The 57671-nt window shown below is 44.6% G+C and carries 51 protein-coding genes and 1 pseudogene (1 of these 52 running past the window's edge); 28 read left to right on the top strand and 24 right to left on the bottom strand.

All coding sequences use genetic code 11. The annotated features are described in order from the left end of the window. The 10 genes from ACKI5J_RS01225 to ACKI5J_RS01180 all read left to right on the top strand — a co-directional run. On the top strand, positions 1 to 1366 hold the 3' portion of the coding sequence (locus tag ACKI5J_RS01225; RefSeq protein ID WP_407425682.1) for an L-fucose/L-arabinose isomerase family protein. The gene continues 41 nt to the left of window position 1, outside the view; only the last 1366 of its 1407 coding nucleotides appear in the window; its start codon lies off the left edge, out of view; it ends in the stop codon at positions 1364 to 1366. A 19-nt stretch (positions 1367 to 1385) separates the two neighbouring features. Next, entirely contained in the window at positions 1386 to 2210 is an 825-nt protein-coding gene (locus ACKI5J_RS01220) for a transketolase (protein WP_407425680.1), read from the top strand. Position 2211: 1 nt separating this feature from the next. After that, a complete protein-coding gene (locus tag ACKI5J_RS01215) occupies positions 2212 to 3186 on the top strand; it encodes a transketolase family protein (protein WP_407425678.1) in 975 nt (324 codons plus the stop codon). Positions 3187 to 3247: 61 nt separating this feature from the next. Beyond that, on the top strand, positions 3248 to 4183 hold the full coding sequence (locus tag ACKI5J_RS01210; protein ID WP_407425676.1) for a D-ribose ABC transporter substrate-binding protein: 936 nt from the start codon (positions 3248 to 3250) through the stop codon (positions 4181 to 4183). Positions 4184 to 4186: 3 nt separating this feature from the next. Then, positions 4187 to 4816, top strand: coding sequence for a DUF2291 domain-containing protein (locus ACKI5J_RS01205; RefSeq protein WP_407425674.1), 630 nt, complete (start codon positions 4187 to 4189; stop codon positions 4814 to 4816). Between the two features lie 10 nt (positions 4817 to 4826). After that, positions 4827 to 6329 carry a sugar ABC transporter ATP-binding protein gene (locus ACKI5J_RS01200; RefSeq protein ID WP_407425672.1) on the top strand — a complete coding sequence of 501 codons (1503 nt, stop codon included), beginning with the start codon at positions 4827 to 4829 and terminating at the stop codon, positions 6327 to 6329. Positions 6330 to 6337: 8 nt separating this feature from the next. Continuing rightward, positions 6338 to 7312 (top strand): ABC transporter permease, encoded by a 975-nt coding sequence (locus tag ACKI5J_RS01195; RefSeq protein WP_407425670.1) that lies wholly within the window; start codon positions 6338 to 6340, stop codon positions 7310 to 7312. Beyond that, a complete protein-coding gene (locus tag ACKI5J_RS01190; RefSeq protein ID WP_407425668.1) occupies positions 7312 to 8793 on the top strand; it encodes an FGGY family carbohydrate kinase in 1482 nt (493 codons plus the stop codon). The genes ACKI5J_RS01195 and ACKI5J_RS01190 overlap by 1 nt, the downstream gene beginning before the upstream one ends. A 263-nt stretch (positions 8794 to 9056) precedes the next feature. After that, positions 9057 to 12218, top strand: a complete 3162-nt coding sequence (locus tag ACKI5J_RS01185; protein WP_407425666.1) for a SusC/RagA family TonB-linked outer membrane protein — start codon at positions 9057 to 9059, stop codon at positions 12216 to 12218. A gap of 19 nt (positions 12219 to 12237) precedes the next feature. After that, positions 12238 to 13665 (top strand): RagB/SusD family nutrient uptake outer membrane protein, encoded by a 1428-nt coding sequence (locus ACKI5J_RS01180; protein WP_407425664.1) that lies wholly within the window; start codon positions 12238 to 12240, stop codon positions 13663 to 13665. Positions 13666 to 13867: 202 nt separating this feature from the next. On the opposite strand, the gene ACKI5J_RS01175 is transcribed toward ACKI5J_RS01180, so the two are convergent. From ACKI5J_RS01175 to ACKI5J_RS01165, 3 genes are all read right to left on the bottom strand, one after another. Next, positions 13868 to 14758 (bottom strand): class I SAM-dependent methyltransferase, encoded by an 891-nt coding sequence (locus tag ACKI5J_RS01175; protein WP_407425662.1) that lies wholly within the window; start codon positions 14756 to 14758, stop codon positions 13868 to 13870. Positions 14759 to 14833: 75 nt separating this feature from the next. Continuing rightward, entirely contained in the window at positions 14834 to 15586 is a 753-nt protein-coding gene (locus ACKI5J_RS01170) for an ABC transporter ATP-binding protein (RefSeq protein WP_407425660.1), read from the bottom strand. Beyond that, positions 15583 to 16314, bottom strand: coding sequence for an MlaE family ABC transporter permease (locus ACKI5J_RS01165; protein WP_407425658.1), 732 nt, complete (start codon positions 16312 to 16314; stop codon positions 15583 to 15585). Before ACKI5J_RS01165 ends, ACKI5J_RS01170 begins: the two co-directional genes overlap by 4 nt. A 235-nt stretch (positions 16315 to 16549) precedes the next feature. Here ACKI5J_RS01165 and ACKI5J_RS01160 point away from each other — a divergent pair, with 235 nt between their 5' ends. From ACKI5J_RS01160 to ACKI5J_RS01150, 3 genes are read left to right on the top strand one after another with little or no spacing between them, the layout of a single operon-like run. Then, positions 16550 to 17044, top strand: coding sequence for a PspC domain-containing protein (locus ACKI5J_RS01160; RefSeq protein ID WP_407425656.1), 495 nt, complete (start codon positions 16550 to 16552; stop codon positions 17042 to 17044). Positions 17045 to 17050: 6 nt separating this feature from the next. After that, complete coding sequence (locus tag ACKI5J_RS01155) at positions 17051 to 17983, top strand: LiaI-LiaF-like domain-containing protein (protein ID WP_407425654.1); 933 nt, start codon at positions 17051 to 17053, stop codon at positions 17981 to 17983. Position 17984: 1 nt separating this feature from the next. Beyond that, positions 17985 to 18593, top strand: a complete 609-nt coding sequence (locus ACKI5J_RS01150) for an RDD family protein (protein WP_407425652.1) — start codon at positions 17985 to 17987, stop codon at positions 18591 to 18593. On the opposite strand, the gene ACKI5J_RS01145 is transcribed toward ACKI5J_RS01150, so the two are convergent. From ACKI5J_RS01145 to ACKI5J_RS01130, 4 genes are all read right to left on the bottom strand, one after another. Next, a complete protein-coding gene (locus ACKI5J_RS01145) occupies positions 18585 to 19016 on the bottom strand; it encodes a Fur family transcriptional regulator (protein ID WP_407425650.1) in 432 nt (143 codons plus the stop codon). The genes ACKI5J_RS01150 and ACKI5J_RS01145 overlap by 9 nt on opposite strands. 88 nt (positions 19017 to 19104) lie before the next feature. Further along, the gene (locus ACKI5J_RS01140) at positions 19105 to 20391 is read right to left on the bottom strand and encodes an ABC transporter permease (protein WP_407425648.1); all 1287 of its coding nucleotides are present in this window, start codon (positions 20389 to 20391) and stop codon (positions 19105 to 19107) included. Beyond that, positions 20388 to 21017 (bottom strand): ABC transporter ATP-binding protein, encoded by a 630-nt coding sequence (locus tag ACKI5J_RS01135; RefSeq protein ID WP_407425646.1) that lies wholly within the window; start codon positions 21015 to 21017, stop codon positions 20388 to 20390. The genes ACKI5J_RS01140 and ACKI5J_RS01135 overlap by 4 nt, the downstream gene beginning before the upstream one ends. 79 nt (positions 21018 to 21096) lie before the next feature. Further along, positions 21097 to 21513, bottom strand: a complete 417-nt coding sequence (locus tag ACKI5J_RS01130; protein ID WP_407425644.1) for a MerC domain-containing protein — start codon at positions 21511 to 21513, stop codon at positions 21097 to 21099. A 149-nt stretch (positions 21514 to 21662) separates the two neighbouring features. Between ACKI5J_RS01130 and ispG the strand changes: the two genes are divergently transcribed. Then, entirely contained in the window at positions 21663 to 23663 is a 2001-nt protein-coding gene (ispG, locus tag ACKI5J_RS01125; protein WP_407425642.1) for a (E)-4-hydroxy-3-methylbut-2-enyl-diphosphate synthase, read from the top strand. 108 nt (positions 23664 to 23771) lie between these two features. Here the strand turns inward: ispG and ACKI5J_RS01120 are convergent, their stop codons facing one another. The 6 genes from ACKI5J_RS01120 to ACKI5J_RS01095 all read right to left on the bottom strand — a co-directional run bounded on the left by ACKI5J_RS01120 (position 23772) and on the right by ACKI5J_RS01095 (position 29123). Further along, complete coding sequence (locus ACKI5J_RS01120; protein WP_407425640.1) at positions 23772 to 24728, bottom strand: transketolase family protein; 957 nt, start codon at positions 24726 to 24728, stop codon at positions 23772 to 23774. Between the two features lie 21 nt (positions 24729 to 24749). Continuing rightward, positions 24750 to 25595 (bottom strand): transketolase, encoded by an 846-nt coding sequence (locus ACKI5J_RS01115; RefSeq protein WP_407425638.1) that lies wholly within the window; start codon positions 25593 to 25595, stop codon positions 24750 to 24752. A 78-nt stretch (positions 25596 to 25673) separates the two neighbouring features. Beyond that, complete coding sequence (gene bcp, locus ACKI5J_RS01110; protein ID WP_407425636.1) at positions 25674 to 26141, bottom strand: thioredoxin-dependent thiol peroxidase; 468 nt, start codon at positions 26139 to 26141, stop codon at positions 25674 to 25676. Between the two features lie 7 nt (positions 26142 to 26148). Further along, positions 26149 to 27783, bottom strand: coding sequence for a M23 family metallopeptidase (locus ACKI5J_RS01105; protein ID WP_407425634.1), 1635 nt, complete (start codon positions 27781 to 27783; stop codon positions 26149 to 26151). Positions 27784 to 27856: 73 nt separating this feature from the next. Then, the gene (locus ACKI5J_RS01100) at positions 27857 to 28468 is read right to left on the bottom strand and encodes a fumarylacetoacetate hydrolase family protein (protein ID WP_407425632.1); all 612 of its coding nucleotides are present in this window, start codon (positions 28466 to 28468) and stop codon (positions 27857 to 27859) included. Positions 28469 to 28601: 133 nt separating this feature from the next. Further along, positions 28602 to 29123, bottom strand: coding sequence for a T9SS type A sorting domain-containing protein (locus tag ACKI5J_RS01095; protein ID WP_407425630.1), 522 nt, complete (start codon positions 29121 to 29123; stop codon positions 28602 to 28604). Between the two features lie 180 nt (positions 29124 to 29303). On the opposite strand from ACKI5J_RS01095, the gene ACKI5J_RS01090 reads away from it, so the two are divergent. Continuing rightward, positions 29304 to 31244, top strand: coding sequence for a KUP/HAK/KT family potassium transporter (locus ACKI5J_RS01090; RefSeq protein ID WP_407425628.1), 1941 nt, complete (start codon positions 29304 to 29306; stop codon positions 31242 to 31244). A gap of 68 nt (positions 31245 to 31312) precedes the next feature. On the opposite strand, the gene ACKI5J_RS01085 is transcribed toward ACKI5J_RS01090, so the two are convergent. Together ACKI5J_RS01085 and ACKI5J_RS01080 are read right to left on the bottom strand one after the other, a co-directional pair. Then, positions 31313 to 33040, bottom strand: a complete 1728-nt coding sequence (locus ACKI5J_RS01085; protein WP_407425626.1) for an APC family permease — start codon at positions 33038 to 33040, stop codon at positions 31313 to 31315. Between the two features lie 58 nt (positions 33041 to 33098). After that, entirely contained in the window at positions 33099 to 33761 is a 663-nt protein-coding gene (locus tag ACKI5J_RS01080) for an LPXTG cell wall anchor domain-containing protein (protein ID WP_407425624.1), read from the bottom strand. A 253-nt stretch (positions 33762 to 34014) separates the two neighbouring features. On the opposite strand from ACKI5J_RS01080, the gene ACKI5J_RS01075 reads away from it, so the two are divergent. Next, on the top strand, positions 34015 to 34869 hold the full coding sequence (locus tag ACKI5J_RS01075; protein ID WP_407425622.1) for a universal stress protein: 855 nt from the start codon (positions 34015 to 34017) through the stop codon (positions 34867 to 34869). A gap of 44 nt (positions 34870 to 34913) precedes the next feature. Here the strand turns inward: ACKI5J_RS01075 and ACKI5J_RS01070 are convergent, their stop codons facing one another. The 8 genes from ACKI5J_RS01070 to ACKI5J_RS01035 form a co-directional block, all read right to left on the bottom strand. Then, positions 34914 to 36623 carry a M3 family oligoendopeptidase gene (locus ACKI5J_RS01070; RefSeq protein WP_407425620.1) on the bottom strand — a complete coding sequence of 570 codons (1710 nt, stop codon included), beginning with the start codon at positions 36621 to 36623 and terminating at the stop codon, positions 34914 to 34916. 61 nt (positions 36624 to 36684) lie between these two features. Further along, the gene (locus ACKI5J_RS01065; RefSeq protein WP_407425618.1) at positions 36685 to 37542 is read right to left on the bottom strand and encodes a UbiA-like polyprenyltransferase; all 858 of its coding nucleotides are present in this window, start codon (positions 37540 to 37542) and stop codon (positions 36685 to 36687) included. Between the two features lie 20 nt (positions 37543 to 37562). After that, a complete protein-coding gene (gene yihA / locus ACKI5J_RS01060; protein ID WP_407425616.1) occupies positions 37563 to 38186 on the bottom strand; it encodes a ribosome biogenesis GTP-binding protein YihA/YsxC in 624 nt (207 codons plus the stop codon). Between the two features lie 153 nt (positions 38187 to 38339). Further along, on the bottom strand, positions 38340 to 39422 hold the full coding sequence (locus ACKI5J_RS01055; RefSeq protein WP_407425615.1) for an acyltransferase family protein: 1083 nt from the start codon (positions 39420 to 39422) through the stop codon (positions 38340 to 38342). A gap of 178 nt (positions 39423 to 39600) precedes the next feature. Then, positions 39601 to 41484 carry a RagB/SusD family nutrient uptake outer membrane protein gene (locus ACKI5J_RS01050; RefSeq protein WP_407425613.1) on the bottom strand — a complete coding sequence of 628 codons (1884 nt, stop codon included), beginning with the start codon at positions 41482 to 41484 and terminating at the stop codon, positions 39601 to 39603. 13 nt (positions 41485 to 41497) lie between these two features. After that, complete coding sequence (locus ACKI5J_RS01045; protein ID WP_407425611.1) at positions 41498 to 44569, bottom strand: SusC/RagA family TonB-linked outer membrane protein; 3072 nt, start codon at positions 44567 to 44569, stop codon at positions 41498 to 41500. Positions 44570 to 45086: 517 nt separating this feature from the next. Next, positions 45087 to 45509, bottom strand: coding sequence for an SRPBCC family protein (locus tag ACKI5J_RS01040; RefSeq protein WP_407425710.1), 423 nt, complete (start codon positions 45507 to 45509; stop codon positions 45087 to 45089). A gap of 221 nt (positions 45510 to 45730) precedes the next feature. After that, entirely contained in the window at positions 45731 to 45937 is a 207-nt protein-coding gene (locus tag ACKI5J_RS01035; RefSeq protein WP_407425609.1) for a hypothetical protein, read from the bottom strand. A gap of 485 nt (positions 45938 to 46422) precedes the next feature. Here ACKI5J_RS01035 and ubiE point away from each other — a divergent pair, with 485 nt between their 5' ends. The 12 genes from ubiE (at position 46423) to ACKI5J_RS00975 (ending at position 57023) form a co-directional block, all read left to right on the top strand. Next, positions 46423 to 47154: a bifunctional demethylmenaquinone methyltransferase/2-methoxy-6-polyprenyl-1,4-benzoquinol methylase UbiE gene (gene ubiE / locus ACKI5J_RS01030; protein ID WP_407425607.1), complete on the top strand. Its 732-nt coding sequence runs from the start codon at positions 46423 to 46425 to the stop codon at positions 47152 to 47154. Then, the gene (locus ACKI5J_RS01025) at positions 47151 to 47870 is read left to right on the top strand and encodes an outer membrane beta-barrel protein (protein ID WP_407425605.1); all 720 of its coding nucleotides are present in this window, start codon (positions 47151 to 47153) and stop codon (positions 47868 to 47870) included. Before ubiE ends, ACKI5J_RS01025 begins: the two co-directional genes overlap by 4 nt. A gap of 114 nt (positions 47871 to 47984) precedes the next feature. Then, positions 47985 to 48746 carry an SDR family oxidoreductase gene (locus ACKI5J_RS01020; RefSeq protein ID WP_407425603.1) on the top strand — a complete coding sequence of 254 codons (762 nt, stop codon included), beginning with the start codon at positions 47985 to 47987 and terminating at the stop codon, positions 48744 to 48746. A gap of 41 nt (positions 48747 to 48787) precedes the next feature. Further along, positions 48788 to 49234, top strand: a complete 447-nt coding sequence (locus tag ACKI5J_RS01015) for a GatB/YqeY domain-containing protein (RefSeq protein WP_407425601.1) — start codon at positions 48788 to 48790, stop codon at positions 49232 to 49234. A 118-nt stretch (positions 49235 to 49352) separates the two neighbouring features. Further along, entirely contained in the window at positions 49353 to 50114 is a 762-nt protein-coding gene (locus ACKI5J_RS01010) for an alpha/beta fold hydrolase (RefSeq protein ID WP_407425599.1), read from the top strand. A gap of 6 nt (positions 50115 to 50120) precedes the next feature. Further along, positions 50121 to 50783 carry a CBS domain-containing protein gene (locus ACKI5J_RS01005; RefSeq protein WP_407425597.1) on the top strand — a complete coding sequence of 221 codons (663 nt, stop codon included), beginning with the start codon at positions 50121 to 50123 and terminating at the stop codon, positions 50781 to 50783. Then, positions 50783 to 51664: an NAD kinase gene (locus ACKI5J_RS01000; protein ID WP_407425595.1), complete on the top strand. Its 882-nt coding sequence runs from the start codon at positions 50783 to 50785 to the stop codon at positions 51662 to 51664. The genes ACKI5J_RS01005 and ACKI5J_RS01000 overlap by 1 nt, the downstream gene beginning before the upstream one ends. Continuing rightward, positions 51664 to 52458, top strand: coding sequence for a DUF6089 family protein (locus ACKI5J_RS00995; protein ID WP_407425593.1), 795 nt, complete (start codon positions 51664 to 51666; stop codon positions 52456 to 52458). The genes ACKI5J_RS01000 and ACKI5J_RS00995 overlap by 1 nt, the downstream gene beginning before the upstream one ends. 58 nt (positions 52459 to 52516) lie before the next feature. Next, positions 52517 to 53254 (top strand): isoprenyl transferase, encoded by a 738-nt coding sequence (locus ACKI5J_RS00990; RefSeq protein ID WP_407425591.1) that lies wholly within the window; start codon positions 52517 to 52519, stop codon positions 53252 to 53254. Positions 53255 to 53316: 62 nt separating this feature from the next. Further along, the gene (gene bamA / locus ACKI5J_RS00985) at positions 53317 to 55881 is read left to right on the top strand and encodes an outer membrane protein assembly factor BamA (RefSeq protein WP_407425589.1); all 2565 of its coding nucleotides are present in this window, start codon (positions 53317 to 53319) and stop codon (positions 55879 to 55881) included. Between the two features lie 12 nt (positions 55882 to 55893). Continuing rightward, positions 55894 to 56424, top strand: a complete 531-nt coding sequence (locus ACKI5J_RS00980) for an OmpH family outer membrane protein (RefSeq protein WP_407425587.1) — start codon at positions 55894 to 55896, stop codon at positions 56422 to 56424. A gap of 38 nt (positions 56425 to 56462) precedes the next feature. Further along, complete coding sequence (locus ACKI5J_RS00975) at positions 56463 to 57023, top strand: OmpH family outer membrane protein (protein ID WP_407425585.1); 561 nt, start codon at positions 56463 to 56465, stop codon at positions 57021 to 57023. Between the two features lie 235 nt (positions 57024 to 57258). Here the strand turns inward: ACKI5J_RS00975 and ACKI5J_RS00970 are convergent. Next, positions 57259 to 57671: pseudogene (locus tag ACKI5J_RS00970) on the bottom strand (integrase core domain-containing protein); the annotation flags it as partial.

Raw genomic sequence — 57671 nt, 5'->3', positions numbered from 1 at the left:
GGATTTTTTTCCAGACCGACTGGTTGCCGATGCACGCATTGAGATCCTGGAAATACTGGAAAAGTTGAACATCAGGCCGATCTTGTTGGAAGAGTGGGAAACCAAGTTGGGTGGAGTAGAGACATTTAACGATGCCCGCAAGTGTGCCGATCTGTTTAAAAGACATAAGGATGAAATAATGGGAGTACTGGTAGTGCTTCCGAATTTCGGAGATGAGAGGGGAGTGGCGGAAACGCTTAAGTTATCCGGGCTTAATGTGCCGGTACTTATCCAGGCATATCCCGACGATCTGGATAAGCTGGATTTGGCGAGACGCAGAGACTCGTGGTGTGGTAAGATATCCGTATGCAATAACCTGTATCAGTTCGGAATTAAGTATACACTTACTACTAAACATGTGGTAAGCCCTTCAGACCCCTCGTTTACGCAGGACCTTAGTGACTTTTTAGGAGTTTGTCGTGTTGTGAAAGGACTTCGTAACGCCCGTATCGGTGCAGTGGGCGCCCGGCCCGGAGGCTTCAATACTGTCAGGTATAGCGAAAAGATATTGCAGCGCCAGGGGATATCGGTCGTGACGGTAGATCTGTCTGAGATATTAGGAGACGCTAATAAATTGACGAAAGATGACCAGGTTGTAAAGGATCATCTTGAGCGCATTGCCAGTTACACGCCTACGGGATCGGCCCCATCGGAGGCATTGATTCAGATAGCAAAGCTGGATGTTGTTCTTAACAGGTTTATGAATGACAACGCACTTGATGCGTCAGCCATTCAATGCTGGACATCCTTGCAAAAGAACTACGGGTGCAATGTATGTACGAGTATGAGTATGATGAGCGAGAATATGTTGCCTAGTGCCTGCGAGGTAGATGTGACGGGAACGCTTACCATGTATGCCATGCAGCTAGCTTCTGGCTCACCAAGCGCGCTGGTAGACTGGAATAATAATTATGCTTCAGATGAAGACAAATGCGTGCTATTTCATTGTGGTAACTGGGCGAAGTCGTTCTTGCCTGATATTGAAATAAGCACTGCGCCAATTCTGGGAACTACTGTAGGAGTAGAGAATACGTATGGCGCACTTTCAGGCCGCACACCGGCTATGCCTCTGACTTTCGGCAGGATCAGCACAGATGACACACGAGGTGTTATTAAAGCTTATTTTGGGGAAGGTCAGCTTACGGATGATGCACTGAACACCTTCGGGAACAGGGCGGTTGCTCAGATTAATAATTTGCAGGGATTGATGCAATACGTCTGCAGAAACGGGTTTGAGCACCATGTGGTAATGAACGCCTCTAAGACCGCCGGGATATTGAAGGAAGCATTCGGCAACTACCTCGGCTGGGAGATTTACGAGCACTAGTAGGTTTAAATTCCATATTATGACAGAGAAAGAACTGAAAAGGAAGTCGGTAGAATATCGGAAGAAGATCCTGAAGTATATCTACGGGGCAAAGGCAGGACATACAGGAGGAAGTTTATCATGTATTGATATTCTCAATGTACTCTATAATTCGGTTTTGAACGTATCGCCGGAAGGCTTTCACTCTCCGGATCGCGACAGATATATACAGAGCAAGGGACATTGCGTGGAAGCACTTTATGTTGTGCTTGCTGATAAGGGGTTTTTCCCAGAGAAAGATCTGGAAACCTTGTGTCAATACAAGTCGCACTATATAGGTCATCCAACCAGAAAAGTTCATGGCGTTGAACAGAATACAGGAGCTCTGGGCCATGGTCTTTCGCTTAGTGTCGGTAACGCTATCGCTGCCCGGTTGGACCAGAAAGCTTATCGTGTTTTTACGTTGCTTGGTGACGGTGAACTTCCCGAAGGCTCTAACTGGGAGGCAGCCTTAACAGCGTCTCACTACAAGCTCGATAATCTCTGCGCGATTATAGACAATAATAAGCTACAGATCTCGGGCCGTACTATAGACGTATGTAATACAGATCCGATTGACAAGAAGTTTGAAAGCTTTGGTTGGGCTGTTCGGGAGGTAGACGGGCATGATTACGCACAGTTACTCGAAGCTTTTGCCAGTCTGCCGTTTGAGGCCGGAAAGCCAAGCCTGATTATTGCGCACACAGTGAAGGGTAAGGGTATAAGTTATATGGAGGATCAGATCAAATGGCATCATGGCGTGCCTGGAGAAGATCAGTATCTGGCAGCGCAGAGCGAGCTGGATCAGGCATTGGAAATAATTTAATATGGGAGCATTGGAAGAAATTAAAAGCGTGACGCAGGCTGCCGGATTGGCGAATTTGGAGGCTTTTTCTAATACGCTGCAAGCTTTGGCTGAAAGCGACAAAGATATCATTGTAGTAACGAGTGACTCAAGAGGCTCGGGGAAACTTGTTCCTTTTGGAACCCGGTTTCCTGAACAGCTGGTTGAAATTGGCATAGCAGAACAAAATCTTGTGGGCGTTGCAGCAGGAATTGCGTCGACGGGCAAAAAGGTATTTGCCGTTTCACCGGCCTGCTTTCTTACTGCGAGGTCTTTCGAGCAGATAAAAAACGACGTAGCTTATTCAGATAACGCTGTCAATTTGATAGGCATCAGTGCTGGGGTAAGTTATGGTGCGCTGGGTTCTACCCATCACAGTCTGCACGATTTCGCAGCGTTGCGAGCTGTCAACAATCTGATAATAGTGGCTCCTGCCGATAACTTTGAGACGGAGCAGGCTATAAAGCATGCTGCTGCTTTGGATAAGCCCGTTTATTTACGCTTCGGGAAGAAGAATATGCCACATCTCCCGTCGGTGGGCGAGCAAGCTTTCGAGTTCGGAAAAGGCCGGGTTATTCGTGAGGGTGAAGATCTGGTTATTATTGCAACCGGAGAGGCCGTTTATCCTGCGTTCGAGGCAGCGGAAAGGCTGCAGGCTGAGCATCGGTTCGGGGTTGCTGTTGTGAGTATGCATACGGTTAAGCCACTTGATTATGAACTTATCTCCACGATGGCCAAACGGGGGGTACCCATTATCACTGTTGAGGAACATAGTGTTTACGGGGGTCTTGGAGAAGCATGCGCTTCGTTTTTGATGGAGAATGGTTTCTCCAATCGATTCAAGATCATGGGTATTCCGGATGAATATACGGTGACAGGCTCTCAAAATGATATATTCAATCATTATGGGATCTCCGGAGAGGGTATTACTTTGACCGCTTTAACTTTATTGAAATGACCTGAGTTTTCTGGTTTCAGATAATTGTCTGAAGCAATTAACCTATTTAACCAATTATAATATGACGAGGAAAACTTGCATTTTCTTTCTGCTGCTCTGGTGCATGTCTATTAATGCCTGCACGAATAGGGCGGCTCCTGATCAACCTAAAAAGATTGCAATAATCGTTTCTACGCTAAATAATCCATGGTTTGTTGTGCTCGCAGAAACGGCGGCAAAAAAAGCAGGTGAGTTAGGATACGAGGCGAAGGTATTCGACTCTCAAAATAACACAGCGCTTGAAGCTGATCATTTTGAAAACGCAATAACATCTGGTTTTGATGCCATCTTGTTTAATCCCACTGATGCCGACGGCTCCATAACCAATATATCAAAAGCTAAAACCGCAGATGTGCCTGTTTTTTGCATGGACAGGGAGGTGAACTCTACAACGGTGGCCACTTCGCAGATCTTATCAGACAGCTACTCCGGATGCATTGCCATGGGTAAGTATTTTGTGAAGCAGCTAAACAAGAAGGGGAAGTATGTGGAGATATTGGGGCTTGTAGGAGATAACAATACATGGGCCAGATCTAAGGGCTTTCATAGTGTGGTTGATGACTTTCCTGAATTAAAAATGGTTGCTCAACATAGTGCAGATTTCGATCGAAATAAGGCCATGGAGGTGATGGAGTCTGTTTTGCAAGCCAATCCGGATATAGATGGCGTTTTCTGTGGCAATGATGCCATGGCAATGGGGGCTTATCAGGCTTTGGTGGCTGCCGGAAAATCGGATCATGTACAGGTATTTGGCTTTGATGGGGCAGATGACGTCCTCCAGTCTGTTGAAGCCGGAAAGATAAAGGCAACAGGAATGCAGTATCCAAAAATAATGGCAGAGACAGCCGCCATTTATGCTCAGGAATACTTTAACGGCAAACGAGATTTCCCGCAGAAGGTCCCTGTCGCAGTGGAGCTGGTCACTTCAGCTAATATCAAAAATTATCTTTCGAAATAGGCTATGAGGATTTTTAAATATATTATAGCGGTAGCAGCCCTTTTGTTCGTTGGCTATCATTCGGTATACTTTCAGAAGCTAAGTGAGGTAAGAAAGGCGGAGTCGGGGAATGATACAGATATGGAAGCGTATACCAGAGATTTCTGGGACAACAAATTACCTTCTTCAATTGAAAGTGCTATCGATGTTAAAGAGCTGGTAGCACTGATCAAAACGCAGCCCGAAAAGGCTTTCGCAGAACATGCACATGCGCTGGGTATTGGAAATCTACAGTATTTTATGGTGAAAGGAGAGGGGCAGATTACGGCGGTTAATGATAATAATGTTGAGCTGCTTATCGGGAGAGGTGATGGAAGTTTTAAACTGCGCATTGAAACGGAGCTTGTCTATGGAAACTCCGTCAGAGATGCTTCGGGATTGCTTAACATGAATGCCTTTAAAAATACCTCTGAGTTTAACGAGGTGTCTGCAGGCTTAAATAAAATAATTCGGAAGGAAGTTCTCCCGCCTTTCAAGAAAAGAGCAAAGAAGGGCGATGTGGTTCGCTTTACAGGTGCCGTTGAGTTGAACAGCAGGTTCCTGAAGCTTGATGATATGGAGGTGACGCCGGTTCAATTGCAAATAGTCAAATAATCAGAATCTGATGCTAGTAGTTGAAAATATAAGTAAGCATTTCTCAGGCGTTGCGGCGCTTGACGGTATAAACCTTGAGATTCATGCCGGCGAGGTGACGGCAATAGTAGGCGAGAACGGTGCTGGAAAGTCTACATTGATGAAGATACTCTCGGGTGTTTATGCTGACTATGAAGGCCGTGTTTTGTTAAGGGGGGAGCTGGTAAATTTTAGCAGTCCGAAACATGCGCAGGAATGCGGGATTGCTATTATCCACCAGGAGCTTAACCTGATTCCTTATCTGAGCATTACAGAAAATATTTTTTTAGGGCGGGAACTTACCACATGGGGGGGATTGGACAAAAAAGCTATGCGTTTGAAAACGCAGGAATTGCTTAAAAGGCTGAAGCTGAACCTTGATCCTGATACCCTGGTAGTAGATTTAAAAGTCGGCCAGCAGCAGGTTGTTGAAATCGCGAAGGCGTTGCTGACGGAATCTGAAGTGATTATCATGGATGAGCCGACATCAGCGATAAGTGATAATGAGGTGAAGGTGTTGTTTGAAATAATCGATGATCTCAGAAACGAGAATAAGGCGATTGTTTACATCTCTCATAAGCTTGATGAGCTCTTTAAGATCGCCGACCGATATGTTGTTCTTCGGGATGGAAAGTTGATTGAATCGGGTAGAATGAAAGATGTACAAACCAATGACATCATCCAGAAAATGGTTGGGAGGGAGGTTCGTCTCGTTCGTAACCGAACTAGTAAGGCACAGGATTGTGAGCTTCTTGAGGTTCAGAACCTTTACCTCAAAAACCCGGAGCGGAGTGGGGAGTATCTGTTGAATGATATATCTTTCTGTCTGAATAAGGGAGAGATTTTAGGTGTTTTTGGCCTTATGGGAGCCGGAAGAACGGAATTGCTCGAAGCTATATTTGGTCAGCATCCGAAACATACCAGCGGGAATATCCGTATTGGGGGAAAGGCTTATTCGTACAGTTCCTCCATAGAAGCGATCAAGGCGGGGCTGGCGCTGGTGCCGGAAGATCGAAAGAAAGATGGCTTGGTATTAGGGCTGGATGTTCAGAAAAATATCGCTATTACGACTTTGAAAGACAGGGAGGTGTTAGGCCTACTGCATATGGGGAAGGAGACGCAGCTTTGCGATAAGTATCGCAGTGATTTGAAGATTAAGGCTTCTTCTGGTAAACAGACAGCTGGTTCGTTAAGCGGCGGCAATCAGCAGAAGATCGTGATTGCAAAATGGCTGGCCACTCATCCAAAGATTCTGCTACTCGACGAACCGACGAGGGGTATAGACATAAATGCGAAAAACGAAATCTATAAACTCATGCTTGACCTTACTGGTCAGGGACTGGGCATAATAATGGTGTCTTCAGAGTTACCTGAGATACTGGCTGTCTCGGATCGCGTTATGGTTCTCTCCGAAGGAAATGTGACCGCCCAAATACCGATCGATGATGCAACAGAGGAGAATATTCTCCAAGCAGCTATTCCAAAATCAATATAAACGAGCCGATGAATCTAAGATTATATAAACCCTATTTCATTAAGTTTCAGTCGCTGATTGCACTGTTTGTTATTTGCTTGTTAATCAGTTTGTTGTCAGATAAGTTCCTGACCGTTTCAAATGGCTGGAATGTGATGAGGCAGATCTCCGTTAATGTGTGTATTTCTGTAGGAATGACGCTTATCGTACTAACAGCAGGCATCGATTTGTCGGTAGGCTCGGTACTTGCTTTATGCGGTGCTATAACTGCCGGTTTGCTGAGTAATGGAATCGGAATAATGCCGCTGGATCTCTATATAGGCTTCACGCTGTTGGGCGCTATTCTTGTGGGTTTGCTTTGTGGTACTTTTATAGGGGGCTTCAACGGCTGGGTGATTACCCGGTTCAATGTACCACCTTTCGTCGCAACTTTAGCTATGCTGACCATTGCGAGAGGACTTACGTTACTATACACAGAAGGACATCCTATATCCGGCCTTGGAGAAAGCTTCGCCTATATAGGCACTGGTTGGTTATTAGGTGTTCCCGTGCCGGTTTGGATATCGGCGTTGGTTGTGGTAGCTGCCGTTATTATTACCAATAAGACACGACTTGGAAGATATATTTATGCTATCGGTGGTAATGAAAGTGCGTCGAGGCTCTCGGGGATAAATATTGGAAGAGTAAAAATTATTGTTTACGCCATCGCAGGAGCGCTGGCAGCAATCGGTGGTATGATGGTCACCTCGCGACTAGACTCGGCTCAGCCTAATGCCGGCGTTAGCTATGAACTTGATTCTATTGCTGCCGTGGTGATAGGAGGCGCTTCACTCTCAGGTGGAAAAGGAACAATATTGGGGACGGTACTCGGAGCTATTATCATAGGTGTGCTGAATAATGGGCTTGTTCTGCTGAATGTATCTCCATTCTGGCAGCAGGTAGTTAAGGGTATGGTGATCCTGCTGGCAGTTATAATTGACAAATCAAACGCAAAATCGAGATAATGGGTAAGTATATTCTTTCAATTGATCAGGGTACCAGCAGCACAAAAGTACTTCTGTTTGACGAACAAGGTAAGGTGGTATGTAAGTCTACTGAACCTTTAAAGAGCATATTTTCTGGTGAGGGCTTTGTAGAACAAGATCCAAAAGGTATTTATGAGAACGTATTGACAGCGGTGAAGAACTGTGTGAACACCTTTTTGGCCGCAGGTGGATCTGTTGCCGGGATCGAAGCCTGTGGGATATCCAATCAGCGGGAAACCTTTGTGGTTTGGGATGCTGCAGGAAATCCCTTACACAATGCTGTGGTGTGGCAATGTAAACGATCAGTTGGAGTTTGTGCGCGGTTAGCGGAGGATGGACTTGAGCAGATGATCAACGAAAGGACAGGGCTGATTATTGACCCCTATTTTTCTGGCAGCAAGCTGATATGGCTATATGAAAATGATCAGGTTATAAAAAAGGCTGTGGATCAGGGACAAGCTTACTTTGGCACTGTTGATACCTGGTTGTTATTCTGCCTGACAAAAGGAGCTAGATATCAGACCGACTACACCAATGCATCGAGAACGATGTTTTTCAACCTGCATACCCTAACATGGGACGCCGAACTACTTGAGGCTTTCGGCCTCTCAAAGTTAAATCTGCCGGAGCCCAGGCCGTCGTCTTCCTTATTTGGAGAAACCGACTTTGAGGGGCTTACCGGGATGAAAATACCCATCAGCTCCATGATCGGTGATTCTCATGCGGCGGCATTCGGTGAGGGGTGCTTTCTTCCGGGATCGGCGAAAGCGACACTGGGAACCGGGTGTTCTATCCTGATGAATATTGGTTCCCAGCCGAGAATCTCTGGTAATGGCATGATCACAACTATCTGCTGGAGTACGAATACCGAAGTTAAATATGCACTGGAAGGTGTTATTGTATCCTGTGGTGCGACTTTGGAATGGCTCAAGAATGAGCTCCTTTTATTTAATGATCTCAAGCAAACGGAAGATTTCGCAAATTCCGTAGCGGATAGTAATGGTGTTTATTTGATTCCGGCGTTTAGTGGGCTGGGCGCTCCTTATTGGCAGATGAACAGAAAGGCATCAATAAATGGCCTTACGTTTGGTGTGGGCAAAAGCCATATCATCAGGGCTGCCCTCGAATCTATTCCATACCAGATTATGGATGTAATTACGGCGATGGAAGAAGACACAGGAGTAGAGCTCCAGGAGCTGATGGTTAACGGAGGAATTACGGCCAATGGCTTTGTTCTACAGTTTTTGGCTGATCTGCTTAACAAAGAGGTTGCGACTAAAGGTATGCCTGACGTCTCCGCTCTGGGTGCAGCCTATCTGGCAGGATTAGAATGCGGCTTGTACCGCGATCTGGACCAGTTAGCCTCTCTGAATAAAAAATCGGCAGCTAACTACCCAACAAAAAATCGCGTAGCAATTTCTAGGGCCTACGCCGGTTGGAAGGCGGCTATCGCCGGCTAGAAACATTTATGACAGGCGAACTTCCTGAGATCTGAATTGATCACAGGGATGATCTGCTGTGCAGTCATGTCTGCGATTATTTTCTATTTATCTCTTTTTTTAATCGGTTTGGATAAAAAAAATACTTCTATTGTTTGTCTTTGATTTTCATTTACTTTTTATATTTTAGTTTATTCTTTGATTCTGTCATTATTTGTCTGTCAGAGAAAAGAAGCTAACCAATTTTCCAATTGCATGTTTTCATGCGCTAACCAATATTCATTATGAAACAAATCGCATTACTGTTTTATGCAATCATCCTTACATTTTCTCTGCAGGCCCAGACGCGGCAGATCACAGGGAGGGTTTTAAGTGCTGAGGATGGGGAATCTCTGATTGGCGTGAGCCTGAAAATCAAGGGTTCTAACAGAGGAGTAAGTTCTGACGCTCAGGGTCGCTTTGTCCTGAACGTTCAACCTGGAGAGAACGTTGTCCTTTCTGTATCTTATATTGGATACAAACCCCAGGAAATTAACGCAGGCAGTCGCTCAAGTTTAGAGATACGACTTGTGCCTGAATCGAAGAGTTTAAACGAAGTCGTCGTGGTGGGTTATGGAACACAGAGCAGGAGAGCGGTAACAGGTTCTGTTGCGTCAGTTAATTACGACAACTTTAAGGATCGCTCGGTAACAAACGTTACGCAAGCGCTTGCAGGTCAGTTACCGGGAGTGAATATTACCCAGTCTCAGGGAGCGCCGGGACAAAGTCCGAATATACGTATCCGGGGTACCAGTTCCATCACTGCCGGAACAAATCCTTTATATGTTGTAGACGGTTTACCTATCGAAAACTTTAATCTAAACAACATAAATCCGCAAGATATCCAGTCTGTCGAAGTATTAAAAGATGCCTCTTCTGCTGCTATCTACGGATCTCGTGGTTCCAATGGCGTAGTGCTGGTAACAACTAAGCTCGGAAAAGTGGGTGAAACGCAAGTTAATGCCAACTATGAGTACGGAACGCAGGAGGTTACCCGCCGGGTTGATATGATGGATGCGCAGCAGTTCATTCAGTATTACATAGATGCGCATAACAACGCTTACTTAGCTGCGGGCGGCGACATCAGCAGCCCTAATGAAGTAAGGCCAACCATTTACAAGATCCCGGTTGATTTCACAGATCCAGCCTTAAGGGCGAAATTGGGGAAAGGAACAGACTGGCAAGACGTTATGTTTAGGAAGGCCGCTTCTCATAATGCGCAGGTATCTGTTTCCGGAGGTTCTGAAAAAACGCAGTTTTTGTTCTCCGGTGCTTACCTCGATCAGGAAGCAGTTATGGACAATAACTATTACAAAAGGCTTACTGTCCGCTCGAACATTAAACAGAAGATTTCAGAGAAAGTATCTGTAGGCCTTAACCTGGGATTGACAGCGCTATATGATCGTACTGACGGTATAGAAGGTAAAAGTGATGTCGTAAGTTTAGGTTTGCAGAGCGACCCTATCTTTCCGCTTTATAACGAAAATGGAAACTTAGGTTTCAAAGATCCAAATTCAGAGTGGTACAGGTTTGCGCAGTACACGGACTTGCAACTATGGCACCCATACTCCCTGACCAGAGAGGCCGACAAGCAAAATAAGTCGTTCACAACGCTGGGAACCGCTTTCGCGGAGTACAGGATCACTGAAGGTTTGAAGTTCAGAAGCAGTATCAACGCGAACTTATTAAATACACGTTTCAATTTCTTCTGGAACAAGGACCAGAAATTTGGCTATTCTTCTGCTCTACCTGCACAAGGGAGTGCAAATTCGAGATTTATGTTTAACTGGCTGACTGAGAATACACTTAATTATGACAGAAAGTTGGGGGATCATAATCTGAGTGCATTACTGGGTTTTACTTACCAGCAGCAACGAGATGAGTACATGGCTGTTGGTGCGGGGAATTTCCCCAATGATTTGGTGCCTACACTGAATGCTGGAACCGTAAATTCTGGTACAACACTGGCATACGAATGGGGACTTTTGTCGTATCTGGGACGGTTAAACTATAATTTCAAAGACAAATACTTTCTTTCTGGGGTTATCCGACGCGATGGTAGTTCCAGATTTGGTAAAAATAACCAGTTTGGTTACTTCCCTTCAATTTCTGCCGGTTGGTTGGTATCCGATGAGGAGTTTATGAGTGATGTTACAGCGGTAAGCAACCTCAAGTTTAAAGCGAGCTACGGTGTCTCAGGTAATAATCAAATACCTAATTATGGACCCATCGGACTTCTTGGGTCGTCAAATTACGTATATGGTGACAATCTAGCGAACGGACTGAATGTTACGAACATTGAAAATCCAGACCTCAAATGGGAGAAAACCAATATGTTTAATACCGGGTTCGAGCTCGGCCTGTTTAAGAACCGTATCAATGTAAGTGCTGAATATTACAATTCCACTACCAATGATTTGTTGCTTAACGTTCCTGTTCCTGATATAACGGGCTTTTCAACACAACTTACCAATATCGGAAAGCTCAGAAACAAAGGTTTTGAGGCAAGCCTGAGTACAAAAAATATAGTTGGAAAATTTAACTGGACAACTGATTTTAACGTCTCGCTCAATAGAAATAAGGTATTGCAATTAGGTCCTGGAAATGCGCCATTGATCTACACAGATTACGTTGTTCAAGTCAAAACCGAAGTTGGACAGCCCATATCTAATTTTTATGGATACATCTTCGATGGTGTCTATATGAATCAGGCGGAGATCGATGCAGGTCCGGCAAGGGGGGATGGAGTCACTACTCCTGGTGATCCCAGAGTAAGGGATGTAGACGGAGACGGAAAAATCACGGAGGCCGACAGGACTACCATCGGTAATATTCAACCGGATTTTATAGCCGGACTGACGAATTCATTTTCATATAAAGGTTTCGAAATGTCGTTTATGCTTCAGGGTTCGTTTGGTGGGGAAATCACCAATCAGCTTATTCGCTATAATGGTATCTGGAATGGAGGAAGAAACGCTTATGCAGAGGTCGCTAATTACTGGAAGTCTGAAGCTGACCCCGGAGACGGAAAACATTTCAAGCCAACTATTTCACCTAAAGGGTACCAGGAAAAGTTCTCATCGTACTGGGTTGAAGATGCTACATTCGTGAGACTGAGAAATATTCGCGTTTCTTATGCCCTGCCTTCAAAGCTGTTCGTTAAGTCACCTGTGAAAGGAATACGTGTTTTTATGAATGCGGAGAACGTGTACTTATGGAGTAAGTATTTGAACTACGACCCCGAAAATACAACATACAACTCCACTTCCTATTCGAATATTTATTCAAATGCAGTGCCTTCGGCCAGCTCTTCCGTCAGTGTGCCGTCAGGTGCGTTTCTAGGTGTGGATTACGGTTCTTATCCCAATCCCCGGATCATAACCTTCGGAGCCAAGTTTGATTTTTAAATTTATAACACAGAAGAAGATGAAACTGAATATAAGCAAAATACTTGTATTGATATTCTTAGGAACTATCACGTCAAGCTGCCAGAAATCATTGGATATGGCGCCAATATCAAATTCAAATGCTGCAAATTTCTATAAGACGACACAGGATTTTGAGCTTGCCGTAAATGCGGCTTATGCAACGCTGTATACATTTTATGCTCCTGCCAGCGGTGTGTCTTACTTTGCTGAGCAAATGTCTGATAACGCTACATTATATAACGTGGCTGGAATTCAGGCAGACCGAGTTGCATTTAAAAACTTTAGTCTAACTCCTTCGAATACAGAAGTATATCGTTTCTGGCAAGAAAGCTATAAAGCCTTATACAATGTTAATATAGTCCTGGACAAAATAGAAAGCGCAGCGCTTGATAATGCATTTAAAGAGTCGGTAAAAGCGCAGATGATGTTCCTGAGAGGATTATACTACTTTAACATGGTTCAGATGTGGGGAGATATCCCCTTGGTAACGAAGGCTTTGTCTGCTGCCGAGAGTTATGATGTAGTACGCTCACCGGTAACAGATGTCTACGCCCAGATAATTGCAGACCTAAACTATGCTTCTCAATATCTGCCCTTGCCGGCAGCTGTTACATCAACACCAGGAAAGGCTACAAAATATGCGGCCCAGGCAGTGCTCGGCAAGGTATATCTGACATTAGACAGGAAAACAGAGGCAGCGGAGGTGTTGTCTGAGGTTTACGGAAAATACAGATTGGTTCCTCAGTATGCCCAGCTATGGGGAGCAACGATTAAAAATACCAGCGAATCTGTATTTGAAATTCAGTACAAAGGAGGTGCGGGCAATCCTTACAGTAATTACTGGACAGAGTTTGCTCCTACAGAAAACTTCGTGCTGACGCTGTTTGGCGGCGGAATGAACCAGGTTACAGACGATCTTTATAATGAGTATGAAGAAGGCGATGTGCGAAGGGATGTGTCGATCTCAACCGGATACACAAACAAGAATGGAACATTCATTCCGATCAAATTTCAAAATAAATGGGTGGACAAGACAGCGCCTGCACCTAATGGTAGGGAACTAAGCAATAACAACTTTGTTGTGTTGCGCTACGCGGATGTTTTACTGATGCTGTCAGAGGCCACCAATGATCCCAAGTATTTAAATGAAGTGCGTGCCAGAGCAGGCTTGGCTGCATTTGGCTCTGCTGGTTACCCGACCGCGAAATATCCAACTCTAGCGTTAGCACTTGAACACGAGAGAAGGGTTGAATTAGCGCTTGAATTTCATAGGCTGTTTGATCTGAAGAGGACAAAGAGAGCTTTAGATGTAGTGAAAAGAACAAAGCCAATACAGAATGAAGGACAGTTAGTGCTGCCAATACCTCAGAATGTGATACAACAGAATCCCAAGATAACTCAGAATTCAGCGTATTCAGGGCTATAATCCGAAAGATCTGTTAGAATAGAATAGCTATAAACACCGATTAATTGCTCGAATCTGAAGGTAACCTTACTAGTTGCAAAGCCAACTAGTAAGGTTACCTTTTTTTGTATACCACCTCTTGTAGCTACAGGAAGTGACGAAATAGGTTCACCAGAGAGATGGATAAGTCTTGTTTGAATTAAAGCCGATGTTTCGGTGGTTCTTATTGTTCTTTGAACTTTCTCAGTTTTCCAAAAACGCCCAATGGCAGCTTGCTGCCGGCAGTGGCCTGCAAATACAGTTCGCCACTTTCGAGGTTTGAGGGCTTCTTGATAACGTCCTTTATAAGATTTTCGACAATGACAGATGAAAAGCCAAGGGAGTAAGTATTTAAGATCATGAAATGTTCTTCCTCATCTAAAAGATTTGCAACGTCATTCATCATTTCCAGGATATGGTCTTCCAGCTTCCACTTTTCACCATTAGGGCCATGACCGTACGCTGGTGGGTCCAGTATTATCCCGTTATATTTTCTTCCTCTTTTTATCTCCCGCTTCACAAACTTTAATGCGTCTTCTACTACCCAGCGAATATCCTTAAGGCCAGAAATTTCCTGATTTTCATTAGCCCAGGTAACAACCTGTTTGATTGAATCGACGTGTGTGACGTCCGCACCGGCCGCTTTTGCCGCAAGGGAAGCACCGCCTGTATAGGCGAAAAGGTTCAATACTTTAGGCTGAGGGGTTTCAAATTTTTTAACAGTCTCTGAAATATAATCCCAGTTAACCGCCTGCTCGGGGAAGATACCGACATGCTTAAAGGACGTCAGTCCAAGCCGAAATTTAATTTCAATGTCTGTATTTTTATATGTGATATGCCAGCGATCAGGCGCCTTCGTGTTTTTTCTCACCCATTCACCTGAGGTGGCAGACCGGCCTTTAAACCTTATGTCGTGCCTCTTTTGCCATTCAGACTCCGGGAGTTGCTTAGACCATACAGCCTGAGGCTCCGGACGGATAAGAACTATGTTTCCGAATCTTTCAAGTTTTTCAAAGTTTCCGCAGTCAATAAGTTCGTAGTCTTTCCAGTGCGCAGGTGTAAGTAATGCAATCATGCTAATGTGTGGGGATTTATTCCGCGAAATTACTAAATATAGCCGTCATACGTAAACTAATATTGACTTGCGGAGCTACAGCTTTTCCTTTGCGGCCTGGGAGAACTTACTTGCGAACACGAAGTCGTTAACCTTTGGATTGTCGGTATGGGCAATTTCTTTGTTGGAACCTTCCCATTCCTTACGTCCGTCAGCAAGGAAAAGGATATTCTCACCAATGCCCATCACAGAATTCATATCATGAGTAACGACCACAGTCGTCATGTTGTATTCTTCCGTTAATTCATTAATAAGTTCATCGATCACGATAGACGTCAGTGGGTCAAGTCCTGAGTTAGGCTCATCAACAAACAGATATTTTGGCTGCATAGAAATAGCGCGGGCAATACCTACACGCTTTTTCATTCCTCCTGATAGCTCAGATGGAAATAGTTTGTTTTTGCCCTCAAGGTTCACCCTGCTGAGACAGAAATTTGCCCTCTCGATTTTTTCTTCCTTGCTTTGAGTAGTAAACATATTGAGAGGGAACATAATATTGTCTTCGACGGTCATCGAATCAAATAATGCCGAGTTTTGAAAAAGCATGCCGATCTCTTTTCGTATCTCTATACGCTCCTGGTTGGAAAGACGGGTGAAGTCACGCCCGTCATAGAGTACTGAGCCTTCGTCTGGCTCATGCAAGCCAACCATGCACTTTAGGAGTGTCGTCTTTCCAGAGCCGGATCCTCCTATAATTAAGTTATTCCTCCCGTCTTTGAATAAGCCCGAGATTCCCTTAAGTACATAATTCTCACCGAATGACTTGTGGATGTCCTTTATTTCAATCATAATAAGAGATCAGTAATAACATAATCAGCACACAGAATAGAGATACAGCTGATAACAACTGTGCTTGTACTGGCCCGGCCCACTTCCAGCGCGCTTCCTTTGACATAAAAACCCTGATATGCTGCCACTGAGGTGATAATGAAACCGAAAACAAACGCTTTAGTCAGAGACACGACAATCGTGTAAGGATTGAACCCTTCAGTGATACCTCTGTAGTAATCGGCACCTGTGATAGCGCCTGAGAATGTGCCTCCTATATAACCACCAATTATGTTTAAAGCGATAGAAATGATGACGAGTAGAGGAATCATGGATACACCCGCTATAATTTTCGGAAGAATAAGATATCCGGGCGTGTTTATGCCCATGATTTCAAGAGCATCGATCTGTTCGGTGACCCTCATCGTGCCTATTTCTGAAGAAATAGAGGACCCGATTTTTCCAGCGAGTACCAGGGCGCTGATGGTAGGACTTAGCTCAAGAATGGCGGAGTCCCTGTTAACCGAACCAATAATTGTTTTCGGTATCAGGTCACTTTGGAGCTGAAAGGCAATTTGCAGGGTCATAACAGCACCAACAAAAATAGAGATGATTCCAATCAGATAGATGGAGTTAACTCCAATGTAGACCATCTCATGAGCTATGTTTTTCCAGTAGATCTTCCATTGTTCTGGGCGTTTAAATACTGCTTTAAGGAGAAGGATGTACCTTCCGAAGTCTGTGAACATATATTGTTAGTGTATTTGTTTTGTCCAAATATGGTAGCTAATGTAATCAATTTGCAACGTTGTATAGATGCATTTTCAGCTTATGCTACAACATCTACTTTCAATTGATGTTTTAAAATAATTGTTTGATGGCCTGGCAACGGTCAGGTTCCACAATTATCCTGCGCGCTGTAACAAACTTTTGAGTTCCTGGTCTAATAAGTAATGTTTATAGCAAACTTAAAGGATTACGAGTATGGATAAGAAGTTGCAGCGCGATGAAAGCAATAAAATATTAGCCGGAGTGGCCGCTGGTCTGGCAGAGTACTTCGATATTGATGTTATCTGGGTAAGGCTGATCTTCCTTCTGATGGTTATAATGGGTTTTTCAGGAGTATTGGTATACTTGATATTGTGGATAGTAGTTCCCGCAAAGCCGTACATCGCTACATTCAATACAGATTACCGAGTTGATGAGCAAGCGCCCGTAGAGATGACAGGCTCAATGCCCAGAAAAAAACGCAATTCTAAATCTATGCCTGTACTGGGGGCTTTCTTCGTAGCACTTGGGCTGTATTTTTTATTTGAAGAATTTGGCTATGTGCCCGACTGGTTTGATATTAGTAAACTATGGCCGGTAATTTTAATAGTTTTGGGACTTGTCTTTCTTCTGAAGCCCGGGCGAAGGAGCAAGGTCAAGAGCAAAGTACATGAATCAAGCGATCAGTCAAGTGGTCAGCCTTTAGTTTAATTAAGTATGAAAACGGAACGAATTATTTGGGGTATCGTATTACTCTTCTTTGGCGGTATTCTTCTTCTGCAAAACTTCAATGTTATCAACTTCGAGTGGTCTGTTATATGGAGATTTTGGCCTGTTATTCTAATTCTCATCGGAATAAATATGCTCTTCTCTAATTCTGGATCGGCAGCCGGAGGGGTGGTTACTGTGTTGATTACCGTCGTGGTTCTCGGTTTTATTGGTTACAAAGGTGTTAATACTACTGAAGCCGATTTAGGGGATTGGAGCACTGATGACAGGACCGCCAGGGGACGTGGAGATGCAGCAAAAACCACTATCTTCAGCGAACCCTATATTGCCGGTACACGTAATGCGATTCTGAATATTGAGGGTGGTGCAACAAATTTTATTTTGCGCGATACCGCTTCAGAACTGTTCAATGCTCATGTACAAAAGCACATCGGCAATTACTCAGTCTTCAAATTTTCTACCGATAGTACGGAGACAGTGGATTTCAAAATGACTGGGGAGGCTAAATGGGATATGAAAAAATCTGTATCTAATCAGGTTGTTATAACCCTGAATCCTGAACCGGTCTGGGATATCAATCTGGAGACTGGAGCGGGTAAAACAAGCTTTGACCTGACGAAATACAAAATACGCAAAATGAAGTTGGAGGGAGGGGTAGCGAAATTTGATGTCAAACTGGGGAGCCTTCACAAAACAACAGTAGTAGATGTAGAATCGGGTGTCTCAACAATCACCATTTCTATCCCTGAATCTGCCGGATGTGAGATTAATACAGAGTCCGGCTTATCTTCACTCGACTTCAAAGGGTTCACTAAGCTTTCCGATAATTCCTTTCAGACACCGAATTTCGCTTCTGCACAACAGAAGATCATTATTAACATGGAAGGCGGATTGTCTAAATTTAAGGTCGAAAGATATTAGCATGGAAGATGCTTATATAGTGGTTATTCAGGGCAAGCCTCAGGGTCCTTTCAGCATCAAAGAGATGAAAAGCATGAATATCACAGAAGGTACTTTTGTTAAGAAAAAGGGGATGAGTGACTATAAGGAGGCACATGAGATATCAGAACTATGCGACCTGTTCGGATTTAAGCTCACCAAAGCGGAAGCGCAGTATTTCGCATCTCCTGATATACGTTTGCTGGCAGCGTTGATCGATTATGGTATTATTCTTACTTTCTACCTTGTCATTGTCCTCGTTGTCGTTTCGTTTATCGACACGCAGTATCTGAAAGTTGCTATAACTCTTAGTTTTCTGCCGGTCATCCCTGTAGCTAAATTCGTGATGAACGTTTTTATGGAAGCGTCGAAGCGAAAAGGCACGTTCGGGAAATCGCTCCTCGGAATCAAAGTAATCCGGGAAGATGCTGAAAAGATGACACTTGGCCAGAGCTTTGCCCGTAACATATTTAAACTGTTGTCTACTTTGAGCCTCGGTATAGGGTATTTAGCTGGATTTTTCGATAAGAGGCAGCAGTGCTGGCATGACCGGCTGGCACGGACACTTGTGGTGAAAGACCGCTTACTCTGATTTTGCTTTGCAGTTAGGACATACTCCGCTTGCTATTAGGTTTATCGTGGAAGCCTCAAAACCGTTAGGTAAGATGACACTTGGAATGTGCACATCATTCAGGCAATAGACATTATTGCAAACCGTACAGTTGAAGTGCAGGTGCTCATCCCGATGCTGATGTTCGGTACACGACGAATGACATACTGCATAATTGGCCGTTCCGTTCGTGTCTATAATTTTATGAATAATTCCTTTTTCCTCGAAAGTTTTAAGTATCCTATAGAGGGTAACGCGGTCAACTTCCTTGCCTAAAATTTCTTCCAGGTTAGGTTGTGAAGTGGCTACATCCCTGTTCGACAGGACTTCCAGTACGCTGAATCGTGGCGCTGTCTTCTTTAAATTATGTTTCTCAAGTAATTGGTCAAATTTTCCCCGCATCATTTGGCTTTTTCTAAACGCAAAACTACCAAATATATTCCAAGTATCCCTTCAAGACGCTGCATCCTGTTCCAGCTGGCGTTTATCGGTATCAACCTTTAGATAAAATTGAAGCGATATCAGATCGGTAAGCCTGAATAGCCGGCAGGATTGAAGCGATTATTCCGATAAGTAACCCGGCAGCCAGAATATAGAGTTCCTTTGTACTAAAGATAAGCCCGCTAAGCCGCGCCTGTCCTGATTCCTGTAAGTTACCTATCAGATGGAGTACACCGTGTCCAATCGCGATGCCGATTAAAGCACCAACAAAACTTAAGAGCACTCCCTCAAGAATCACGATAATGAATATCTTAGATCTGGAGGCACCCATTACACGCATGACTGCAATGTCATACTTTCTTTCCTTAAGTGAATTAAACAAACTTACAAACACGCTGATGGCAGCAATCAGCATGATCAGGACGGCAAACCATTGTAGCGTATCTACCCCCACACCGATAAGTGAAAAGAGTCGGGCTGTCTCCAGTGCGGGAGAGGCGGCCTGCATATTGGTAGACTGGTTTACCAAACGTGGAAACATTACCACAGCCATAGGAGAGTGGTACTGAATAAGCAGCGAGGTTATCTCCTTGCCTTCAGCATCCTCTTCATTAAAGCGATCATGCATAGTCCCGTGCTCGTGTTCAGTCTCGTCAGGATGGTGGTGGTGCATTTCTCCCTCTTCTACCTCAACAGGTGCCTTTGCCTCGTCATTTGCTTCACCTGAAGCATGCATGTCCCAAATACTAGGAATATCTGTCAGGATAAGATTGTCAGATACATTATTTTGTGGCTTCAGAATCCCCGCTACCACATAAGCATGATCGGTATGCGTATCGCCACCTGATGTAAGCCCGTGCGCCCCATGAAAAATATCTCCCGGCTTCAGATTAAGTGTCTTGGCGACTTCCGAACCGACGGTCACATCAAAATTGCCATTCCAGAACTTGCCCTTTTCCAGTTGCAGACTATAAAGATTAATGAAGCTCGTGTCCGTCCCTACGATCCGGAAGCCCTGATAACTGTCTCCAAGCGCCAGTGGTACAGCTCTTTTAACCATTGGGTGCTTGGAAAGAGCGTTGGCGTCTTTCAGTGGTATGTTACCTGTAGGGAAATCAATATAAAAGATGCTGCTAAGAATTAGCTGTAGCGGACTTCCTTTGGCTCCCACTACCAGGTCAATATCTTTGGAATTCCGTTCCAGTTTATTACTGATCTGCGTGGAGGCGAGGAGCAAAATCGTGAGGATCCCTGTTCCAAATGCGATCAGTACAATATTAAGTATAGACGTAAGTGGATTGGATGCCAGGCTTTTATAGCTAATCTTTAAAGGACTCATGATAATATGTACTTTTTTTCGAAACTGTTTTTCACTCTCTGATCATGTGTAGAAACTATCAGAGTGGAACTGTTGATTCGCGATTGTTCAGCTAACAAATTGATTACCACCTCTGCATTCCTGTCATCCAGACTGGACGTAGGTTCATCTGCAATAAGTAAGGTTGGTTTGTTAATCACTGCCCTGGCAATAGAAACACGTTGCAGCTGCCCATAGCTAAGCTCATTGGGATATGCGTTTTTCTTGTGTGCTATGCCTAATGATTCAAGCACTTCTTTGACCCTCAATTCGTCTTCTTTCAGTAAGGCGAAACTTTGGGCGATGAACAAGTTCTCCATTACCGTCAGGCTCTTGATGATATGAGGCTTCTGAAAGATGATTCCGATATGCTGGCCGCGAAAATGATCCCTGTCTCGGCCATTAAGTTGATAGATATCTGTATCCTTAATGATGACCTTTCCGCTCGCTGGCTTGAGGAGGCCTGAGATGATGTTGATCAGCGTTGTTTTCCCACTTCCTGAGTCGCCAAGCAGCAACCACTGTTCAGCTTCTGCAATTTGCCAGTCTTTGAACGATAAAGTATGGTCTTCCGAATAGTGATGTGAAAGGGATTGAGCGATGATCATTTATATGCCGATTTGCGTCTGGTACAGATAATTACCTTAGATATTGTCAATATAGCAACAAATGCTCAATTTTATGTGGTTATTTGATAATTTCGCTCGCCGTTTTCATCTTAGAACTCTTTAAGAGTACCAGGCTTTGTTTCCAGTTGACGTAATGTGCCAAAGCAATGGTCAGCCCTCCGGCGGGAAGAAAAAGATGTTCTGAAGAGCCATGTCCGAACCAATGTCCTGCTGCTATAAAAAGGAAGCCACATATGAATATCAGCAGCGCCGTAGTTCTTCTGTGCTTTATCCAGGAGAGGCCTAAAGACCAGCTCCCGATCGTTAACGACAAAACGATCATCAAGATCTCCATCCATTCCTCAGCCAGGAAACCTAAACCCCAAAGAGGCAATACCGAAATAATAAAAGGTACCACAGCACAATGAATAGCACAGAAAGTCGAAGCTGTAATACCGATTTTATCTAACTTGCTTGTAAGCGGTTCTGTTTCCATCGCACAAATGTAAAAATAAATCCGATAACGCAATTCAGTTGCATGTAATTATTGGGCCACATACCATTCTTCTGTCAATGTATCTCGCCTGGTGGCAATTGCACAATATACACGAAGATAAATCACTACTTTTGTGTGATTTTACTAGTATGAATTCTACAGACACCAAGATTTTACTCGACGGCCTTTATTGCAATTCGCGAACCTCATACTCCAGATTTGTTACGCGGGAAGTATTTATCGGTGACATACCCATGGGGGCTGATAATCCGATCAGGATTCAAAGTATGACCACCACTGATACGATGGACACGCTCGGCACTGTCGAACAGACAATTCGAATGGTGAATGCCGGCTGTGAGTATGTGCGTATCACAGCTCCAAGCATCAAGGAAGCGAACAACCTTGCAGAGATCAAGAAGGAACTTCGCAGGCGGGGCTACAATGTTCCTTTGGTCGCTGATATCCACTTCACCCCTAACGCAGCGGAGGCTGCCGCCCGGATCGTGGAAAAGGTGAGGATAAATCCTGGAAATTATGCCGACAAAAAGCGTTTTGACCAGCTCGAATATACGGCCTCTCAATATCAGGAAGAGCTGGACCGGATTTATAAAAAGTTTTCACCTCTCGTAAAGGTCTGCAAAGAATACGGTACTGCCATGCGCATCGGCACAAACCACGGTTCGCTGTCTGATCGTATCATGAGTTACTACGGTGACACCCCCAGGGGGATGGTAGAATCTGCTATGGAGTTCATGCGCATGTGTGAGAGCCTTAACTACTACAATCTCGTCATATCCATGAAAGCGAGCAATCCGCAGGTAATGGTACAGGCGTACCGGCTTTTAGTCGAAACAATGACAAAAGAAGGGATGAACTATCCCCTGCACCTGGGAGTAACGGAAGCGGGAGATGGGGAAGACGGCCGGATCAAGTCATCCGTTGGCATAGGCACCTTACTTGAGGATGGGCTGGGAGATACTATCCGCGTTTCACTAACTGAAGATCCCGAACTGGAAGCTCCAGTAGCTATTGCACTGGCAAACAGATATAAAAAACGCACCATTCAAGGTTCTTCAGCACTACCCGTTCCGATTGTGCCGATCGGTTTCAGCCCTTATGAATTCAATAAGCGCAACTCAAATGAACTTAATACATTTATTGGCGGACACCAGGTACCCCGCGTTGTTGTTGACCTTTCCAGGGGGAGCCTGATGGATCCCCAGATCTTGCATGCTGCGGGCTATTTGTATTCACCTTTGCTCGACAAGTACAATATGGCTGAACAGTCAGTGGATTTCGTTTATCTGGCTGACAGACTTCCCTCATTTACGATGCCTGGAAATCTGAAACAACTTTATAATTATGCTACCTGGCTAACGCTTGCTCAGAAAAAGAATTGTCACCCCCTCTATACTCTGGACGAATATCAAAGTGCATCAGAACGAGATGCAGCACTAAACCTGGTTTACATCAGCTATAGCGATTTAGTCGACCGTCCGGAAGTAATCAAACTGATTTCTGGTGATAATACGCTTGTATTTGTACTGACTACAAATCAGGAACACGGCATGGCAGACCAACGGCAATTCTTCTTCGGAACAGAAAATCTGGATATCAGACCCCCGGTTATCATCAAGCGTTCATATCTTGCTTCTTTCAGCGCGAATGAAACGACCGATGCACTGGAGTCTGACTTTCAACTATACGCTTCTACAGATACCGGAGCACTTTTAATCGACGGCTTCGGCGACGGTATATGGCTTGAATCAGATCAGGTATCACCCAAAGTGATCGTCAGTACCGCTTTCGGCATTCTCCAGGCTACCCGTTCGAGGATCTCAAAAACCGAATACATCTCCTGTCCCAGCTGCGGCCGTACGCTATTCGACCTTCAGGAAACGACCCAGATGATCAGAAGCAGGACAAGTCATCTGAAAGGAGTGAAGATTGGTATCATGGGCTGCATAGTCAACGGGCCAGGGGAGATGGCCGATGCCGACTACGGATATGTAGGCATGGGGCCTGGCAAGATCACCTTATACAGAGGAAAAGAGGTGGTTAAGAAAAGTGTAAACAAAGAAAACGCATTAGACGAACTGATCGAGATTATCAAAGAAGACGGCGTCTGGATAGACCAACCAGAGTAAGTCGGACAGGCCGGTCGGGTAGCTGCCAGTCAGTAAGCCAAAAACAAGAAAAGCTGCCGGGTATTCCGGCAGCTTTTCTTGTTTTTGTATAAAGCTAACGACGGCTAACTATTTCTTCCTGGCAATAACTTTTTGAACAGCCGCTACAATAGCATCTGCATCCAGTCCGTATTTTGCCATCAGCTCAGCAGGTTTACCACTCTCGCCGAAAGAATCGTTAACAGCAACGTATTCCTGAGGCGTAGGATTGTTCTGTGCGAGAAGCTGAGCAATGCTGTCACCCAAGCCGCCCAGGCGGTTATGTTCCTCAGCTGTTACCACACATCCTGTTTTCTCCACCGACTTAAGAACCGCTTCTGCGTCAAGTGGTTTAATGGTATGAATATTGACAATCTCAGCATCAATGCCAAGCTCAGCCAGTTTCTCACCCGCAAGGATCGCTTCCCAGACCAAATGACCCGTAGCAAAAATGCTCACATCCTTTCCTTCATTCACCATCCATGCCTTACCAATCTCAAATTTTTGATCAGGATCAGTAAATACAGGGATAACCGGACGGCCGAACCTGAGGTATACGGGACCTTCGTACTCAGCAATTGCTTCCGTAGCGGCTTTGGTCTGGTTATAGTCACAAGGGTTGATCACAGTCATGCCCGGCAGCATTTTCATCATACCGATGTCTTCCAGAATCTGGTGAGTAGCACCGTCTTCACCCAGGGTTAAGCCTGCGTGGGACGCACATATTTTAACGTTTTTATCCGAATAAGCAATAGACTGGCGGATCTGATCGTAAACGCGGCCTGTCGAAAAGTTTGCGAATGTACCGGTAAAGGGAATCTTTCCACCAATAGTAAGGCCTGCAGCCATGCCCATCATGTTGGCTTCCGAAATACCCACCTGAACAAATCTTTCGGGGAATTCCTTAATGAAAGCTTCCATTTTCAAAGATCCTACAAGGTCAGCACATAAGGCAACAACATTAGGGTTTTTCTTACCAGCTGCTAATAGTCCGGCACCAAAACCAGAACGCGTATCTTTTTTATCTGTAAAAGTATATTTCTTCATTTCAGTTTCTCTAATATATGACTAGTAGTCGTTGGTAGAATCTCCAAGTTGCGCAAGTGCCAGAGCAAGTTGCTCGTCATTAGGGGCAACGCCATGCCATTTATGAGACCCCATCATGAAATCAACACCATGACCCATATTGGTATGCATCAGGATCATAATTGGTTTGCCTTTGAAAGCTCTGCTTTTCGCCAGCTCAAGTGTAGGGATCAACTCAGCAAGATCATTACCGTTTGTTTCCAGGACATCCCAGCCGAACGCTTCCCATTTAGCACGTAGGTTGCCAAGAGACAGGACCTTCTCAGTCGGACCGTCAATCTGCTGTCCGTTAACATCAATAGCCGAAATCAGATTGTCAACCTTGTTATGAGGGGCAAACAATGCCGCTTCCCAGATCTGACCTTCCTGAAGCTCGCCATCACCATGCAATGAATAAACCAGTCTGTCATCATTGTTAAGCTTTTTCGCCAGAGCTGCGCCGATAGCGACAGAAAGACCTTGTCCGAGAGAGCCTGAAGCTACGCGAATGCCTGGAAGATGCTCATGCGTTGCAGGATGGCCCTGCACCCGTGAATTTATTTTACGGAATGTAGCCAGCTCCTTTGGGTCGAAGTAACCCGAACGGGCAAGAACACTATACCATACTGGTGAAATATGTCCGTTTGATAAGAAGAAAAGATCTTCTCCCTTACCATCCATGTTAAAGTCAGGATTATGCTTCAATACATGGAAATAAAGAGCAACAAAGTAATCCGTACAACCCAATGAACCGCCAGGGTGGCCTGACTGGCACTGATGTACCATTCTAACAATATCCCGACGGACCTGAGTAGCTATGCCGGTTAGTTTTTCAATATCTGCTTTCATATCTATTTTGAAAGCGCCTAAAATATGAATTACAGCCCAGATATCATGTATCAGATCGTCAAAAAAGAGGATTAAATGTTAACCCTCTTTTAATAAATCCAGAACTTGCTGTGTTGAGTCAGCAGTGTCTACTTTGTTGATAATCTTGCTGATAGTCTGGTCGGGAGCTATAACAAATGTCTTCCTTGCTGTTCCCATAGATTTCTTGCCATACATGTTCTTCTCCACCCATACGCCATACGCCTCAACGATATGTTTATCTTCATCTGCAAGCAAAGTAAATGGTAATTCGTATTTTGACGAAAACTTTTTATGCGACTTCTCATCATCAGTGCTGATACCAAGAACCACATATCCCTCTTGTTGCAGGCGGTGGTAGTTATCCCTGAAATTACAGGCCTCAGCTGTACAGCCAGGTGTATCATCTTTTGGATAAAAATATAAGATCACGGTCTTGCCTTCAAAATCACTTAATGAAACCGAATTCCCGTGCTGATCGTTTGCTGTAAACTGTGGAGCTGCGTCGCCCTCTTTCAATTCTGCCATAGTGTTTCTATTTATAGAACGTTGCGTTAAACGTTTTTGAGTTACCTTTCATATCGATAACCACATACTGGAAATGATGTTTTCCCTTGGGTAATGCCTTATCCAGCGTATGCCAAGTAAGTGCCCTCTTGGGGTCGTATTCCATCAATACCCATTGACCGTCGATCGTTGCGTTAAAGCTACGGATTCCTGACAAGTTATCCGAAATCTTAAAATTTAACTTAGATAAACCTGCAACAGACATACCATCTTTAAGATTGAGTGAGGTGATGGCAGGAGCTACAGTGTCCACTGTGATACGGAAATTGCCGAAAACGCGGGGATTCGCCTTAACGAAGCCGTTCTCATATGTCCCGCCCTGGTAGGCACCTCTCGCATCAACAATTACGGCATATTTGTGAAGATGGGCAGGCAGAGTGGAATCTGCCCTAATCGAAAGTTCGTAGTTGCTATGCAAGGGAATTAAGGATGTATGCACCCTGTGAACAGCTGAATAGCCAGATTTATCTCCCTCTGAATACCTGAAATAGAGGTCATTATACAATGCTCCTTTCGGTATCTTAATCTTCATATTAGCTGTAGAATACGTGTTCTCTTTGTTGTAATTGAACAACTGCACATACTTCGGTTCATCGCCTTTAATAACAGACTTAGGATTGTATCGGATGCGAAAATCAAGCGTGCTGGTGTTCCCCGAAACATCTTTTACGATGTACTTCATGTCGTGTATCTGATCATCGGTGAGACTGACCAGGCCGTTGTTCACCAATGTCTTGTAGATCTTAAGCGGATTACCCGGCTCCACAAAACTCTTGGTAACCACAGTGCCTGATTTCATTCGGAACGGGTAGTCCATATGCGAGTTTACAGCCCTGCTGTTTGCAAATGAGAACCTTTCCATTTCAGCATGATATATCGTCTGTCCGTCCATCTGAAGCTCGATAGAGTAGATGCCGTTTTTGTTACCCGCTGCCTGCACATCATAGGTGTTTATGCCGAAACCCACGTCGCCGCTAAAATTAATAATTGGCATCTTATTCAATGTATATCGGCTGCCGCTCTTCACCAGCGCAAAATACTGTCTTACCGTGTTTTCATCAAAAGGTTTTCCATTCAACCGGTACATATAAAGACCGGCGATCGTCGGCCTGATGTTATCAGGGACATGTATGCCAAAGAGCTCCGGATTAACCGTCTCCTCAGTCTTGCTGTCACGCACCTCAAAGTGTAGATGGGGGCCCGCCGAGCCGCCCGTGTTGCCAGACCAAGCAATGATATCACCTTTCTTCACCGGTATCTCGATCGGAAGCATAGGAATGTCTACTCCATAAGATTTCGTCCGATGCTGATATGCCAGAAGCGTCCTTTCGATCTGCGCATTGAACCGCTGCAGATGCGCATATACCGTCGTATAGCCGTTTGGATGATTCAGATAGACAGCATTACCGAATCCGCCTATCTGAACACGCAGCCTTGATACATAACCATCAGAGACGGCGTAAACCGGATATCCTTCCCGCTGGTTTGTGCGAAAGTCGGAACCAGAATGAAAGTGACCGGGTCTAATCTCTCCGAAAGAGCCGGAAAGGGAAGGAGGGATGTCAAGTGGCATCCTGAAGTCAGTTTTCGGATACAGAGTCATAGGGCTTTGTGCCCTGCTCTGCACCGACAGTGTTATGAAGATAAACCCAAATGTTATTTTCCTTATGCGCGTATTACTTAATCTCAAAATCAATAAGCTTTTCGTTTTCCAAATACCCGGTCAGGCGGTCGCCCACGTTTATCTTGCCGACCCCCTTAGGAGTTCCGGTGAAGATGAGGTCGCCCTTCTTTAGCGATATATACTGTGATATAAACGCTATCAGCCTTTCAAACGAAAACAGGAGGTCTTTTGTGTTGCCATTCTGAACTGTTTTTTCGTTGAGATTTAAATGGAAGCTTAAGTTGTAAAGATCAGCAAAGGAGCTTTTAGGAAAGAACCGGCTGATTGGTGCGGAATTATCGAAAGCTTTTGCGAGCTCCCAGGGGAGTCCTTTTTCTTTATGGGCCGACTGGATGTCCCGGGCTGTGAAGTCCACGCCGAGCCCGATCTCGTCATAATAGTTCGCGGCAAATTTCTCGCTGATGTACTTGCCCTCCTTGCAGATCTTCAGCACAATCTCCAGTTCGTAGTGAATGTCATTTGAAAACTCGGGATGATAAAAAGGCTTATTGTCTTTCAATACGGCCGTTTCCGGCTTCATGAAGATTACAGGAACGCCCGGGACAGGATTGTTAAGTTCTTTTGCGTGTTCCGCGTAATTTCTTCCTACAGCAATAATTTTCATTAATCGATTGTTTTTTAAAATGAAGCTATCATGGATGCTATTCTGAAAACTACCCTGCAAAACGATAGCTCATCGTGATCAATGAGCCGAAATTAAGAAAATTATAGAAGAGAGAGGCGCTAGGGTATCACAATCAGAGAATAGAAATCCTCTTGATAATAGTTTCGTTGCCCGCAATCAGTCGAATGAAATAATAACCGCTGTTCAATCTCGACGCAATATTGAAGTTGTTGTTTTGGTCACCCGACGGAAGTCTCTGAGACAGTAAAGTGGCGATCTCGTTTCCGAGAACGTCCATTATTTTAATAGTCACATTCGTTTCCTTCGTTAGGGAATAAGAAATAGTAATCTGATCTTCAGCAGGATTAGGATATACCTTGACATTGTTCAGAATTTTAAAGTCGGCTGAAGGTTTAGAAGATGACGCGGCTGCTGCCCGCCCAAGCGGTTTAAAAGGAGTGATATTAACCTTCACATCGCCCTTTGAAGGCCTGTTTGGGCGCGTGTCAGTTATTTTGGTAGAGTTTTTCTGCTGAGCACGTTTAACCGAGTCAGGCAGATCCGTTCTGCTTATATAGAGTTTATGCGACGCGAAGGCGTTGGCCCCGAGTAACATAAAGTAAAAAAGTATAGAGACTTGGTAGATTTTTTTCATACGATATATCCTTAAACAAAACTAATAATTTAAATATAATGCAAGGAGTACAAAATACTTTTTAACACTATTTAACAAAAGCCTGATTTTCAGTTTGGAATTATAAAATAAACCAATATAAATCAACATTGTTTAAATCAATATCATTTGTACTTTTGCATCCGTCTTTAAATCATTTAAGTGGCAAATCATAAGGATCTACACAAACTTTCCGCCGCCGGATTACTTATCAGTTTAGGAATCATCTACGGTGACATCGGGACCTCTCCTCTCTATGTTTTCAAAGCGATTATCGGAGATCGCATCATTAGCACCGACTTAATCCTCGGAGGCCTGTCCTGCATCTTCTGGACGCTCACGCTTCAAACTACGATCAAATATGTGATCATCACCTTGAGGGCTGATAACAAGGGTGAAGGAGGAATCTTTTCACTCTATTCCCTGGTGAAACGCAGGGCTCGATGGCTGGTGTTCCCGGCGATGATCGGAGGCGCTTCACTTCTTGCCGATGGGATGATCACGCCGCCAATTACCATCTCCTCAGCGATTGAAGGATTACAGATCTATTCGAAAGACCTCCCTACCGTTCCGATTGTAATGGTGATCATTACATTTCTTTTTGTTATTCAGCAGTTCGGTACCTCACATCTGGGCAAGGCATTCGGGCCCATTATGTTCGTATGGTTTGCCTCTATGGCGATTCTTGGGGGAGTTTACGTGTTCGATTCGCCCTTTATTCTGAAGGCCGTAAACCCGTACTACGCATGGCATATCCTGTACGACAATCCAAGCGCGCTGTTGATTATCGGCGCCGTGTTCCTGTGCACAACAGGTGCGGAAGCCCTTTACTCTGACCTCGGTCACTGCGGTCGCTCAAATATTCGCATCAGCTGGATCTTCGTTAAAAGCTGCCTGCTGTTGAACTACTTCGGACAAGGAGCATGGTTGTGGCAACATCAGGGAGCAACGCTCGGAGATGGCAATAACCCCTTCTATCTGATCATGCCTGAATGGTTCATCCCATACGGTATCGGGATAGCCACCCTCGCGGCCGTCATTGCCAGTCAGGCTATGATCACAGGCTCGTTCACACTGATCTCTGAGGCCGTCAGACTCAATCTCTGGCCAAAAGTTAAAATAAATTACCCCTCCATACAAAAAGGACAGCTATACGTGCCATCCATGAACTGGATTTTATGGGCTGGTTGTATCGTGGTGATTCTGCTTTTTAAGAAGTCAGCAGCCATGGAAGGTGCATACGGATTGGCGATTACTATCACCTTCATCATGACGACCATACTCATGTGCGTGTACCTCATGAGAAAGCGGTTTCCCGGCTACTTTATTGTGCTGTTCGCCCTGATTTACGGCCTTCTTGAGCTTGTTTTTCTCGTCGGTAACATGGCGAAATTTTTCCACGGAGGATGGTTCACGATTTTACTTTCGCTCGTTATCTTCTCGGTCATGTGGTCATGGTCGGCTGCCCGCCGCATCAAGAACCGTTATGTCAAGTTTGTGGAGATCGAAGATTACTATCAAATCATCAGTGATCTGAGCGAAGATTCAAGCGTGCCCAAATATTCCTCTCAACTCGTGTATCTCACCAGTGCAAACTTTAAATCAGAAATAGAGGCCAAAATCATGTATTCCATCCTGCAAAAACAGCCTAAGCGGGCGGACGTTTATTGGCTGGTACATGTCGACGTGACGGATGAACCTTATACACTTGAATACAAAGTCGATTTCCTTATTCCCGAAAAGTTGATCCGCATTGACTTCCGTCTCGGCTTCAGAGTCGAACAGCGAATTAACGTATTGTTCAGACTGGTCGTGGAGGAATTAGTAAGAAACGGAGAGATTGATATCACAAGTAAGTATCCATCCCTCAACAAACACCATATTGTAGGAGATTTCCGTTTTGTAGTACTCGAGAAGGTCCTTTCACGTTCAAATCGACTGAACCTCCTCGAGCGGTTGACCATGGCATACTATTTCGTACTAAAGCGTCTGGGTTTATCAGAGGAGAAAGGCTTCGGTCTGGACTTAAGCTTTGTAACGGTGGAGCAGGTTCCGCTTATTGTGACTAAAACAGATACCCTGCATCTGACCCGGGTAGAATAAAAGCATCGAAACGACTGCAAAAGCCGGTTTATTGATCCTCACCAGGGCGAATAAACCGGCTTTTGCAGTTAATTTGTTTCCGTCTCTTTGTTCAGCTTACTATTCTTATAGCTATAAGAGAAATAGATGATCAGGCCAACGCCAAGCCATATCAGAAATCTCAGCCAATTCACCCAGCCGAGCTCGGTCATCAGATAAAAGCAACTCAGAAGCCCCAGCACAGGAATCAGGGAGAGCCGTTTCAGGAAGGAAAACACTGAAATAACGATGGCCAGCATAAAGAACAGAAAATATGGGATATTGTCTTTATATGTATGCCAGTCGCCTGTATAACGGAACAGTTCAAATATCGCTTCGTGAAACACAACCAACACGGCAATCAGAAGCCCCGGAACAACGTAACGCGAGTTGATATATGGGATCTTGAACTTACCGGGTCTTTTTTCAATATCGTCTTCCATGATCAACACTCCGGCACACACCAGTACAAAGGCAAATAAAGTGCCTATGCTCGTCAGGTCAGTTACTTCAGTCAGGTTCATAAATAATGCAGGTACCGCAACCACGATCCCGGTAACGATAGTGGCGAATCCCGGTGTATTATATTTAGGGTGAATTTTAGAAAAACGCTTAGGAAGCAAGCCGTCCCGACTCATGCTCATCCAGATTCTGGGCTGTCCCATTTGGAAGATCAGCAATACACTTGCTGTAGCAATAACCGCACTCACCGAAATGATGTAACTGATCTGAGTCAGGCCGACCTTGGCAAAAACGAATGCGAGCGGATCGCCTACCTGAAGATCTTTATAAGACACCATCCCCGTAAGAACCAGCGCGATAAGAATGTATAGGATAGTGCAGATGATCAGTGAATAGAACATTCCCCTTGGAAGATCGCGCTGCGGGTTCTTACATTCTTCCGCAGTCGTGGAGATCGCGTCAAAACCGATATAAGCGAAAAATACCCCCGAAACACCTTTCATCACCCCTGAAAAGCCGTTGGGTAAAAACGGACTCCAGTTTTCCGGAGTGATATAAAAACAGCCAAGCACGATAACGGCAATTACAACCCCGATCTTAAGCATCACCATCACGTTAGTCGCTCTTTTCGTTTCCTTAATACCGATATAAACCAGCCAGGTAATGATAAACACGATCAGTAGGGCAGGGAAGTCGGCGATCAGACGCACGCTTCCTAGCTGAGGTGCTGTATTCCAGGCCAGGGCCTGATGCTGCATCACATCAGTGATGCCTGCCATGTTTCCGGATGCCTGTAATTTATCGAGTGCTTCGCTTGCGCGCCATGCCGAAAGGTAATCCATGGTGAGATAAGCAGGAACGTGGATGCCGAAACCCTCTAATAGATTGGTAAAGTACTTGCTCCAGGAAATTGCGACGGCGATATTACCGATCGCATATTCCATAAGAAGGTCCCAGCCGATTATCCAGGCTACCAGTTCTCCGAAAGATGCGTAAGCGTAGGTATAGGCGCTCCCCGAAACCGGTATCCTCGAAGCAAATTCGGCATAGCATAGTGCAGAGAAACCGCAGGTTACAGCCGTAATGATGAATAAGAACGATACCCCCGGACCTCCGTGAAACGCAGCTTCTCCGATCGTCGAAAATATTCCTGCGCCGATAACCGCTGCGATGCCCATGAATGTGAGGTCGCGCACACCCAGAACCCTGTTTAAGCCGGAAGCGGCTCCCCCGGAATGACCCTCATCTCCTTGCCCACCATCAATATCTGAGAGAATGCGTGCAACCGATTTTTTTCTGAAAAAACTTTTAGACATGTAGCGTGCTTTTTTCGTATCGGCGCCAAAAATAAAAAATATTTCACGCTAAAGACGCTTATTCATGCTTCTTCCGCTTTCGAAGCAAAATAATAATCACGATCAGCAAAATAACACCAGCGATTACGCCAATAAGCACGTAATTCGTCGAGCCGGCAGGCTTTTTTCCGGTGGTATTCTGAGGTTCTGTAAATTGTGCGGCAACCGTCGCTTCAGGTGGTATCTTAATCGAATTATAGAACGTTTCGCTCTCCTCACGGGCGTACGACTCATGAATGTCTTTGTATAAAAACTGGAAAGTATACGTCGCGGAGTTCACATGAAGAACCCTGATATTTCTATACTGCTTGCCAGTGCCGGTATCAGTTACTAATTTGAGGTCTTTGACTCTCAGTTTGCCTATGAGCGTGTCCCGGGCGTCGGAAACATTACCTGCCGAAGAACTTTGAATTTGATTTACGAAATTGTCGTAATACTTCTTCAGTTGGTCTACTTTTTCAATGTTGGGCGTCGTTGTCGGATCGTCCGGTTGTTTTGTTATCAGAATTTGGCCGAAAGGAGTGTCCGCATTAAAAAGCGTCTGACCCAGCGTATCCTTTTTCGTAAATCCTTCAGGCAACGACACCTGAACAGAGTCGTCCAGTTTAGTTGGCTTCCACTTTTGTGCAAATATGGGGACAGCTGTAAATATCAGAAGATAGATGATGATTAGCTTTTTCATTGAATTTAATTTGAGTAAAAAAATATTAACCATCGTTTTATTAAAAAAGTTTTCCCAATCACACCTCACATGAGGTCACATTTTCTTGTTTAAGTGGCTTTCAATGTCATAATTGATTGATTATGACCCGTATCATTTTTAGTTGTGTTAATTTATACTATGTTTACTAAAAGAGGGTCTGATCACTCATTTCCGAGGGATTTGCAGGGATTGCTTAGAGTTAATCCGAGCCGCTAACCTAAAATTATAAGTTATGATTAAGATTTTGATTCCCGTTGACTTCTCTGAATGTTCAATCAAAGCTGTCAACTTCGCCGCCCAGCTATCTCATTATATCCCTACTCAGCTGGATCTGCTCAATGTGCAGGAAGGTACCGGTAGTCTGTATACCGATTACGTAGGATTGAATAGAGAATTCAACCTGTCTCTTATGGCCGACGCCCGCAAGAAGCTGGAGAAACTTCAGGTAAGGCTTGGTCTGGCCGATCATGTGGTAGCCATGACTCATCTGGTAACCGGGGAGGTCCAGGAAACCATTATAGCTGAAGCTGCAAAGCTCAAATCTGATCTCATCATCATGGGAACGTCAGGAGCGAGCGGTATAAAAGAACTGTTGATTGGAAGTCAGACGGCAAGCGTAATCGGGCACAGCAAAGTGCCTGTTCTCGCTATTCCCGAAGAATATAAGTGGAAAAAACCTGAGAAAATTCTGCTGGCTACAAACAACTTCGAAAAAGATCCTAACGTCCTTAATACCGTATTTCAGCTGGCAGGCCAACTACAGGCAAAAGTCGAAACCGTCGTGTTTTCAGAAGAAGATAGTGATGACGCAGCGACTCTGCTTAAAACTTCTTACGGAATAAATGCTTATGAGGAATTTCTTAAGCAAGAATATAACCAGCCCGAACTGCTTGCCACTCATATTACCGGAAAAAAGTTTGAAGAAACCCTCGCGAACCATATCGTGCAGAATGATGTCGATATTTTGATCATGATCACTTATCAGCGCAGCCTGCTTAAGCGAATTTTCACTCCGAGTCATACCCGCCGGATGAGCTATCATACGAAAATTCCGCTCTTGGCCATTCCCTGCAGAAAAGAAGATTAACAGAAGAGCTGACGGCCCGATACAGCCGTCAGCTCTTCTGTTAATTAGTCGTTTAAAAGTTCAAGTTCTGCTTTAAGAAACGTTGCGAGTTCATGAACGTATTCCGCACTGAAATTGAACTCGATCCCCGCCGTTTGATAGATATCTTTGATCGAACGGGTGTAGCCCAACTTAAGAGCCTCTTTGTATGCGTTCAGACCCTTCTCCGGATCTTCTTTGTAGTTTTTCCAGACGGCAATCGCTCCCAGTTGTGCGAATCCGTATTCGATATAATAAAAAGGAACTTCGAAGATATGAAGCTGCTTCTGCCAAAGGTTCTCCAGCGCTTCTTCATAGCCATCCCAATTGGCAAAATTCAAGCCGAACGGTGTAAATATCTGTTTCCATGCTTCACGTCGCTGTTCACTGGTGTGATCCGGATTCGTATAAATCCAATGCTGAAACTGGTCTACGACTGCTACCCACGGAAGTGTTTTTAAAACGTCTTTCAGCTGATCTCTCCTGGCTCGCTTCAGGTCTTCTGCATGGCTAAAGAAAATATCCCATTTGTCCATGGAAATCAACTCCATACTCATCGAAGCCAGCTCTGCCACCTCCGATGGAAGGTGCTTGAAATCGTTCAGCTCCAGGTCAGCGGAAATAAATGTATGGACGGCATGTCCGCCCTCATGAATCATAGTGGTAAGGTCGCGGAACGTATTCGCTGAATTCATAAAAATAAATGGCGCGCCCGTTTCCGCGAGTGGGTAGTTATAGCCACCCGGGGCTTTACCTTTGCGGCTCTCTACATCAAAAAGATTATTCGCCTTCATGATACTCAGACGTTCCCCAATATAGGTATCGATGGAGTTAAAGCATTCGATGGACTTATCAATCAGATCCGCACCTCCCTCGAAGGGCTTTAGCGCAGGTTTTCCCGAAATATCAACGTCCATATCCCAGGGCCGAAGGGTCTCAACCCCCAGTGCCTTTAGCCTTTCCTGCGACTGCTCCCTTAATATCGGAACGATTTCCTTTTCAATCGCTTCATGGAACTTGTAACATTCGTGCGGAGTATAGTCAAAACGACCGAGCGAACGGAACATATAATCCCTGAAGTTTTCGAATCCGGCATTTAGTGCCACCTGGTGACGAAGCTTCAGCAGTTCGTTAAAAAGCTCGTCCAGCTGCTCGCTGTCCTGCAATCTTCGTTCCGTTATGGTTTCCCATGCTGCCTGCCGCAACGCCCTGTCGGGATCTTTCAAGAAGACAGACGCCTGTTCAAGCGTATACTCCTTGCCATTCAGCGTAACACTCATGGCACCTGTGATAGACTGATATTTCTGGGCGGTAACCTGTATCTGGGTGAATAAAGGGATGTTTTCCTCTTTGAATATTTCCAGCGCATTCCTAACGCTGCGCAGATAAATCATGTATTTATCCTGGTCCAGTTCATCAATGTAGGGACTCTCTACAAGCTTCTTGTTCAAATCGTTGGATATCGGGGCAATTCTGGGTTCAATTTCTGTAGCGAAATACTGAAAGTCCTGAAGCAGTTTTTCATCCAGAGTGTCGCAGGTCATGCGGATGTAGCGCCACGCGAAATTCTCTTCCACCACAGCCTCCAATTCACTCCTGTCCTTCATCCATGCCTCCAGCTCAGTTACCGAATGGATGGGGCGTTCTTTTAGCTCAGTAAAAAGGGGTTCCAGATTCTGCCAGTTTATTTCAAGATCTTCAGGGACATAAGCCCTTGGTTTTTTCTCGATTATCATGTTTTGTCGGTTTGCTTAAAAACACGAAGTTAACGGAAAATAAACTAAGATGTTTTAGCGCTCAGGAATTCCTGAAATACACATCAAGAAGAAAGCAGATAGCAAAAAATACAGAAGCAATACCATTGGTCGTTCCGAATGCCAGGGTTACCTTGCTCAGATCGTTGGGCTTAACCAGGCTATGCTGATAGATCAACAGCGATACAAAGATCAGGACGCCAACCACGTAAAACCAGCCCAGTGGCGTGAAGAAGAACGGCAACACGACAAAGATCACGCTGAATATGTGCAGTACCGAAGAAACCTGAAGCGCTTTTTTGCGGCCCAGCCAGGCAGGAATAGAGTAGAGGTTTTCCTGTTTGTCAAATTCATCATCCTGCAGGGAATAAATTATATCAAAACCACTTACCCAGCATACTACAGCCAATGAAAAAAGGACAGGCAGATAATGAAACTCGCCTGTAACGAGCAGGTAGGAGCCTAGCGGCGCCAGCCCCAGACCAATACCCAGCACCAGATGGCAGAGCGGAGTGAAGCGTTTCGTATAACTGTAACCCAGAACAACCGCCAGGGCTACAGGAGATAGATAGAAACAGACTGGATTGATGAACCAGGTCGTAAAAATAAATAGAACACAATTGGAGAGTGTGAACCAAAATGCACTCTTCGCCGAAATTCTTCCCGCAGGAATATCGCGAACAGCCGTACGCGGATTTTTTATGTCAAAATGCCTGTCCAGATACCTGTTAAAAGCCATCGCTGCATTCCGCGCGAAGACCATGCACAGCACCATATATACCAGGTTCATGGCACTGAAAGTATGTTCAGTAGTGGACAGTGCAAGGAAAAAGCCTATAAATGCAAACGGCATCGCAAATATGGAATGCGCAAACAGTACGAGGGATAAATATTTCTTCATTTAACAAACACTGGTCAATCTTAAACAGTATCTTCTTTATAGGTGCTTTTGAAGCCTTTATTAATATCGTCGATGGTCGCCAAAATCTCTTCACGCCCTTCCTGAGTTTCCGAAGATGTGATATAAATTGCAGGAACTTCTTCGAAGTATTCCAGCATAGCCTTGTTGAACTTGGCTACGTTAGCCATGGTCTTTACTTTCGACTGCTTGTCAGCTTTCGTAAATACCAGCAAAAATGGAATTCCTTCTTCGCCTAGCCAGGAACAGAACTTTAAATCAGGTTTCTGAGGCTCCAAACGGCTGTCGATTAAAACAAAAACGCACTGAAGACTTTCCCGGTTGCGAATATAATAGCGGATAAAACGTTCCCATTCTTCGCGGCTGCTCCTCGAAACTTTGGCATAACCGTATCCAGGAAGATCGACCACATACCAGTTTTCATTAATCAGAAAGTGGTTGATCAGCTGCGTCTTTCCAGGCGTCTGTGATGTTTTGGCCAGTCCCTTTTTGCCGGTAAGCATATTGATAAGGGACGACTTGCCAACATTAGAACGACCAATGAAAGCATATTCGGGCAGTGTAGGCGGAGGTAACTTCTCGGTCCTGGTGTTACTGCATTTGAATTCAGCTGAGCGGATTTGCATTCTGGCAAAGGTAGGAAAATGAAATGGAAATTGCGCAGACCGCGTTCTCCGGGGGGAGCAGGCAGCAGCAGATCAATCCAGATCCCCCTCTATTCTCCATGAGTAGCCAGGTCACGCTCACTGATGCAGATGCGGCTGAGGATTGGCAACTATTTAGCTGAGCAATCTATTCTTCAGATACTTCCGCACCGGGATATCCACAAACGCCATGATACAATACGCAAAAGCAACTAAGAGAGGTACCCCTATAACAGTTATAACAATCATTTCATTCACCGACGGTTCACTCTGCAATACATAACTATGAAAGATCCAGAGAAAAGGATAATGAACCATATAAAGTGGATAAGAGATGGCACCAGAAAATCTGCATACCTTAGCATAGCCCGGCTTTAGGATTGCACCCGCACCCAGCGCTACCAGAAGCGGAAAATAAAAGAGTACCGTTATGGAATCATTCAGCCAGTTAAACTGATCGACAAAAGGCATGAGAAATGCGATTGCGAGCAACAAGCTTAGCGATATAAATCCAAGCGAATTCTTAATTATCCAGTTCATTCTATAGATCAATATGCCGGCCAAGAACGAGTAGAATACCCTGATGCCTCCAGCCGCGATGCTGGGAGTGCCCCAGCCACCCAGCAGGTTGTTCGACCTTACAGCCTCAAAACACAAGGCCGCTGCAGCAATCACGATCAATCCCCATAATACGTTGTTCCGGATTTTCACAAGGAACAGCGCATAAAAGATATTCGCAATGTATTCCCAGAACAACGACCAGGTAGGCGGATTCAAATGGAAAAGGTTGAAGTATCGCTCTTCCACTGCAGGATAGGGGATCATCAGGCAGGACGTTATAAACATCACCAATGTCTTACTTGAGTACTGTTCAAATAATGTACTGAAAGGATCCAGTATAAAGCATATCAATCCCAGCACAACGCCGATAATTACAAGGGGATGTAAACGTATTAACCTAAGCTTCAAAAATGTCGCAATACCAATTTTCGCAAACTTCGCATCGTAAGCATAAGCGATTACAAACCCGGATAAACAAAAGAAAAAATCTACAGCAAGGTAAGCATGTGCAATGAAGTTATCGGCCAGGTCGGGGGTGATGGATTCCATAAAATGGAAAACGACAACGGCTATCGCCGCTACGCCCCTAAGGCCGTCGAGTATTTCAAAATGTTGTTTGGTTTCGGTAAGGGGTTTGGTTTGCTCTGCTACGATCATCTGTTAAGGATATTCTATTCTATGCTTTTATCACAACAATTATAAACTTTTTTCTCCTGATAGCTTTTAATACAAGTCGACAAAGCCCTGGCCTTTTCAGTTCGAGCCTTCTTTAAAAAAGCAAAAGCGATTGCCTTTTAGAGGTCAACCGCTTTTGCTTTATCAATCATATGGCGCTTTACTCCACAATCTTGTCTAAGGCCGCTACATTCTCTTCATAACCCGAATATCCTTTATTCTGATTAATCCGGCCCCTGGTATTGAATCGCTGTGCACTTGCCGGTACCGGCCATAGCACGTGGTATGGTGCAATCCGGAACTTGACTCCCATCACTGTGGGGACCTCATTTTTATAAAAATCATTCTTTTCCATTATCCTGTCATAGAAGAAATTGGCATCCGAGAAATTAGCCATAGTGTATACCTTGCCATTGTAAGCAGGCTTTCCCGTTGTGGCGAAAATATAGGCAATGCGCGTTAATTCCGTTTTGCGAGGTTCTTCCCAGTAAAGTTCCCTTGCTCTCTCATCCAGGATGGTGCCTATAGTAATTTCAGAAGCGTTAGTAAGCGGCTGAGCTTGAGCTCTCGATCTAACCTCATTCAAATCTGCCATAGCGGCCGCCAGGTCACCTTTCCAATAATGTGCCTCGGCCCTAAGTAAATAAGTTTCCGCAACCCTGAACACGTACCAGTCGGTGTTCGTTCCTCTCGGCGGTGTCCAGTATGGATCTCTTGCCTCTCTGTTTGTTGAATTGATGAACACCTTATAATGTGGCCAGCCGAACCAGTGACGGATGGTATCCAGAGATCCGTTGGTAAATCTCGCCGCCACATTGGTACTATTGTAAGCCTGAAGCGGTTTACCGTAGAGCGCTTTGTCAGCAGCGTTCTGTGAGTTTTTCAAAGCCGGATTATTATAAACCAGATCGGTCATATCCATCCACATGCCGGGAGCATGTCTTAGATCGGTATTGTCTGTCCAGATGTACTGTGTACTGTAAGGTGTTCCCCGATATCTTCCAATGCCTCTTCCATACCATAGCGTAAGCGGAAATTCTGCGGTTATTGCGTCTGTTATCGCCGTTGCCCCAGAGGGTGTCTTAACATTCGCAAAATGCCAGGCAGGTACACAATTACGCATCACCTGCGATCCGTTTGGAGTGAAACCGCTAGCCAGGTTGTCCCGGTCTATCACCAGGAACAAAGCTTCCCTGTTCGCGGAAATAGCTTTGTTATCCATCCGATGGAGATCCCAGATTACATTCTTGGTGGCATCGCCCGCAGTGCTTCCGAAGCGGTCTCTCATTAATCCATATCTGCCCCCGTTAAGGATACTGTTTGCTGAGGCTATGGCCTCGTCAAACCTACCCAACGATAAATTTACCTTCGTCAGCAGATGACTTACCGCACCCTTTGTAACTTCACCTTTATTCACATCATCCTTTACCCAGGTTTGAGCAAATTCGAGGTCCTCTTTCATTTTCTGTAGGATCACCTCCCTCTTGGTTGAATAGAAGTCGTCCCTTGGGGTCGACTCGTCTTTAAGTTGTAATGGAACGTCTCCAAACTGATGCACCAGACGGTAATAGTGATAGGCGCGATAAAAGTATGCGGAGCCCAGGATTGCATTCTTTTCTTCCTCTGTGGTAAATGGTACTTTATCTATATAAGATATGATGGTGTTTGCATATCGTACGCCTCTGAATTCTTCGATCCAGTACCAGCCCACCTTGTTGTAGTCGTTATGATTCAGTTCCGCATCGGGAGTAATGCGTGTAACTAAATCCTGCGCCGGAGTACTCTTATCGGTAGTTCCCTCTACGGCTACGTCAGAGAAGAGCGATTCTGTTAACAGCGGAGCTGAATCTCCGAAGTATTCCTGTCTTACATTTGCACCTAGTGCGTTCAGGGCAGCTCTCATCGCCGCCACATTATTTAGCGATGTTTCGGGAGAGTAAACGGAGAGCTGATCAGATGTCAGATAATCTTCTTTGCAACCGTTAGTCAGCAGAAACAGCCCGGCGGTCAAGAGAGTAGTTATTTTATTGTTGATAATTTTCATCTTCATGGTTGGATTAGAGTGAAACATTCAGCCCAAGTGTATAATACCTTGGAGTAGGTCCGTTATTTTGCGGATCCCAATAATCCCATGTTGGTGCATAAAGTGCCGCGTTGTTAATGTTCATGTAGATTTTAGCGCTTTTAAACCTCAATCTGTCTGAGATGCTCCGAGGAATAGAGTAGGCGAGAGACACTGTATTCAGGCGTATAAACGAGTTATCACGAAAGACGTTAAACGAGGTCCCGCTGAGCCCGGAGTTTAAGCGGGCATAATCGTTGAGAGGATTTTCAGGCGTCCAGTAAGGTACTACATAAGAGCTCGTACGCCCGAAGCCAACACTTCCCGGCTGATTCCTGGCCTGATTGAACTCTTTCTTTTGTCCCCAGTTCGACAACAGCTGGAAAGAGAAATCAAAACTTCCGAACAGGTTAAATTCGTTTCTCATTGCCCAGATGAACCTCGGGGATCTATAGCCCAGGAATTGTTTGTCTTCATCGTTATAGATGTAATTACCATCAGCGTCCAGCAACTTGAAATCTCCCGCTTTGATTCCTTTATTGAATTTGTTTGCCTCCTCTACCTCGTTTTCCTGCCACACGCCAAGGATTTTGTAGTCCCAGATCACGTCAATATCCTTGCCGATGAACCAACCATTGCCGATATCGTCATTTGGAGTTGAAAGGGCATCGATGGTATTTCTGTTAAGGAAGAGGTTCAGGCTCGTATTCCAGCTAAGCTTTTCGCGTCTTATATTTTTGCTGTTTAAGCTGAACTCAAAACCTTTATTCGTAACCCTTGCAAGATTAGAATTTACGTTTACGTATCCCGATACATTGGAGAGGGTTTGTCGGATCAGAAGATCATTTGTTTTTTTATCGTACACTTCAACTGTACCGCTCAGTCTGTCGTTGAGCACTGAAAAGTCCAGTCCCGCATTGAAAGACTTCGTTTGTTCCCACTTCAGATTGTCGTTGCCCATTCTGTTATTGATAATGATGGTGTTGACTTCTGATGCCGATCCGCTATTGTTCACCAACTGGTATTTTCCAACATTCAGCTGTGTTAAAGCAGCGTAGGGGTCAACCGTATTATTATCAGGGTTTCGGAGGTCTCTATTTCCGTTTATTCCATAAGATAGACGTAGCTTACCGTAGCCCAGCCAGCTTAGCGCAGATTTCATAAAAGGCTCCTCTGTAAAAGTCCAGGCAAATGCAGCAGCCGGGAACATGGCTCTTTTGTTCCGACTTCCAAAGACGGAGTATCCGTCCCGACGAACCGACATGGTGAAGTTATACCGTTGCAATAAGCCGTAATTCAGACGTGCCATCAGCGCATCTCCGGTATAGATCTTGTCTTCACTATTTACAACCGGCTTAATGCCGCTGGAGAGGTTGTGGTAGCCTAACTGATCGTTCGGGACAAATCCCTCGTTTCCTCCCTGGGTCCACCATGTCTGATATTTTTCAGCATTCGCCAAAAGTGTTACGTCCACGCTATGGATCTTACTGAAGGTTTTGTTCCATTTCAGCAAGTTGTCGACCTGCCAGTTATACCTCGTCTCATTTGCCCGCGTAACGGAGCCTCCCGGTGTTGTGACATTTGGATTTAAGGAAGATAAGTGGTTAAAAGTTCGGTAGTTATCCAGTCCCGGACTGAAGTTAAGTTGGTAAGTGATACCAAAAGGTAGTGTTGCTTTTGCATAAAGGCTCCCGAAAAGAGTACTTTGCTTGTCCATCCGATCATTATAAGTCGGATTTAAAAAGGGGTTCCGCGCATTTAGTCCGTTATCATCAGTTGGGATCCTTCGAAGAGTACCGTCTGCGTTATACATATCACCATAGGGAGACAATGCAGTCAATTGATCCCAGGCAGCTTCAATGGAGCCTTCGTCGCGGTCAGCGAATTGAAGATTCATCCCCACAGTCAGAAATTTCGCAGCTTTGCCTTCCAGATTAACACGTGCGCGCACCGTGCTGAATTCGCCTCCTTCAATGAGATTTTCATTTTTGAGATACCCTAAAGACATATAGTAGGTAATCTCATCTTTACGGCCCGACATACTCAATGTATGATCCTGCCTTAAACCCGTTCTGAATATTTCATCGTACCAGTTTACCGTTCTTCCTTCCAGAAAGTTCTTTTTTTCATTCGCTACCAATCCCAGTCTGTTCAACCACAGATCCTGAGGATCTCCGTTTTGGCCATTGAGCCATTGTTCCATCGTAATGCCTGCAGGAAGATTATCCGGATTGTCATACAGATACCCCGGCGTTGCAGCACCACTTCTCATAACGTCAGACCTCCATCTCAGAAAACCCGGACCGTCATATACCTTCTGGTCCCGGGCCAAAGACGCTAAGCCCACATTGGTGTTTACTGTAATGGTTGGCGTGCTGCTTTTGCCTTTCTTTGTGGTGATAGCCACCACGCCTGTAGCTGCCTTCGCTCCGAAAACGGCTAAGGAGCTGGCATCCTTCAGCACATCTACCGACTCGATATCATTAGGGTTGATATCTGACAACTGGCCGGAGTAGATCACCCCATCGAGTACGATCAATGGTGAGGTACTGGCACTCAGTGTTGTTTTTCCGCGTACAAGTAAATCTCCTCCACCTTTTGCACTCGTGCTCAGACCGACATTCAGGCCAGGGATGTTACCTCTGAGAATGTCCGTTACATTCTGCGGATTCTCATTCTCCAGCTGTGTCGCCTTTACGCTTGAAACTGCCCCTGTAACATCTTTCTTAGATGCTGTCCCGTAACCGATGACTACAACCTCATCCAGTTGTTTGTTGTCATCGCTCATGCTAACGTTAATTTCTCTGCCGGAGCCGACACGCTGCTCTTTCGTAATAAAGCCAATGCTTGTGAATACCAGGGTCGCGTTTAACGGGACGGTTATAGTGAATGTCCCCTTTACATCCGTGGAGACGCCTTTCGTAGTGCCTTTTACTTTGACTGATACGCCCGCCAGCGCAATGCCCTGCTGGTCGGTGACCAGTCCTTTGACCTCCCTTTCCTGCGCGACTAGTTGCATACAGCAAAGCCACAGGGAGATAATAAGAAAAGTAGTTTTTCTTCCCATAATTTTTTGGTTATAAAATTTAGTTGGAAACCGGTTTATAATGGAAGTAAAGATAGAACGTGTGAACCGAAAAAAACAAACTAAAATACGTTAACGGATTGAATTTCAGTGTGTTGTGGTGTTGTCTGATACGCTTAAATGACCAGGCGAGAAGGAGCTAACTACCTGATTCAAAACAAGAAAATAGCTGTAGGTACCAAAGTGCTGATACGCTTGCCTAACAATTAAAAAGTAAAAAAATAATACGCTATCCCCTTTGATAAGGGATGTTTTTTGCACGTAATTGTTTGATTATGACTATTTAAAAGGATCTATTCCGTTTAAACGACCCGGATTTTTGGAATGAAAGGGTTACAAGCCCTTTCGCTTTTGGCCCTGTTAGCGCCAATTATTAACGCATTCCGCTATACTACCAGGAGCAGGTCATAGTCTGGAATGTCATTAGATGCCCCAACAAATAGGAGGATTCAATTGGTCATGCGGTTCATTCGGAATAAAGGTGACATCAAAACTGGTCTTACTTTCCCAACATCTGGTCAAGCTTGTTAAACATCTTGATCCAGCTTTGATATGCACCGGTTTTCTTTGCTTCTTCCTCTGAAACGGTTTGATGAATTGATACTTTGGTTTGTTGTCCCGCCGGCTCAAATGTAACCGTCGTAACTAGCCGCTCCGGCCATTCCTCGGGTTTTCCCGCGTTGCGCGAACTTACGTCAGCCCCGGTTTCATCTGAAAGTACCATCGTGAAAAGCAATTTTTCAGGAACCGTTACTTCCTGATAGGTGCCTGTGATCCAGCAATCGCCATGAATTGGGTCATGAATGCAGGAATGGAAGGTGCCCCCTTCTCTAACGTCAATATGCTTATACTCAATGGTACACCCATCGGGAGCATACCAATGTTTTAATTGTTCGGGATCCGTCCAGGCACGAAAGACAATTTCTCGATGCTATAGCCTGAAACACATCTCTTTTTCTATCATATGCAACCAAATGATTGTCAAATGTAAATACAACCATTTGGTTGTGCCAATATCTTGGAGACTTTTTAATCAACTGAAATGGTATTGATTAAAGATGGCGGAGATAATAGGATTATAAGGGAGAAAGGAAATTTAGTAGACGTTAGGCCTGATGATAGCGAAACTTAAACAGCCAAAGCCTAGTGACGCTGATGAGCGGTTCTATACCTTATTATAGCAATTACGATGAATGCAGCCAGAGGACTCGCCAATATGGCCAACGCTAATGAACCCCAGGATCCTAGAATCGTGTTTTTCCCATATTGAACAACGACCCCTATGGATACTACCATGATAAGCAATAAGACAATTTCCGCGGTGCCCATGTTTAAGTATGCAAGTGTCATCGTATAGGATTAACAGGTTGAATGCTAAGATAATAATTTATGTTTATAAGTAGTGATTTCATTGGAAGTCGAGTGGCTTTAGGCAAGATTAAGCGTAAATCGACAAGTTGATCTTGCCCTTACCTTGGTTAGTATGATGCCCATAACAACCTCACATCCTGCCGTGATAAGTCCGACTTTAGTGCTTATAAGTCGGACTTATCACCCCTTTTGCTCGCCTTAAAACCGGGGGCATTGCGAGGATGGCAGGATCGATAGTACACGAGATCTCGCAGGTCAGTCATCGGTGAGCCGCAATGAGTATGGCAAGATCGTGGTGAAAGCGCGAGTCCTTCAGAAAGGCTTGAATTTAATAGGAGGACTACTTTTCCGGAATAGCAAACCACTGGTGCAGGAGAAGTGGATTGATTTCCAGGTGCCACAGCTATCGCTTTTTGGATCTAAGATGATGATATTCCCAGTCAACTGGTTTATCTTTGCCGGATATGCCAGAGCAGATTACTCCTTACAAAGATAAAAGCGCTACAAAGAAAGAACAGGTAGCCGATATGTTCAATAACATATCGAAGACATACGATTTTCTCAACCATTTTATGTCACTTGGGATCGATATTCTATGGCGTAAAAAGGCTATCGGCGAGCTTAAAAAAATCAAGCCTCAGCTGATGCTTGATGTCGCTACAGGAACGGGCGACTTTGCTTTTGAAGCGATCCAGATCCTGAATCCTGCTAAAGTGATAGGGGTGGATATCTCTCAGGGGATGCTTGATGTAGCGGATCAGAAGATTAAGAAACGCGGACTGTCTGATCGATTTGAGGTACGTTTGGGTGACTCGGAGAAGCTGCTTTTCGAAGATAACACCTTCGACGCGGTAACGGTAGCCTTCGGTGTGCGTAATTACGAAAACCTGGAACAAGGTTTGTCTGATATGCTTCGTGTGCTTAAGCCGGGCGGTAAAATCGTGATTCTTGAATTTTCAAAGCCTCAGAAGTTTCCGATCAAGCAATTGTATAACTTCTATTTCAATTCGGTCACCCCAGCCATAGGCAAAATGTTTTCGAAAAACAACGATGCTTATAAATACCTGCCGGAATCGGTGGCTGCATTTCCTGATGGCAAGAACTTTTTGACCCTCATGCATCAAGTAGGCTTCAAGGATACTAAATTTCAACCGCTGACATTTGGTATCAGCTCCATCTATACGGGAGTTAAATGAGTAAAGGCTTCCTCTTAGCTTTCTTTTGCCTGGCCATCGGGTACGGCGCCCGGTCGCAGGAAAACTGGGGCGGTGGTGTTGATGACGAGCGGTTCAACTTCGGTTTTCAGTTCAACTATGTAAGCTCCGGGTTCGAAGTGCTGAAGATAAAAAACTGGCAGGGATTGCCAAGCCCTGAAGGCGGAGAGGCGAATATGCTTCGTGCCGTAGGAGCCCCCTCTACGCCGGGTTTCGGTGTAGGACTGGTTTCTAATATGAAGATGACTGATCATACTGATCTGCGTTTTACGCCTTCCATGATTTTTGCGGATAAAGAACTGCAATTTGCCTTTGCTAATGAAGGGGTTTATAATAAAGTGGTGCACTCAACCTTTATCGACCTGCCGCTGGGAGTGAAGTTAAAATCAGATCGGAAGGGAAATTTTCGGGCCTATATGATTGCTGGTGGTAAATATTCGCGAAACATCGTGTCCAGGAAAAAACTGGATGATAGTGAGCTTGTGGAAGCAGAAAAGTTTATCGCTAACAGACGGGGCTTTTTCTCCTATGAAGCGGGGTTAGGTTTAGATTTTTATTTCGAGTATTTCAAGATGTCGCCCGAAATCAAGTTCTCACAATCTTTCAACAGCGTGCTCGACAGGCGCAAGAATTACTTCGATAACTCACTTGACAAGCTGTATCATAAAGGGATACAAATAAGTTTGTTTTTTGAGTAAGGGGTCTAATCGTTCACTATGTCACATTTATCGATTTGTTTATTTCGATTTAGTAAACAAATGAGTTCTATAAATGCTTTTTATTCATAATTTTGACCCTTAATTATAGCATTTATGCCTAAAATTGCCCTAATAACAGGCGCAACTGCCGGAATTGGTGAAGCTTGTGCCAGACTTTTTGCATCCTATAAGTATAATTTAGTAATAACAGGAAGAAGAACGGACAGATTGCAGCGCTTAGCTGATGAGTTAACGCGCGAAAACGGGGTGGAAGTGCAAGTTCTTACCATGGATGTTAGGCATAGAGCGGAAGTGGAGCGTCAGCTGAATGGATTGGATGAGGACTGGAAGGCTGTAGATGTGCTGGTAAATAATGCCGGACTCAGCCAGGGCCTCGACTCTTTGCAAGATGGAAATACAGACGATTGGGATACCATGATCGACACCAATATAAAGGGGCTCCTTTATGTAACCAAAGTGGTTTCCAATTGGATGATCGCCAGAAAGGACGGACATATCGTGAACCTGGGCTCCATTGCCGGAAAAGAAGTTTATCAGAACGGGAATGTCTACTGTGCGTCTAAACATGCGGTAGACGCGCTGAACAAGGCCATGCGGATAGATCTTCTTCCTTACGGTATACGCGTTTCTGCAATTCATCCGGGGGCAGTTGAAACAGAATTTTCAGAAGTGCGTTTTAAAGGTGATACTGACCGAGCCAAAAAGGTTTATGAAGGATTTGAGCCATTGACGGCTCATGATATTGCGGAAACCATCTACTTTATGGTATCCCGACCTAAACACGTAAATATTAATGATCTGATTATCATGCCGGTGGCGCAGGCCAACTCGGTTTATTGGAATAAAGAAAGATAAGCAGGCATGCCGTTGGCAAAGCCTGTATTTAAAATAAAGATATGTTACAGGAAAATATTGATAAAGAGATAAAAACAGCTATGCTTGCAAAGGACAATGTCCGTTTGAGAGGCTTACGGGCGATCAAAGCAGCTATTTTGCTAGCGAAAACAGAAAAAGGCGGCAGTGACACCCTCACTGAAGACGCTGAGATCAAAGTTTTGCAGAGGCTGGCCAAACAGCGGAAAGAATCTGCCGAGATCTACAAAACACAAAACCGGGAAGATCTTTATCAGATTGAGGCTGAAGAGCTGGAAGTCATTGAAGGATTTCTGCCAAAGCAGCTTAGCCGTGAAGAAGTAATTGTAGTAGTGCAAGATGTGATATCCCGTACCGGAGCTACCAGTGTGAAAGATATGGGAAAGGTAATGGGTGCAGCCAATAAGGAGCTGTCGGGTAAGGCCGACGGTAAGACTATTTCAGAAGTTGTTAAGGAACTTTTGTCCTGACCGGTTAGACAATAGCATAATAAATAGATTGCAGGTAAGCGGATAAAGTGTACATTTATTCAACTATTACCTGAATTATTAATTTTAGCAAAGCCCACTAAACATCTTGTTTAGAATTATGAGTATTATAAAAGAAGAAAACGGATTTAAATATATTGAAGAAGGAGAAGGGGATACATTGTTGCTTCTTCATGGTCTCTTTGGGGCTTTAAGTAATTTTGACGATGTTACCGAGGCTTTTAAGTCTCAATACAAAGTGGTTATTCCACTTTTGCCGATATACGATCTGCCTCTGTTGACTACAGGGGTCACCACGCTGTCTAAATATCTTCTTAAGTTTGTTAAGCATAAGAAGCTCAAAAACATAAATCTTTTGGGTAATTCCCTGGGAGGACATGTGGCGCTGATCTTTACGCTGAACAATCCGGAGTATGTAAAAGCCCTTGTGCTTACCGGAAGTTCGGGCCTGTACGAAAACTCTTTCGGCGGTACGTTTCCGAAGAGAGAGAACTACGAATTTATAAGGGAGAAGGTGGCATATACCTTCTTCGATCCTGCGATGGCAACGAAAGAGCTGGTCGATGAGGTTTATGAGACGGTTAACGACCGGAACAAGGTTATCCGGATCCTTTCTATGGCGAAATCGGCAATCAGGCACAACCTGGCTAAAGATCTTCATAAGATTACTATTCCGGTATGCCTGATCTGGGGTATGAACGATACGGTTACTCCGCCTGACGTGGCAACTGAATTTCACAATCTCTTGCCTAATTCAGAGCTAAATTGGATTGATAATTGTGGACATGCTCCTATGATGGAGGTGCCGAACGAATTTATTAAGTTCCTACGGCGGTTCTTAGATCGTGTACTTTTAAAGTAAAACACTATGTTGGCAAACGAACTCATCTCCGAAGCGATTCCACCACTAAAAGAATCAGACAGTATTCAAAAAGCACTGGACAGGATGGATGAGTTCCGTGTTAGCCATCTTCCGGTCATTAGCGACGATATTCTGCTCGGTTTGGTCTCAGATGATGACCTGATAGAAGTGGCTGACTTTGACATGTTGCTGAAATCGGCAGACATAAGCTATAGCAGGGTAAGCCTTCAACACAACCAGCATATCTATGATGTGATTAAGGTATTCGGTGAAAGCCATCTTACCGTATTGCCTGTACTGGATGAAAACAGGCAATACCTGGGCGTGATCAACATGAATACCGTCGTCGATCGTCTGGCATCGATCGCTTCTATTAAGGAGCCGGGAGGGATAATTGTTCTGGAGATGGATAACCGGAACAATTCGCTTGCGCATATTGCGCAAATCGTCGAGTCGGAAAGTGCGCAGATCCTGAGTTCATACATTACTTCACATATTGATTCTACACGTACGGAGGTAACGATCAAAGTCAACCGTACAGAGATTTCAGGTATACTGGCATCGCTGGGTCGTTATGACTATCACATCATCGCGACATATAATGAGAATAAGGAGCAGTCGGGCACCGGAGACAGGTATGATCAACTGATGAACTATTTAAGTATTTAATGAAAATAGCTATTTACGGTAGAGAGTTTAGCGCAGCGACTTTACCATACGTTCAGCAAATCTTTGATGAACTGAACAAACAGGGAGCCGAACTTCTGATTTACAAAAAGTTTTCGCAATTTATATCAGATAAGGTTCGCCACGTGCAAATGCGGGGGACTTTCAGTCATTACAGCGAGATTAAGGGTGCCGTTGACGTGATGCTCAGTTTAGGAGGCGATGGTACCATGCTTGACACCGTAACACTGATCCGCGACTCTAATATCCCTATTATCGGTATCAATCTTGGTCGCCTTGGCTTCCTGGCGAGTATTAGCAAGGATGATATTGCAACGGCCATTAAAAGCCTGGTTACGGGTGACTATACCATTGACAGCAGGGACTTACTCCAAGTAGAAACGGATACACCTGTATTTGGCGATGAAAACTTTGCGCTTAACGACCTGACTATTCACAGAAGGGACAATTCGGCGATGATGATCATTCATGCTTATCTGAACGGTGAATTTCTTAATTCTTATTGGGCGGATGGTCTGATTGTGGCTACACCAACGGGCTCTACTGCATATTCGCTAAGCTGCGGGGGGCCGATTGTGTTTCCTAAGTCGGAGAATTTTGTTGTCACCCCGATATCCCCGCATAACCTGAACGTTCGTCCGGTTGTGATATCCGATTCCTATACACTTACGTTTGAGCTGGAAGGACGAAGTTCGAAATATTTGCTTTCCTGCGATTCGCGCACCGAGGTAATCGACTGTTCCATGCGGTTCAATGTCTCAAAGGCCGATTTTCAGATTAATTTGGTGCGTCTCAAGAATGAAAGCTATCTTTCCACATTGAGGAATAAGATGCTTTGGGGTATCGACACACGTAACTATTAATGGGCAAACTCGGTATTACATTCATTCTCCTTTTGTTTTGTACACAAATCAGGGCGCAAAGCTGGGAGCTGGGTGCATTTGGCGGCGGCATAGGATATATGGGTGATCTGAATCCGGATAATGTCTTTAAGCTAAGCAATCCGGCTTATGGTTTTCTGGTGAAAAGGAACATAGATCCCCGATGGGCTGTGAAGCTAAGTGTTATGCACGGTAAGATGAAGGGGGCCGACAGCCTCTCATCAAATCTGCATCAACAGCAGCGTAACCTAAGCTTTGTTACACCACTTACAGAAATCAGTTTCCAAGGTGAGTTTAACTTTTTCGATTATGTTCCTTCCATGAGCAAGAAGCGTTTTACTCCGTATCTTTTTGCCGGTGTAGCGTTGAGTATGTTTAACCCAAAGGCGAACGTGAACGGAGAACTCGTTGAATTGAATCCGCTTCGCACGGAGAACAAGGACTATCGTAAATATACTATCTCGATTCCTTATGGTGCGGGTATAAAGTATAACGTTAGCCGTATGTGGACGCTGGGTGCGGAGCTAGGTTACCGGGCTTCCTTCTCGGATTATATGGATGATGTAAGTGGAAGATATCCGAGAACTGACGCTTATTATCCACAAGACGGGCCTTCGGCAGTGAATCTTTCAGACCGGTCGGAAGAGTTGGGTGGGGGCAAGATCTTTAGTCCGGGACAACAGCGCGGTGATTCAAAGGTCCGCGACCGATATTTTTTTACCGGAATTACACTCACCTACACCTTTATGAACTGTAATTGTCCCCCGGTATTTTAGTCATGCTATTTTTTTTTACCTTTGAGCCTCAAATGCCTAAGTTAGGCTTAATTAGAAGATGAGTTTACTGGATCAGATCGACAAGAGCAAATTGCCTCAGCATATAGCAATTATTATGGACGGTAATGGGCGATGGGCTAAGGAAAAAGGCAAGCTTCGTGTTTTTGGTCATCACAGCGGAGTGGTATCTGTTAAGGATATCGTAGAAGCAGCAGTTGAAGTTGGCATACCTTATATAACCTTATATACGTTTTCCACAGAAAACTGGAACCGCCCCTGGCTGGAGATTACAGCCTTAATGGAGTTACTGGTATCCACCATTAGCAAGGAAACGAAAACGTTAATGGATAATAACGTTCGTTTAAACGCAATCGGCGACCTGGATAAACTTCCGGGCAAGTGTTTGAAGCACTTGAACAAGTCTATTGAGATGACCGCCGGAAATACCAAAAGTACGGTGACACTGGCGCTGAGCTACAGCTCGCGCTGGGAGATAACGGAAGCTGCGCGCAAGCTGGCAACACAAGTACAGCAAGGCCTTATTACTCCCGAGGACATTAATGAGGAAATGTTTTCTGCCAATCTGACGACTGCGGGAATTCCTGACCCTGAGCTGATGATCCGCACCAGCGGCGAATTCCGGATCAGTAACTACCTGCTGTGGCAGCTGGCCTACGCAGAATTTTATTTTACTGATAAGCTTTGGCCGGATTTCAGGAGAGAAGACCTTTTCGAGGCTATAATAGATTATCAAAAAAGAGAACGTCGCTTTGGAATGACCAGTGAGCAGGTTTAAAAAATTCCTTTTAACAAAATTTAACAACCAATAGCGTTATTTTAGCAACGTCAAACAATTCAATGAAGAGATTTTTCATAATAATACTTTTTACATGTGCAGCAGGTGCTGCAAGTGCCCAGTTAGGACGCCCGCAGCCGGGTGGTATGCAGCTACGTTCGCAGTCGGGAACTGAGCTGAACTATCTCAACCCTCAGGAATATGTCATTGGTGGAACTACTGTATCGGGGATTAAATTTCTTGACGCAGATATACTTGTTCAGATATCCAAGCTGGTGAAGGGCGACAGGATCACCGTTCCCGGAGATGCAACTTCGAATGCATTAAAGTTCTTATGGGCTCAGGGCTTGTTTGATGATGTGCAGCTGAAGGGTAATGTCAAGGGTGATTCTATTTTCTTTAATATTGAGGTGGTAGAACGTCCGCGTTTGACAAGGATGGAGTTTACCGGCATGAAAAAAGGACAGGTAACGGATATCAAGGAAAAACTTGCAGATAAGACCGGAAAGATCGTTAACGAGAGTTTGATGAGTATGACCACTGCGGTAATTAAGAAGTACTTCAACGAGAAAGGCTTCCTGTTTACTGAAGTGAAATATCGGCAGAAGAAAGACACTACAGAAGCCAATAACGTTGTGCTTATCGTAGATGTTGATACGAAGTCGAAGACTAAGATTGAGAATATCACATTCGAAGGAAACGAAGATTTTAAAGAAAAGCAGCTGAAGAAGTTTATGAAGAAGACAAAGGAACGTTCTTCTATCAATATCTTCAGATCAGGCAAGTTCTTGCTGGATAAATACGAAGAAGATAAGCTGGCACTGGTTGCCAAGATGCACGACCGTGGTTACCGCGATGCGGAGATCATCAGTGATAGCGTAATTAAGAAGCCCAACGAGCGCGTAGATATTCACATGAAGTTGTACGAAGGTCCGAAGTATTACTTTGGTAACCTGACATGGGCCGGTAATGCCATCTATAAGACGGAAGCTCTTAATGAAATGCTGGCAATCAAACCGGGAGATGTGTTCAGCGAGGAGAAATTGCAGAAACGTCTCAACGGCAACCCGAATGGCGAGGATATTTCGTCTCTCTACCTGAATAACGGATACCTGACATTCAATGTTGATCCGGTTCAGACCAGGGTTTACGGAGATACCATTGATGTGGAACTTCGTATTTATGAAGGGCCGCAGTATACCATCAATAAGGTATCATTAAAAGGAAACGATATTACCAACGATAAGGTGGTGATGCGGGAGATCCGTACCAAACCGGGACAAAAATTCTCCAAAGAACTGGTTGTGCGTACTACCCGCGAAATTGCCCAGCTGGGTAACTTCGATGAGCAGAAGACAGATGTAAGGCCAATCCCTAATCCTGCGGATGGTACTGTAGACATCGAGTACACAGTAGCTGAAAAGCCTTCTGACCAGATCGAGCTGTCAGGTGGTTTCGGTGGTGGCCGTATTATCGGTACGCTGGGCCTGACGTTTAATAATTTCTCGGCGCGTAACTTGTTCAACCTGAAAGAGTGGAAACCGCTACCGAAAGGAGACGGGCAGAAACTGAGTATCCGTGGACAAACGAATGGTAAGTCATACCAGTCATACAGCTTCTCATTCTCTGAGCCGTGGTTGGGCGGTAAGAAACCGATTTATTTCGGAATCAGCGCATTTACCTCGTTGAGCTCGAATGATGATATCGCAAGGTATTATGGATACAGAGATGATCAGCGCTACAGAATACGTTTAAACGGTATTACTTTCAGTTTGGGTAAGCGTTTAAAATGGCCTGATGACTATTTTAACCTGAATCACTCGGTTAACTTGCAACAGTACAAGCTGACGAACTACCCGGGTTTCTTGTTTTCTACGGGTACATCGTACAACTTCAACCTTACCGAAGAGCTCAGTCGGAATTCAGTGGATGCGCCAATTTATCCAACATCGGGATCGCATATCCGTCTGACCGTTCAATTGACTCCTCCGTATTCACTGTTCAATAACACGAATTATCAAACGGCCACAGACAAAGAAAAATACAGGTTTACAGAATATCATAAATGGAAATTTGAAGCACAGTGGTATCAGCGGATCGTTGGTAAGCTGGTAGTGAAGACTCAGGGACAGTTTGGTTTCCTGGGGCAGTATAATCAGTCAACTGGTCAGTCTGCTTTCGAACGCTTCAAATTGGGCGGTGACGGAATGCAGGGATTTGATTTTCTTCAGGGATCAGAGATAATCGCCATGCGTGGTTATGAGAATAACAACGTGACGCCGATTGGCTATGATCCGCAAATTGCCCGTTATTCTGGTAGCCCCATTTTTAGTAAATATATAGTCGAAATGCGTTACCCGTTGATGAACAGTCAGCAGGCGACCGTGTTTATGCTCGCGTTCGCTGAGGGTGGTAATACCTGGAACAATTTTAAGGACTACAATCCGTTCAATGTACGTAGGTCTGCGGGTGTGGGTGCCAGGATCTTCCTTCCTATCTTTGGATTATTGGGTATTGACTGGGGATATGGTTTTGATGACGTCTATGACCCATCCAGTAACAGACTCAGACAGTCTGGTGGTCAGTTCCATTTTAGTATAGCTCAACAACTTAGTGGTGGATTTTAATTAACTTTGTGTATGAAAAGATTGTTGTTTGTTCTTGCGTTTGTGTGCCTTTCAGGAGCTTCGGCTTTCGCACAACGCTTTGCTTATGTAGATAGCGAATATGTTTTGGAGCATATTCCGGAATATGTGGCGGCTCAGAAGCAACTGGATGCTTTGTCCAAACAGTGGCAGGCACAGGTGGACGCGCGTTTAAAGGAAGTAGAGAATATGTATAAGTCGTATCAGGCCGATCTGGCTTTGCTTACTCCTCAGGTTCGCCGTGAAAGAGAGAACGCCATTGTAGAGAAGGAAAAAGCGGCTAAGGAATTTCAGCGTGAGAAGTTTGGATTTGAGGGGGATTTATATGAGCAGCGGATCAAGCTTATTCAGCCTATTCAGGAGCGCATTGCGCGGGCAATTGAAGCGGTTGCTGAAAGTAACCAGCTGGATATGATTTTGGATAAAAACAGTGAGGTTATACTGTTGTACGCAAGTCCACGTTTAGATAAAAGTAACGAGGTGATTACCCGCTTGGGTTATAAACCGGGTTCAGTAGTGAAGTAATATTTTAAAGTAACCAAGTAAATTTTTATAATAGCAGAATGAAAAATGTAGTTAAAGTAGCAGTAGTAGCGGTAGGATTATTTTTAGCGGGAACTACGGTTAATGCACAGCAAAAGTTCGCACATATCAACTCAGCGGAACTTTTACAATTGATGCCAGAAGTTAAGACAGCAGATGCAACGTTTCAGACTTTCCAGAAACAAAAGCAGACTGCTTTGGAGTTGATGAATACAGAGCGTGAGAAGAAGATTGTAGCATATCAGGAAAAAGCGAAGACTGTAAGTGAGGCTAACAAGGCTACAGTTGGAAAAGAATTGGAGACTATGGGTGCTGAAATTCAGGATTTCGAAAAGCGCATGCAGGAAACACAGCAGAAGGCTCAGCAGGAGCTTGGTGCTAAGCAGTCTGAATTATATCAGCCGATCTATCAGAAAGCAGAGACTGCTATCAAAGCGGTAGCTAAAGAAAAAGGATACGCTTATGTGTTCGATATCTCTCAACCAGGAGTAGTTTACTTTGATGGTGGCGATGATATTTTGAATGTAGTTAAAACTAAATTAGGTATCACGGCAACAACTGCTGCGGCTCCTAAGAAGTAATAATATACCATTAAACTTTATTCAGGCGAAGCTCCCATCAGGGGGCTTCGCCTTTTTGCGTTTTAGGTTAAGTTTCAAGGTCTAAATATTTGTTAAGGAAACATAGATCAGGATTAAGCAGGGGATTTGCCTGACAACTTTTGCCTCTAAGTTAGATAGATTTTCATACAATTTTCCGCCTTCAGACTACTATTGTCTATTTATTATTTGACCTCCCCCCAGGTATTAGGACCACCTAAAATAGAGTTTCGGGTCTTTGAGACTGCAAGTTAACGAATTCTTTGGGAGTTAAATCATCCATGGAACTATGTGGTCTGAAATGGTTGTATTCCCAGCGGTAATTCTCCGTTTTCTCTGATAAACACTCATCCCGGAATTTGCCGTTAAAAGACTCTACATTCGGGTTATCGGTGGGTTTTCCGGGTCTGAAGAAATCCATGCTCCAGACCTGATTGATTGCTTGAGTTTCCGGGCGTCCCAAACGGTGAACCGCCATCCGGTTGCGCCTTGGGCGTTTGGTGCGTAATTCAGCTCACAAGCCCGGTATATACGATAAACCCGTTTGTGATTGTCTGCAAATCCCTCTCTTCGCAGCAGCACAAAGATGCGAGCGAATCCGTAGCGTACCCGCGTATGGGCGATTTCGGT

Origin of the sequence: Arcticibacter sp. (assembly GCF_045629565.1) — a bacterium.
Lineage (GTDB): Bacteria > Bacteroidota > Bacteroidia > Sphingobacteriales > Sphingobacteriaceae > Arcticibacter.
The sequence above is the reverse complement of the archived record's forward strand: the minus strand, read 5'-3'. Positions and strand labels throughout refer to the sequence as shown.

Coding starts and splice junctions, on each gene's coding strand:
- ACKI5J_RS01220 (WP_407425680.1), top strand. CDS start 1,386: ATGACAGAGAAAGAACTGAAAAGGAAGTCGGTAGAATATCGGAAGAAG.
- ACKI5J_RS01215 (WP_407425678.1), top strand. CDS start 2,212: ATGGGAGCATTGGAAGAAATTAAAAGCGTGACGCAGGCTGCCGGATTG.
- ACKI5J_RS01210 (WP_407425676.1), top strand. CDS start 3,248: ATGACGAGGAAAACTTGCATTTTCTTTCTGCTGCTCTGGTGCATGTCT.
- ACKI5J_RS01205 (WP_407425674.1), top strand. CDS start 4,187: ATGAGGATTTTTAAATATATTATAGCGGTAGCAGCCCTTTTGTTCGTT.
- ACKI5J_RS01200 (WP_407425672.1), top strand. CDS start 4,827: ATGCTAGTAGTTGAAAATATAAGTAAGCATTTCTCAGGCGTTGCGGCG.
- ACKI5J_RS01195 (WP_407425670.1), top strand. CDS start 6,338: ATGAATCTAAGATTATATAAACCCTATTTCATTAAGTTTCAGTCGCTG.
- ACKI5J_RS01190 (WP_407425668.1), top strand. CDS start 7,312: ATGGGTAAGTATATTCTTTCAATTGATCAGGGTACCAGCAGCACAAAA.
- ACKI5J_RS01185 (WP_407425666.1), top strand. CDS start 9,057: ATGAAACAAATCGCATTACTGTTTTATGCAATCATCCTTACATTTTCT.
- ACKI5J_RS01180 (WP_407425664.1), top strand. CDS start 12,238: ATGAAACTGAATATAAGCAAAATACTTGTATTGATATTCTTAGGAACT.
- ACKI5J_RS01175 (WP_407425662.1), bottom strand. CDS start 14,758: ATGATTGCATTACTTACACCTGCGCACTGGAAAGACTACGAACTTATT.
- ACKI5J_RS01170 (WP_407425660.1), bottom strand. CDS start 15,586: ATGATTGAAATAAAGGACATCCACAAGTCATTCGGTGAGAATTATGTA.
- ACKI5J_RS01165 (WP_407425658.1), bottom strand. CDS start 16,314: ATGTTCACAGACTTCGGAAGGTACATCCTTCTCCTTAAAGCAGTATTT.
- ACKI5J_RS01160 (WP_407425656.1), top strand. CDS start 16,550: ATGGATAAGAAGTTGCAGCGCGATGAAAGCAATAAAATATTAGCCGGA.
- ACKI5J_RS01155 (WP_407425654.1), top strand. CDS start 17,051: ATGAAAACGGAACGAATTATTTGGGGTATCGTATTACTCTTCTTTGGC.
- ACKI5J_RS01150 (WP_407425652.1), top strand. CDS start 17,985: ATGGAAGATGCTTATATAGTGGTTATTCAGGGCAAGCCTCAGGGTCCT.
- ACKI5J_RS01145 (WP_407425650.1), bottom strand. CDS start 19,016: ATGATGCGGGGAAAATTTGACCAATTACTTGAGAAACATAATTTAAAG.
- ACKI5J_RS01140 (WP_407425648.1), bottom strand. CDS start 20,391: ATGAGTCCTTTAAAGATTAGCTATAAAAGCCTGGCATCCAATCCACTT.
- ACKI5J_RS01135 (WP_407425646.1), bottom strand. CDS start 21,017: ATGATCATCGCTCAATCCCTTTCACATCACTATTCGGAAGACCATACT.
- ACKI5J_RS01130 (WP_407425644.1), bottom strand. CDS start 21,513: ATGGAAACAGAACCGCTTACAAGCAAGTTAGATAAAATCGGTATTACA.
- ispG (WP_407425642.1), top strand. CDS start 21,663: ATGAATTCTACAGACACCAAGATTTTACTCGACGGCCTTTATTGCAAT.
- ACKI5J_RS01120 (WP_407425640.1), bottom strand. CDS start 24,728: ATGAAGAAATATACTTTTACAGATAAAAAAGATACGCGTTCTGGTTTT.
- ACKI5J_RS01115 (WP_407425638.1), bottom strand. CDS start 25,595: ATGAAAGCAGATATTGAAAAACTAACCGGCATAGCTACTCAGGTCCGT.
- bcp (WP_407425636.1), bottom strand. CDS start 26,141: ATGGCAGAATTGAAAGAGGGCGACGCAGCTCCACAGTTTACAGCAAAC.
- ACKI5J_RS01105 (WP_407425634.1), bottom strand. CDS start 27,783: ATGACTCTGTATCCGAAAACTGACTTCAGGATGCCACTTGACATCCCT.
- ACKI5J_RS01100 (WP_407425632.1), bottom strand. CDS start 28,468: ATGAAAATTATTGCTGTAGGAAGAAATTACGCGGAACACGCAAAAGAA.
- ACKI5J_RS01095 (WP_407425630.1), bottom strand. CDS start 29,123: ATGAAAAAAATCTACCAAGTCTCTATACTTTTTTACTTTATGTTACTC.
- ACKI5J_RS01085 (WP_407425626.1), bottom strand. CDS start 33,040: ATGTCTAAAAGTTTTTTCAGAAAAAAATCGGTTGCACGCATTCTCTCA.
- ACKI5J_RS01080 (WP_407425624.1), bottom strand. CDS start 33,761: ATGAAAAAGCTAATCATCATCTATCTTCTGATATTTACAGCTGTCCCC.
- ACKI5J_RS01075 (WP_407425622.1), top strand. CDS start 34,015: ATGATTAAGATTTTGATTCCCGTTGACTTCTCTGAATGTTCAATCAAA.
- ACKI5J_RS01070 (WP_407425620.1), bottom strand. CDS start 36,623: ATGATAATCGAGAAAAAACCAAGGGCTTATGTCCCTGAAGATCTTGAA.
- ACKI5J_RS01065 (WP_407425618.1), bottom strand. CDS start 37,542: ATGAAGAAATATTTATCCCTCGTACTGTTTGCGCATTCCATATTTGCG.
- yihA (WP_407425616.1), bottom strand. CDS start 38,186: ATGCAAATCCGCTCAGCTGAATTCAAATGCAGTAACACCAGGACCGAG.
- ACKI5J_RS01055 (WP_407425615.1), bottom strand. CDS start 39,422: ATGATCGTAGCAGAGCAAACCAAACCCCTTACCGAAACCAAACAACAT.
- ACKI5J_RS01050 (WP_407425613.1), bottom strand. CDS start 41,484: ATGAAAATTATCAACAATAAAATAACTACTCTCTTGACCGCCGGGCTG.
- ACKI5J_RS01045 (WP_407425611.1), bottom strand. CDS start 44,569: ATGGGAAGAAAAACTACTTTTCTTATTATCTCCCTGTGGCTTTGCTGT.
- ACKI5J_RS01035 (WP_407425609.1), bottom strand. CDS start 45,937: ATGACACTTGCATACTTAAACATGGGCACCGCGGAAATTGTCTTATTG.
- ubiE (WP_407425607.1), top strand. CDS start 46,423: ATGCCAGAGCAGATTACTCCTTACAAAGATAAAAGCGCTACAAAGAAA.
- ACKI5J_RS01025 (WP_407425605.1), top strand. CDS start 47,151: ATGAGTAAAGGCTTCCTCTTAGCTTTCTTTTGCCTGGCCATCGGGTAC.
- ACKI5J_RS01020 (WP_407425603.1), top strand. CDS start 47,985: ATGCCTAAAATTGCCCTAATAACAGGCGCAACTGCCGGAATTGGTGAA.
- ACKI5J_RS01015 (WP_407425601.1), top strand. CDS start 48,788: ATGTTACAGGAAAATATTGATAAAGAGATAAAAACAGCTATGCTTGCA.
- ACKI5J_RS01010 (WP_407425599.1), top strand. CDS start 49,353: ATGAGTATTATAAAAGAAGAAAACGGATTTAAATATATTGAAGAAGGA.
- ACKI5J_RS01005 (WP_407425597.1), top strand. CDS start 50,121: ATGTTGGCAAACGAACTCATCTCCGAAGCGATTCCACCACTAAAAGAA.
- ACKI5J_RS01000 (WP_407425595.1), top strand. CDS start 50,783: ATGAAAATAGCTATTTACGGTAGAGAGTTTAGCGCAGCGACTTTACCA.
- ACKI5J_RS00995 (WP_407425593.1), top strand. CDS start 51,664: ATGGGCAAACTCGGTATTACATTCATTCTCCTTTTGTTTTGTACACAA.
- ACKI5J_RS00990 (WP_407425591.1), top strand. CDS start 52,517: ATGAGTTTACTGGATCAGATCGACAAGAGCAAATTGCCTCAGCATATA.
- bamA (WP_407425589.1), top strand. CDS start 53,317: ATGAAGAGATTTTTCATAATAATACTTTTTACATGTGCAGCAGGTGCT.
- ACKI5J_RS00980 (WP_407425587.1), top strand. CDS start 55,894: ATGAAAAGATTGTTGTTTGTTCTTGCGTTTGTGTGCCTTTCAGGAGCT.
- ACKI5J_RS00975 (WP_407425585.1), top strand. CDS start 56,463: ATGAAAAATGTAGTTAAAGTAGCAGTAGTAGCGGTAGGATTATTTTTA.